Source organism: Commensalibacter sp. W6292M3 (assembly GCF_016101315.1).
Classification (GTDB): domain Bacteria; phylum Pseudomonadota; class Alphaproteobacteria; order Acetobacterales; family Acetobacteraceae; genus Commensalibacter; species Commensalibacter melissae.
The window spans coordinates 1-57,671 of sequence record NZ_JACFQT010000001.1 but is presented as its reverse complement, the minus strand read 5'-3'; the positions used below and the strand labels follow the sequence as shown (position 1 = coordinate 57,671).

53 protein-coding genes and 3 tRNA genes (1 of these 56 running past the window's edge) are annotated in these 57,671 nt (G+C 38.5%); 24 read left to right on the top strand and 32 right to left on the bottom strand.

The window, feature by feature from the left end:
• Both H3T57_RS00280 and H3T57_RS00275 read right to left on the bottom strand, forming a co-directional pair.
• Window positions 1-321 carry the start of a glycosyltransferase family 2 protein gene (locus H3T57_RS00280; protein WP_198192484.1) on the bottom strand. Its footprint begins 1,449 nt before the window's first position, so 321 of the gene's 1,770 nt are visible here — the first part of the coding sequence; its start codon is at window positions 319-321; the stop codon falls past the left edge of the window.
• A 126-nt stretch (window positions 322-447) separates the two neighbouring features.
• The gene (locus tag H3T57_RS00275; RefSeq protein ID WP_198193445.1) at window positions 448-1,524 is read right to left on the bottom strand and encodes a cobalt-precorrin-5B (C(1))-methyltransferase; all 1,077 of its coding nucleotides are present in this window, start codon (window positions 1,522-1,524) and stop codon (window positions 448-450) included.
• Between the two features lie 147 nt (window positions 1,525-1,671).
• On the opposite strand from H3T57_RS00275, the gene H3T57_RS00270 reads away from it, so the two are divergent.
• The 3 genes from H3T57_RS00270 to cobS are packed head-to-tail and all read left to right on the top strand — an operon-like array spanning window position 1,672 to window position 4,777.
• Window positions 1,672-2,991 carry a cobyrinate a,c-diamide synthase gene (locus H3T57_RS00270; RefSeq protein WP_232349692.1) on the top strand — a complete coding sequence of 440 codons (1,320 nt, stop codon included), beginning with the start codon at window positions 1,672-1,674 and terminating at the stop codon, window positions 2,989-2,991.
• Entirely contained in the window at window positions 2,988-4,004 is a 1,017-nt protein-coding gene (locus tag H3T57_RS00265) for a nicotinate-nucleotide--dimethylbenzimidazole phosphoribosyltransferase (protein ID WP_155565895.1), read from the top strand. Before H3T57_RS00270 ends, H3T57_RS00265 begins: the two co-directional genes overlap by 4 nt.
• Window positions 4,001-4,777, top strand: coding sequence for an adenosylcobinamide-GDP ribazoletransferase (gene cobS, locus H3T57_RS00260; protein ID WP_198192483.1), 777 nt, complete (start codon window positions 4,001-4,003; stop codon window positions 4,775-4,777). Before H3T57_RS00265 ends, cobS begins: the two co-directional genes overlap by 4 nt.
• Here cobS and H3T57_RS00255 read toward each other — a convergent pair.
• The 4 genes from H3T57_RS00255 to speD form a co-directional block, all read right to left on the bottom strand.
• Window positions 4,745-5,323 carry a histidine phosphatase family protein gene (locus H3T57_RS00255; RefSeq protein ID WP_155565897.1) on the bottom strand — a complete coding sequence of 193 codons (579 nt, stop codon included), beginning with the start codon at window positions 5,321-5,323 and terminating at the stop codon, window positions 4,745-4,747. The genes cobS and H3T57_RS00255 overlap by 33 nt on opposite strands.
• A gap of 22 nt (window positions 5,324-5,345) precedes the next feature.
• On the bottom strand, window positions 5,346-5,498 hold the full coding sequence (locus H3T57_RS00250) for a hypothetical protein (protein ID WP_155565898.1): 153 nt from the start codon (window positions 5,496-5,498) through the stop codon (window positions 5,346-5,348).
• Window positions 5,499-5,662: 164 nt separating this feature from the next.
• Window positions 5,663-6,523 carry a polyamine aminopropyltransferase gene (gene speE / locus H3T57_RS00245; protein WP_198192482.1) on the bottom strand — a complete coding sequence of 287 codons (861 nt, stop codon included), beginning with the start codon at window positions 6,521-6,523 and terminating at the stop codon, window positions 5,663-5,665.
• 92 nt (window positions 6,524-6,615) lie between these two features.
• The gene (gene speD / locus H3T57_RS00240; protein ID WP_110438541.1) at window positions 6,616-7,080 is read right to left on the bottom strand and encodes an adenosylmethionine decarboxylase; all 465 of its coding nucleotides are present in this window, start codon (window positions 7,078-7,080) and stop codon (window positions 6,616-6,618) included.
• A 411-nt stretch (window positions 7,081-7,491) separates the two neighbouring features.
• On the opposite strand from speD, the gene dksA reads away from it, so the two are divergent.
• Window positions 7,492-7,923, top strand: coding sequence for an RNA polymerase-binding protein DksA (dksA, locus tag H3T57_RS00235; RefSeq protein ID WP_110438542.1), 432 nt, complete (start codon window positions 7,492-7,494; stop codon window positions 7,921-7,923).
• Window positions 7,924-7,969: 46 nt separating this feature from the next.
• Here dksA and panC read toward each other — a convergent pair whose 3' ends face one another.
• The gene (panC, locus tag H3T57_RS00230) at window positions 7,970-8,791 is read right to left on the bottom strand and encodes a pantoate--beta-alanine ligase (RefSeq protein WP_198192481.1); all 822 of its coding nucleotides are present in this window, start codon (window positions 8,789-8,791) and stop codon (window positions 7,970-7,972) included.
• A 242-nt stretch (window positions 8,792-9,033) separates the two neighbouring features.
• On the opposite strand from panC, the gene H3T57_RS00225 reads away from it, so the two are divergent.
• Window positions 9,034-9,930 carry a DUF2272 domain-containing protein gene (locus tag H3T57_RS00225; protein WP_155568467.1) on the top strand — a complete coding sequence of 299 codons (897 nt, stop codon included), beginning with the start codon at window positions 9,034-9,036 and terminating at the stop codon, window positions 9,928-9,930.
• A 7-nt stretch (window positions 9,931-9,937) separates the two neighbouring features.
• Here the strand turns inward: H3T57_RS00225 and H3T57_RS00220 are convergent, their stop codons facing one another.
• A complete protein-coding gene (locus H3T57_RS00220; RefSeq protein WP_198192480.1) occupies window positions 9,938-10,348 on the bottom strand; it encodes a rhodanese-like domain-containing protein in 411 nt (136 codons plus the stop codon).
• Window positions 10,349-10,507: 159 nt separating this feature from the next.
• Between H3T57_RS00220 and H3T57_RS00215 the strand changes: the two genes are divergently transcribed.
• The 3 genes from H3T57_RS00215 to H3T57_RS00205 all read left to right on the top strand — a co-directional run bounded on the left by H3T57_RS00215 (window position 10,508) and on the right by H3T57_RS00205 (window position 13,253).
• A complete protein-coding gene (locus H3T57_RS00215) occupies window positions 10,508-11,233 on the top strand; it encodes a response regulator (RefSeq protein ID WP_110438546.1) in 726 nt (241 codons plus the stop codon).
• Entirely contained in the window at window positions 11,220-12,608 is a 1,389-nt protein-coding gene (locus H3T57_RS00210) for an ATP-binding protein (RefSeq protein ID WP_155572249.1), read from the top strand. The genes H3T57_RS00215 and H3T57_RS00210 overlap by 14 nt, the downstream gene beginning before the upstream one ends.
• Window positions 12,609-12,674: 66 nt before the next feature.
• Window positions 12,675-13,253 (top strand): YqaA family protein, encoded by a 579-nt coding sequence (locus H3T57_RS00205; protein WP_110438548.1) that lies wholly within the window; start codon window positions 12,675-12,677, stop codon window positions 13,251-13,253.
• Window positions 13,254-13,262: 9 nt separating this feature from the next.
• On the opposite strand, the gene H3T57_RS00200 is transcribed toward H3T57_RS00205, so the two are convergent.
• From H3T57_RS00200 to H3T57_RS00190, 3 genes are read right to left on the bottom strand one after another with little or no spacing between them, the layout of a single operon-like run.
• Window positions 13,263-13,625 (bottom strand): hypothetical protein, encoded by a 363-nt coding sequence (locus tag H3T57_RS00200; RefSeq protein WP_110438549.1) that lies wholly within the window; start codon window positions 13,623-13,625, stop codon window positions 13,263-13,265.
• A 50-nt stretch (window positions 13,626-13,675) separates the two neighbouring features.
• On the bottom strand, window positions 13,676-14,551 hold the full coding sequence (locus H3T57_RS00195) for a 4-(cytidine 5'-diphospho)-2-C-methyl-D-erythritol kinase (protein ID WP_155580876.1): 876 nt from the start codon (window positions 14,549-14,551) through the stop codon (window positions 13,676-13,678).
• Window positions 14,552-14,579: 28 nt separating this feature from the next.
• Window positions 14,580-16,334, bottom strand: a complete 1,755-nt coding sequence (locus H3T57_RS00190; protein ID WP_198192478.1) for a lipopolysaccharide assembly protein LapB — start codon at window positions 16,332-16,334, stop codon at window positions 14,580-14,582.
• Window positions 16,335-16,412: 78 nt separating this feature from the next.
• Here H3T57_RS00190 and H3T57_RS00185 point away from each other — a divergent pair, with 78 nt between their 5' ends.
• Both H3T57_RS00185 and H3T57_RS00180 read left to right on the top strand, forming a co-directional pair.
• Window positions 16,413-17,165 carry a uracil-DNA glycosylase gene (locus H3T57_RS00185; protein ID WP_198192475.1) on the top strand — a complete coding sequence of 251 codons (753 nt, stop codon included), beginning with the start codon at window positions 16,413-16,415 and terminating at the stop codon, window positions 17,163-17,165.
• 94 nt (window positions 17,166-17,259) lie between these two features.
• Window positions 17,260-19,179 (top strand): lytic transglycosylase domain-containing protein, encoded by a 1,920-nt coding sequence (locus H3T57_RS00180; RefSeq protein ID WP_198192474.1) that lies wholly within the window; start codon window positions 17,260-17,262, stop codon window positions 19,177-19,179.
• A 45-nt stretch (window positions 19,180-19,224) separates the two neighbouring features.
• On the opposite strand, the gene H3T57_RS00175 is transcribed toward H3T57_RS00180, so the two are convergent.
• Both H3T57_RS00175 and hpnH read right to left on the bottom strand, forming a co-directional pair.
• Window positions 19,225-20,514, bottom strand: a complete 1,290-nt coding sequence (locus tag H3T57_RS00175) for a hemolysin family protein (RefSeq protein WP_155565909.1) — start codon at window positions 20,512-20,514, stop codon at window positions 19,225-19,227.
• Between the two features lie 239 nt (window positions 20,515-20,753).
• Entirely contained in the window at window positions 20,754-21,923 is a 1,170-nt protein-coding gene (hpnH, locus tag H3T57_RS00170; protein ID WP_155565910.1) for an adenosyl-hopene transferase HpnH, read from the bottom strand.
• Window positions 21,924-22,394: 471 nt separating this feature from the next.
• Here hpnH and dxs point away from each other — a divergent pair, with 471 nt between their 5' ends.
• From dxs to hpnK, 5 genes are all read left to right on the top strand, one after another.
• Window positions 22,395-24,383, top strand: a complete 1,989-nt coding sequence (dxs, locus tag H3T57_RS00165) for a 1-deoxy-D-xylulose-5-phosphate synthase (RefSeq protein ID WP_155569629.1) — start codon at window positions 22,395-22,397, stop codon at window positions 24,381-24,383.
• A gap of 27 nt (window positions 24,384-24,410) precedes the next feature.
• Window positions 24,411-25,088 (top strand): ABC transporter substrate-binding protein, encoded by a 678-nt coding sequence (locus H3T57_RS00160; protein ID WP_198192473.1) that lies wholly within the window; start codon window positions 24,411-24,413, stop codon window positions 25,086-25,088.
• 13 nt (window positions 25,089-25,101) lie between these two features.
• Complete coding sequence (gene hpnI / locus H3T57_RS00155) at window positions 25,102-26,268, top strand: bacteriohopanetetrol glucosamine biosynthesis glycosyltransferase HpnI (RefSeq protein ID WP_198192471.1); 1,167 nt, start codon at window positions 25,102-25,104, stop codon at window positions 26,266-26,268.
• A gap of 83 nt (window positions 26,269-26,351) precedes the next feature.
• On the top strand, window positions 26,352-27,776 hold the full coding sequence (gene hpnJ / locus H3T57_RS00150; protein ID WP_110438558.1) for a hopanoid biosynthesis associated radical SAM protein HpnJ: 1,425 nt from the start codon (window positions 26,352-26,354) through the stop codon (window positions 27,774-27,776).
• Window positions 27,777-27,795: 19 nt separating this feature from the next.
• The gene (gene hpnK, locus H3T57_RS00145; protein ID WP_198192468.1) at window positions 27,796-28,647 is read left to right on the top strand and encodes a hopanoid biosynthesis-associated protein HpnK; all 852 of its coding nucleotides are present in this window, start codon (window positions 27,796-27,798) and stop codon (window positions 28,645-28,647) included.
• A gap of 6 nt (window positions 28,648-28,653) precedes the next feature.
• On the opposite strand, the gene trxA is transcribed toward hpnK, so the two are convergent.
• The 4 genes from trxA to tsaE all read right to left on the bottom strand — a co-directional run bounded on the left by trxA (window position 28,654) and on the right by tsaE (window position 36,119).
• Complete coding sequence (trxA, locus tag H3T57_RS00140; RefSeq protein ID WP_110438560.1) at window positions 28,654-28,983, bottom strand: thioredoxin TrxA; 330 nt, start codon at window positions 28,981-28,983, stop codon at window positions 28,654-28,656.
• Window positions 28,984-29,064: 81 nt separating this feature from the next.
• Window positions 29,065-32,628, bottom strand: a complete 3,564-nt coding sequence (addA, locus tag H3T57_RS00135) for a double-strand break repair helicase AddA (protein WP_198192466.1) — start codon at window positions 32,626-32,628, stop codon at window positions 29,065-29,067.
• Entirely contained in the window at window positions 32,601-35,642 is a 3,042-nt protein-coding gene (gene addB, locus H3T57_RS00130) for a double-strand break repair protein AddB (RefSeq protein ID WP_198192464.1), read from the bottom strand. The genes addA and addB overlap by 28 nt, the downstream gene beginning before the upstream one ends.
• Window positions 35,643-35,669: 27 nt before the next feature.
• The gene (tsaE, locus tag H3T57_RS00125; protein ID WP_198192462.1) at window positions 35,670-36,119 is read right to left on the bottom strand and encodes a tRNA (adenosine(37)-N6)-threonylcarbamoyltransferase complex ATPase subunit type 1 TsaE; all 450 of its coding nucleotides are present in this window, start codon (window positions 36,117-36,119) and stop codon (window positions 35,670-35,672) included.
• A 219-nt stretch (window positions 36,120-36,338) separates the two neighbouring features.
• Here tsaE and H3T57_RS00120 point away from each other — a divergent pair, with 219 nt between their 5' ends.
• Together H3T57_RS00120 and alr are read left to right on the top strand one after the other, a co-directional pair.
• Window positions 36,339-37,361: an NAD(P)/FAD-dependent oxidoreductase gene (locus H3T57_RS00120; protein ID WP_198192460.1), complete on the top strand. Its 1,023-nt coding sequence runs from the start codon at window positions 36,339-36,341 to the stop codon at window positions 37,359-37,361.
• Between the two features lie 24 nt (window positions 37,362-37,385).
• Entirely contained in the window at window positions 37,386-38,516 is a 1,131-nt protein-coding gene (gene alr, locus H3T57_RS00115) for an alanine racemase (protein ID WP_198192457.1), read from the top strand.
• Window positions 38,517-38,576: 60 nt separating this feature from the next.
• On the opposite strand, the gene H3T57_RS00110 is transcribed toward alr, so the two are convergent.
• From H3T57_RS00110 to H3T57_RS00100, 3 genes are all read right to left on the bottom strand, one after another.
• On the bottom strand, window positions 38,577-38,900 hold the full coding sequence (locus H3T57_RS00110) for a hypothetical protein (protein ID WP_198192456.1): 324 nt from the start codon (window positions 38,898-38,900) through the stop codon (window positions 38,577-38,579).
• 288 nt (window positions 38,901-39,188) lie between these two features.
• Entirely contained in the window at window positions 39,189-41,012 is a 1,824-nt protein-coding gene (gene typA / locus H3T57_RS00105) for a translational GTPase TypA (protein WP_198192453.1), read from the bottom strand.
• A gap of 130 nt (window positions 41,013-41,142) precedes the next feature.
• Window positions 41,143-42,171, bottom strand: a complete 1,029-nt coding sequence (locus H3T57_RS00100) for an adenosine kinase (RefSeq protein ID WP_198192450.1) — start codon at window positions 42,169-42,171, stop codon at window positions 41,143-41,145.
• A 290-nt stretch (window positions 42,172-42,461) separates the two neighbouring features.
• On the opposite strand from H3T57_RS00100, the gene H3T57_RS00095 reads away from it, so the two are divergent.
• Window positions 42,462-42,962: a polymer-forming cytoskeletal protein gene (locus H3T57_RS00095; RefSeq protein ID WP_198192448.1), complete on the top strand. Its 501-nt coding sequence runs from the start codon at window positions 42,462-42,464 to the stop codon at window positions 42,960-42,962.
• A 77-nt stretch (window positions 42,963-43,039) separates the two neighbouring features.
• Here the strand turns inward: H3T57_RS00095 and H3T57_RS00090 are convergent, their stop codons facing one another.
• The 3 genes from H3T57_RS00090 to H3T57_RS00080 form a co-directional block, all read right to left on the bottom strand.
• Window positions 43,040-43,576 (bottom strand): GcrA family cell cycle regulator, encoded by a 537-nt coding sequence (locus H3T57_RS00090; protein ID WP_155567301.1) that lies wholly within the window; start codon window positions 43,574-43,576, stop codon window positions 43,040-43,042.
• Between the two features lie 59 nt (window positions 43,577-43,635).
• Window positions 43,636-44,811 carry a ribonuclease D gene (gene rnd / locus H3T57_RS00085; RefSeq protein WP_198192445.1) on the bottom strand — a complete coding sequence of 392 codons (1,176 nt, stop codon included), beginning with the start codon at window positions 44,809-44,811 and terminating at the stop codon, window positions 43,636-43,638.
• A 517-nt stretch (window positions 44,812-45,328) separates the two neighbouring features.
• Window positions 45,329-45,553, bottom strand: a complete 225-nt coding sequence (locus H3T57_RS00080) for a hypothetical protein (RefSeq protein ID WP_198192444.1) — start codon at window positions 45,551-45,553, stop codon at window positions 45,329-45,331.
• Between the two features lie 203 nt (window positions 45,554-45,756).
• Between H3T57_RS00080 and queF the strand changes: the two genes are divergently transcribed.
• Entirely contained in the window at window positions 45,757-46,224 is a 468-nt protein-coding gene (gene queF / locus H3T57_RS00075) for a preQ(1) synthase (RefSeq protein WP_110438573.1), read from the top strand.
• A gap of 12 nt (window positions 46,225-46,236) precedes the next feature.
• Here the strand turns inward: queF and atpC are convergent, their stop codons facing one another.
• The 7 genes from atpC to H3T57_RS00040 form a co-directional block, all read right to left on the bottom strand.
• A complete protein-coding gene (gene atpC / locus H3T57_RS00070) occupies window positions 46,237-46,665 on the bottom strand; it encodes an ATP synthase F1 subunit epsilon (RefSeq protein WP_198192442.1) in 429 nt (142 codons plus the stop codon).
• Between the two features lie 29 nt (window positions 46,666-46,694).
• Complete coding sequence (gene atpD, locus H3T57_RS00065; RefSeq protein WP_110438630.1) at window positions 46,695-48,167, bottom strand: F0F1 ATP synthase subunit beta; 1,473 nt, start codon at window positions 48,165-48,167, stop codon at window positions 46,695-46,697.
• A gap of 80 nt (window positions 48,168-48,247) precedes the next feature.
• Window positions 48,248-49,165, bottom strand: a complete 918-nt coding sequence (locus H3T57_RS00060) for a F0F1 ATP synthase subunit gamma (protein WP_198192441.1) — start codon at window positions 49,163-49,165, stop codon at window positions 48,248-48,250.
• 12 nt (window positions 49,166-49,177) lie between these two features.
• Window positions 49,178-50,716, bottom strand: a complete 1,539-nt coding sequence (gene atpA, locus H3T57_RS00055) for a F0F1 ATP synthase subunit alpha (RefSeq protein WP_198192440.1) — start codon at window positions 50,714-50,716, stop codon at window positions 49,178-49,180.
• Window positions 50,716-51,303 carry an ATP synthase F1 subunit delta gene (gene atpH / locus H3T57_RS00050; protein WP_198192438.1) on the bottom strand — a complete coding sequence of 196 codons (588 nt, stop codon included), beginning with the start codon at window positions 51,301-51,303 and terminating at the stop codon, window positions 50,716-50,718. The genes atpA and atpH overlap by 1 nt, the downstream gene beginning before the upstream one ends.
• A 320-nt stretch (window positions 51,304-51,623) precedes the next feature.
• Window positions 51,624-51,824, bottom strand: a complete 201-nt coding sequence (locus H3T57_RS00045) for a hypothetical protein (RefSeq protein WP_155569609.1) — start codon at window positions 51,822-51,824, stop codon at window positions 51,624-51,626.
• 1,449 nt (window positions 51,825-53,273) lie between these two features.
• Window positions 53,274-53,347: transfer RNA gene (locus tag H3T57_RS00040), tRNA-Gly, on the bottom strand.
• A gap of 185 nt (window positions 53,348-53,532) precedes the next feature.
• Here H3T57_RS00040 and H3T57_RS00035 point away from each other — a divergent pair.
• From H3T57_RS00035 to H3T57_RS00020, 4 genes are all read left to right on the top strand, one after another.
• A tRNA-Trp gene (locus H3T57_RS00035) sits at window positions 53,533-53,609 on the top strand.
• A 106-nt stretch (window positions 53,610-53,715) separates the two neighbouring features.
• Window positions 53,716-53,910: a preprotein translocase subunit SecE gene (gene secE, locus H3T57_RS00030; RefSeq protein ID WP_110438579.1), complete on the top strand. Its 195-nt coding sequence runs from the start codon at window positions 53,716-53,718 to the stop codon at window positions 53,908-53,910.
• Window positions 53,911-53,917: 7 nt separating this feature from the next.
• Window positions 53,918-54,448 (top strand): transcription termination/antitermination protein NusG, encoded by a 531-nt coding sequence (gene nusG / locus H3T57_RS00025; RefSeq protein WP_110438580.1) that lies wholly within the window; start codon window positions 53,918-53,920, stop codon window positions 54,446-54,448.
• 310 nt (window positions 54,449-54,758) lie between these two features.
• Window positions 54,759-54,833 (top strand) — tRNA-Thr (locus tag H3T57_RS00020).
• Window positions 54,834-55,038: 205 nt separating this feature from the next.
• Here H3T57_RS00020 and H3T57_RS00015 read toward each other — a convergent pair.
• Window positions 55,039-55,299, bottom strand: a complete 261-nt coding sequence (locus H3T57_RS00015; RefSeq protein WP_198184448.1) for a hypothetical protein — start codon at window positions 55,297-55,299, stop codon at window positions 55,039-55,041.
• Between the two features lie 99 nt (window positions 55,300-55,398).
• Window positions 55,399-56,796, bottom strand: coding sequence for a carbohydrate porin (locus H3T57_RS00010; RefSeq protein ID WP_230882874.1), 1,398 nt, complete (start codon window positions 56,794-56,796; stop codon window positions 55,399-55,401).
• A 450-nt stretch (window positions 56,797-57,246) separates the two neighbouring features.
• Between H3T57_RS00010 and H3T57_RS00005 the strand changes: the two genes are divergently transcribed.
• Complete coding sequence (locus H3T57_RS00005; protein ID WP_198192437.1) at window positions 57,247-57,552, top strand: hypothetical protein; 306 nt, start codon at window positions 57,247-57,249, stop codon at window positions 57,550-57,552.
• The last annotated feature ends 119 nt before the right edge of the window (window positions 57,553-57,671 follow it).

Below are 57,671 nucleotides of genomic sequence, written 5' to 3'. Positions count from 1 at the left end.
TTTATTTAAATAAACTTGTTTTTCAATAACACGCTTTGATGAAGAAGACTGGTAATTTTTGTCTGTCAACCAGAACCTCAATACAAATTCACCTTTTCCCTGTAACTGAAAATGAAGATCTTTGAGTTGGCAATATTTACGCCATGTATTTAAGGAAAAATAATTGAAATATGTTCCAAAAGAAATTCTGCTATTTTTTTCAAGAATAATTCCATCATTTTCCGATAACGGTTGTATACCGCCTTTTTGAATATCAAAATATAATTTTTCTGAAATATCTGATAAATGATTATTAAAAAGCAGATTTTGAAGAACATGCATATAATATCGGACCCGCTTTCATCTAATGATTGATCTAAACACTTACCTTATTTTAGCAATATTTTCTAATAAAATATGATAATCTAATAATTAATCAGAAATCCAATATTTGATATTATTAATACATTATGCAAATGCCCTCCCAAGACAATTACCCTTACGATCAATCATCAGAATTTCGATTTTAAAAATCACGGGATCAAGTGTTTCTTTTACAACTGCCAGTGCCTTTTCTGCAATAAAATCAGCTAGGGGCAACCGTTTTACATGACAGTTCCTGAAAACCTCCAGGGCAGTATTAGCCAGCCTGACCTTCTCAACAAAACTATCCTCCCCCCCCAATTCCGCAACCCATTCTGCCAATTGTGCAAAATCTACCTGCGAACGACCAGAATGAAGATCCAGATGACCTTGTGCCAATTTTGTAAATTTGGCAACGCCTCCTGCCAAGGTTAGCCATTGAACTGGATGTGTTTTTAGATATTTCAGAACTCCCCCGACAAAATCACCCATTTCAATAAAGGCTGATTCGGGCAGTGTATAGATTTTTTTGGCCGTTTCTTCAGATACATTCCCGACAGAGGCAATCAGATGCGTCAAATTTGCAGCCCGTGCCACATCTATCCCGCGATGAATACTCGCGATCCATGCTGCGCAAGAAAACGGTACAACAATGCCTGTTGTTCCTAAAATCGATAATCCACCCATAATACCCAATTTTGGATTCATCGTTTTTTTTGCAAGCTCCTCTCCATTAACAACGCTTATTTCCACCTCTACATCAGGGGAAGAAAATACCTCGTTCAATGCATACCGGATCATTTGACGAGGTACTGGATTGATTGCAGGCTGACCAACAGGCAATTGTAATCCCGGTTTAGTAATTGTCCCCACACCTTTTCCTGCCTTGAAAACAATTCCACGATCAATGGACAAGATTGTTATTCTTACACGGATTTCCGCTCCGTGGGTAACATCAGGATCATCCCCCGCATCTTTGATAACCGAGGCAATTGCACAGTGCCGATCCAGAATTTTGTGATTAAAAATCCTAAATGAAACTCTTTTCCCCTGTGGAAGAGTAATTGTAACACGATCCGAAAAAAAACCACGTTTTAAAGCCAAATAAGCCGCTTTTGCAGCTGCTGTCGCACAAGCCCCCGTTGTCCAACCATATTTTAATTTTTTGACATGTTCCAATATTCCTCCTTTTCACGAAATAGTAATTTTTTTAATTTAATTCTAAATCAGGGAAAATTGATCTATGATTGCTATTCTTCAAATGGCTTGTATTTTACAGGTTATTTCAATCATCAATAAACTTTTTTTCATTCAAGTTCAAATATTTATATGAACAATCAACCGCATTCTATCAAAGCATTTATGATCGCCGCTCCCAAATCGGCAAGTGGAAAAACAACCATCACCCTAGGATTATTAACTGCTTTACGCCGTAAAAACATACATGTTCGTGCGGCAAAATCAGGACCAGATTATATCGATCCCGCCTTTCACGCCATCGCGACGCAAGACACATCCTTTAATTTAGATAGCTGGGCCATGCCTTTTCCTTTACTTGACCATTTATTTAATGCCTCAACAAAAAGTGCAGAATTATTCATCATTGAATCCTCAATGGGGTTTTTGGACGGCATCGAAAATGAAGAAGGCAAAAGAGGATGTGGAGCCGATCTGGCAATACGCTACAACATTCCAATCATATTGGTTCTGGATATTACTGGTCAGGCGCAATCGGCCGCTGCTATTGCCTATGGTTTCGCCAATATAAACCCGAAATTCAAGATTCTCGGTGTAATTTTAAATAATGTGGCATCCCCCCGTCATTATCAAAATACCAAAGCTGCCTTTGACCGGATTAATATTCCGATATTGGGCAGTGTTCCCCGTAATTCAAAACTTTATTTACCGACAAGGCATCTGGGATTAATTCAAGCCGAAGAACATGAGGATCTGGATAATCACCTTGATTTTCTGGCTGATTTTATTGAAGAAAATATAGATCTGGATAAATTATTGTCATATATTCCTCAGCTTTCCATCCCATCAGATAATTCAATTATTGCCCTACCACCCCTTGGTCAAAGAATAGCAATCGCAAGAGATCTCGCTTTCAGTTTCATTTATCCCCATATTCTTGATGGATGGCATCGGCAGGGAGCATCCATCCATTTTTTTTCTCCACTGCAAGATGAGGCACCATCAGAAAAATGTGATAGTTGCTGGCTACCAGGAGGATATCCAGAGCTATATGCTGAAAAAATTGCTAATGCCAATCAGTTTTTACAGGGTTTACAAAACTTTGCCCAAACTAAAACTGTGCATGGTGAATGCGGGGGATATATGGTTATGGGGAAAAGCCTCATTGACAAAAACGGGCAAGCACATAGAATGAGTGGGCTGCTCAGCCATAGCTGCAGTTATGCAAAACCTAAAATTCATTTAGGATATCGTATAGCGAGGTTACCTAACCAAAACGGGGATCTTACAATATATGGTCATGAATTTCATTACGCAACCCTTTCAGATCCAGGATCTGACCAACCATATGCCTTACTGAGCGATGGAACAGACAATTATCTTGGTCCGGAAGGTGGAAGACGTAATAAAGTTACAGGCTGTTTTTTCCATAGTATTGCATTAAAATCATGAAACACTTTAAGTCTATTACCGAATTAAGAAAATTGTGCCTTGTACTGCCCGAAAAGGATAAAAAAGCTGAACAGGCCACTTTTACCCGCCAGAATAACCTTTTAAAACCTCCTGGTAGTTTAGGAGAGCTTGAAAATCTGGTTGCATGGCTAGCATCCTGGCAAAAAAAAGAAATGCCCAGCCTCGATAAGGTATGTATCATGATTTTTGCTGGAAACCATGGCATTACCGACGAAAGTGTCACACCCTACAATGCTGTCGTTACAGAATTGATGGTCACCCAGATCGAACAGGGACATGCAGCCATTAACCAGCTGGCAAAAACTGCGGGAGCAGAACTGCGTATTATCCCTCTAAATCATTTTGAGAAAACCAAAAACTTCTGTCATGAAGCGGCCATGTCAGAACATGATTTCCTTAAGGCGGTCGAGACGGGATATAATGCCGTAACACCCAATATCAATCTGCTTTGTTTAGGGGAAGTTGGAATTGGCAATACAACAATAGCTGCCGCTTTGAGTGCCGCCCTGTTTGGTGGAAATGGTGCCCAATGGGTCAGCAAAGGCACAAGTCAATCGCCTGAATATATCCAGAACAAACAACGTGTTGTTGATGAGGCTCTAGCCAAACATCAGGATATTCTCGATGACCCACTTGAAATTTGCCGCCACTTTGGTGGATATGAAGAAGCGGCTTTGTTGGGGGCCACTTTGGCTGCTCGTTATCTCAATATTCCGGTATTATTAGATGGTTTTGTTTGCACCAGCGCTGTAGCAGCATTGCAAAAGCTAAACCCGTCAGGTCTTGATCATGCAAAAATCAGCCATCTTTCTGCAGAAAAAGGGCATTTGTTATTGGCCGGAAACCTGAACCAATATCCTTTGATAGCCTTTAATATGCGATTGGGAGAAGGCAGCGGATGCGCAATAACCATTCCAATTCTTCAAGGTGCCCTAGCCTGTTATAGAGGTATGTCCACCTATGATGAGGCCGGATTACCGTATCCTAAATGATTTTTCTTTTCATAAGGAAAGTCATAACTGATTTTTTCAGTAGTCTTTCCTTTTTTTCACGATTGCCAATTCATTATATTTATAATGATTTTCATTTCTTTTCATTTACCAGATCCATATGGATTTGGCCATTTATTTCCGCTTTTATCGGTGGGCTTGAAGGATGTTTTATTTATACCCTTTCTTTCACCATTCTATCTTCGTCAATTATCGCCTTTTCAGCATTAGGATTTCATCTATTGCTAACCGGCTGTTTACACGAGGATGGATTGGCAGATTGTGCAGATGGATTTGGTGGCGGACATAATATTGATCAAAAATTGACCATTATGAAAGATAGCCGTTTAGGCACATACGGGGTTCTAACATTATTAATTGTACTCGGAATACAAATCACCTCTGTGATCTCTTTAATGACACTTCATCAGAAAATTATTCCGCTTTTAACAGCCATTGCGGTTTTATCCAGATCATCCATGTTGATCCCCGTTTTTATCCTTTCCCCTGTTCAATCAAAAAGTATGGCCAGTCAGCTTGATCATATTCCATTTATTCCCAGTTTCATTCATTTCACCGTAACGATAAGCATATGTCTCTATCTCTTAAACTGGAAATTTACAATCTTGTATCTTTTGGTTTCCTTTATAACCGGTTTTTTATTCAGCTTGATTATCAACAACCATATTAAAGGATATAACGGAGATTGCCTGGGCGCTGTTCAGGTATTATCCACAACCGCTTTACTCGTTACAAGCAATTTGTTGTTTATCTAAATAATGTTTTGAAAAGGTAAATAATTCAATTCGACCAAAATCTGGTAATGGACCTAACAGTTCAATTGATTTTTCTAACGCAATCTGCCTTAAAAGCCGTAAAGGGCCACCATGTGAGACAATCAAAATATTTTGACCCTTTTTTTTAATTTCATGCCAAATTTCAATAACCCTAGCAAGAAGTAACCGACCTGTTTCTCCTTCCGGAATCTGCCAATCCCAAGGATTTTCTGCCCATGCATCAATGAATTCCTTAGGAATTTCATCCCATTTTTTTCCTTCCCATAAACCGAAATTCAATTCGATCAAGCGCCTATCTTCCTGATATGGGATCTGATATTGCAATGCAATGGCACGGGCCAACTTGAGACAACGTGACAAAGGGGAGGTATAAATCTGATCAATTGCAAACCCTTCTGGAATCGAAACATATTGTTCCCATCCATTTCGTAAAGGTATATCTGAATGCCCGTAACACATGCCAGCAGGAACCTGAACAGGTGGATGACGCATTAAACCAATCTGGAAATGATCATTTATGCTCATAATAATGAATCAACCTGTCCTTTCATTCATCAAAATCATTAAGATCCTGTTGAAAATTTTTTTTCTGTTCTTCTCTGCTCCAACGCCCCAATATCACATCCCATAACGCACAGATTATGGAATACATTACCAGTAAAACAATACAGGTTGATAAGAAAATAATTGCCGCCGCCATATTCTTTTCCTTTCTTACCAACCTGCTATCAGAAAATTTTATAAAAAAATTAATTTATTCTATTCTTTAAACTATAATCCAGATTGTCATAAAATCCGACCGTTTGTAAACTATACGTTTTTTTTACATGAAATAGAATTCTTAATTTTCAAACCACATTGTTATTACGGTAAATTTTCCTTAATATATGGCGGGAGACAAAAAGATGCCATATGAACATCTGGAGACCAGTACCGTGTCAATCCTTCAAGTTTTGCCACCTTTGCTCGTTGCTTAATTATATCAACTGTTTGATTGGTTTGATTTTCTTTTTTTCCTGCAATCCCTAACGTCATAAATCCACCCACATAGGTTGGAACCGCAGCGACATAAGCCGATACATATGAAAAGAATTTTTTACGACGCAAACTGGTTTCCCGCAATTCCTCGGCTTGCATAAACGGAACACCACATTGATTCACAATCAGGCCGTCTCCAGTTAAAATTCTGGCTGCATTTCGATAAAAATCATCCGTAAATAAAACTTCACCAACACCAATTGGATCAGTGCTATCCACAATTATAACATCAAAACTTTCCTTTGGCGCATCGGCAACATACTGGATACCATCCCCAATAATCACTTCCGCACGTCGATCATTCCAGCAATCTTTTGAAATTTCAGGCAGAAATTCCTTGGACAGAGCGACAACATCCCCATCAATCTCCACCATAACCGCCTTTTCAACTGTTTGATGCTGTAAAACCCGACGTAAAACCCCACCATCTCCAGCACCAATAATCAGAACACGCTTTGCATTGCCATGTGTCAACAAGGGAACATGAACAAGCATTTCCTGATATACAAATTCATCTTTTTCAGTAATCTGGGTCACGCCATCCAGGAATAAAACCTTGCCATATTCTTCATTTTCAATAATGCGTATATCCTGAAATAAAGATTTTTTATGCACGATTTCCCTATCAGCACGGAAGCTCTGTTTCCAGGCCGGATACAACGTTTCATCAACCCATTTAAAAGACATTAAATTCTGCTTTCACCTTTATTGAATGACAAAAAAAACTGGACAATATTCTTTTGTCCAGTGTTTGTTACTGCTATAGAAATACCGTTTTTCTATAAATTTTCTTTCCCACGCCTCTGTTCGTCCAGTACAATTCTTTCAGGTTTAAAGAAATGTTGTAAAACAGGAATGGCAAGATACGGATCACAAGAACCACACATGAAAATGTCCAGAGCAGCAAAATTCCGTTCTGGCCAGGTATGAATGGAAATATGGCTTTCCGCCAAAACAACAACACCAGAAACCCCACCATTCGGTGAAAAATGATGAAAATGACTGTGTAATATCGTGGCCCCAGCTACAACAGCAGCTTCACACAAGATGCGATCAATCTCTTCTGGATTATCCAGATTGGTTGCATCCCACAAATCAACAAGAAGATGCGTTCCTGCAAAACGCATACCATCTTTAACAATAAAATAATCTTTACGATCTTCCATATTTTCTGAAAAATCAATTGAAACCTGGTTATTTCTCGGAGTTTCCGAGACCATCCCCAGTTGAGCAAGTCCGTTCATCACGTACCCCTAAACCAGTAGACGGCCTGTTGGGCAATATGCCCCCTTGGGCCAAAGAATAAAGTGAAACTAGAACATACATAAACTTCAATCAGAAACGAACCCTGTTCTAGTAATCAAACAGAATTTGTCCTAATCAATAATATATCATATATTCCGCGAAATAACGACCACCGTTATATTTAGGTTAGTATATGACCCCTTCACTAACGAATCTCAAGTTTTTTTTTATATTTTTTCAAAAAAATATTTTTTTTACATTTTTAGACCCAAAATCTTGTTTTTATTAATTTACCCACTATTTTTTAAAATTTATTTTTTTTACTTGGCGAAATAGTTACTCGCTATTATAAAGCTCTAATAAAAGTAATTTAGGCTACTTTATTATTCCATATCTATAGCAGGTGCATAATGAATACGTTACCGCTTGATAAAAACTATCGCCCTTCTGAAGATGAGGAATTCATGAATCCTCGTCAGCTTGCATATTTTAAAAAGAAATTGGAAGATTGGCGGGATTCTCTTTTGCAAAATTCAACTGAGGCCCTTAATCATCTCTCAGAAGACAAAAATGTTGATATTGATCTCAATGACCGGGCCAGTTCTGAAACAGACCGCGCAATTGAGCTGCGTACTCATGACCGGGCCAGAAAACTGCTTGCAAAAATCAATAACGCACTTCAGAAAATTGAAGATGGTTCTTATGGCTATTGTGAGGTAACAGGAGAACCCATCAGTTTGAAGCGGCTAGAGGCCCGCCCCATCGCCACTCTTTCCATTGAAGCTCAAGAACAGCATGAGAGAAAGGAACGCGTTTATCGAGATGACCAACCAATTGACTAAACCATGACTTATTTTCCATTTCAATTAAATAAATGGAAAATAAATTTCATATATTATCCAATAATCGTACACTTCCCAGTTTTACCGCTGCAATAAGACGTGCATTATCATTCCACTTGGTTATTTTCTGTAGAGAATTTCCATCAACCGCACAAAAATAATCCACTTTAAACTCTTTTTTTTCCAATGCCTCTATTGCGTTTGATAAAATAAGTGAAATATTACCTCCACTTTTTAACTTTAGATAAGCCTCTTGTAATATTTTATACAAAAACGGTGCTCGCGAACGCTCTTCACTTGTAAGAAAACGATTCCTGGATGATTTTGCAAGACCATCTTTTTCACGCACGATTGGCACATTCACCAAAATAACAGGTAAAAGCAAATCCTTTACCATTCTGTGAATCACCTGAATTTGTTGCCAATCCTTTTCCCCAAAGCAGGCAAATTTAGGTCTGACTAAAGAAAACAATCGATAAACAACGGTTGCAACGCCTGAAAAATGACCTTTACGCAATGCACCTTCCCATTGTAAAGCTGGTCCACCTATCTCAATACGCGTGTCAAAACCTTTTGGATAGATATCCTCGACTTTTGGAAACCACACTATATCGACCTGATTTTGTTCAAGCAAATGAACATCCTCTTTTTCAAGTTTAGGATATCGAAGAAAATCCTCTTTCTGATCAAATTGTAAAGGATTGACAAAAACACTTACAATGCAATGTTTGGCTATTTTCTTGGCTTTCTTTACCAAAGCAAGATGACCCTCATGTAAAGCTCCCATCGTTGGAACAAAGGATACATCAATCATGTCCAAATGCCCTCTCTCCCTTAAAAACTCGTTCAAATCATGGGTAATAATCATATCTTCCCCTATTTCCCTAGTATATTTATGTAATACGTTTTTTAATAATAATTTTAAAATTCATGACAGTTTAGTCAGGATAACAACGATTCCTTTCCTTATCGTAAAATGAAGATGTTTTAAAGCCACAGTTTGTTTTGAATAACATTATTTACGAAAGAAAAATCATTTCAAAAAGACTAATTATCAGAGATAATATATTCATTTCTTAATCTTTTTAACATTCAAGATGATTTATTAAAATGATCCGTAAAATTATCTCGGTTTTTTTCCTTACGTTTCTTGTCGCCTGTGGTGGACCACCAAATAACCCCCGTATAACACCAACTCAACAAACAGCATCATCGCAAAAACCGGTCGGATATTATTATAATGACCGTGTTCCAGATTTTGCAGTTAGAAATTATGAACCTTTTTCCCGCCAGGAAGTAGTAGCGTTAACCTTACGCGAATGGCGCGTATTTAACCAACCCATTGCCGATGAAGATCCCCTTCAGCGTCCTGAACCAACAAGTCCGGATGTAAAGGCTGAACGTTCATCCGGTTTATGGCAACGGGTGGGTGAATATTGGTGGATCGGTATGGATCCCGGCATGAAAGAAGGAAGTTATACTGGAAAACATAATAGTAATGGAACCGTTTTCAACTTTATCAACGATGGAAATTATGCCTGGTCCGCGGCTTTTATCTCTTATATCATGAGAATTGCAGGTGCAAATGACCGTTTCCCCTATTCACCCAATCATTCAACCTATATTAATGCAGCCGCTTCTGGAACATCTCCTGTCTTAAGGGGGCATGATCCAGCCACTTATGCACCAAAACTGGGTGACATGATTTGTACCGCCAGAGGTAAAAGCCGGAACACTATCCGTTTTAATACACTTCCCACAACATACGGATTTCCTGCACATTGCGGTATTGTCGTTATGACAAACCAGAACATGCAACCTTTTGGCAAGGAAATCAGTATTATTGGCGGCAACGTAAATGATTCCGTTGCATTGACCCATGTACCTGTTGACACTCAGGGCATGATATCCAATGCAAATGGTGCAAGCTATGACTATCGTTATCCCTGGTGTATTGTCATTGAAATCGTATATGATGCAGAGGCAAGCCCTTCTACAAATATGTGAAAATTATTTAAGATTTTTTCGTGAAAGGTAAATTATCTGCTAGCCAACCAGCAATTGTCCCCCTTACTCCATTGACATTTGCTGGCCCTTCAAAACCTTCTTTTATATTGTAAACATTTTTATAGCCTTCATCTTTTGCCAAGATTGCAGCGATTCGACTTCGTCCTCCCATAAGACATAGGAATAATAAAGGCCGATCTAATTGCGTTACGGTTTTTTTCAACTCCCGTATAAAATTCACATTTCTATTTCCCATCCTGTCTTGTAGGCTAATCTTGATAACTTCCTTGCCTAGAGATGATAACTCTGGATAGCCGACCTGTTCCCACTCCTTCGGCGTTCTGACATCAATTAACAGAGCCTGCCCATCCTTTTTTAACAAATCCCAAGCCTCTTTAGGCTTTATTTCTGGTATCATGATAATCTATCCTTTACTTTAATTTAATTGATTTTCACTATAAAATGGTTTCCAAAAGAAAAAACATCATTACTCAAAGTTTTGTTAATAAATAATATTTGCCTTTAATCACGTTATCTATTCTGACCAGATTTTAACTTTTCTTGTTTTTGATATCTTATGGAACAAACTATACATCTTTTAATAATTGATGATGATCACGAAATTGTAGATCTGCTCTCTCAATTCTTGCAAAAACATCATTTCAAGGTTTCCTATGCATATAATGGGGAGCAAGTGCGCCAAATTTGGAAAAACAATCATTTTGACCTTGTGATTCTCGACCTTATGCTACCTCAGGAAAGTGGTTTCGAGATAGCCCATTGGTTAAGAAAAAAAGCTGATATTCCTATCATTATGTTAACCGCTATGGGAGACGAAGCAGATCGGATTATCGGGCTAGAACTAGGTGCCGACGATTATATGGCAAAACCTTTCAACCCAAGAGAATTACTGGCCCGTATCCATGCCGTTTTGCATCGTTCACAACGTAAACAATTCGCTCACAACCCCTACATACAGAAAATCATCCAGTTTGGAGACTGGAAGGTCAATTTACTTCACAGACAGCTACTGAATCCTCAAAATGTTGAGGTTTCCCTGACAAGCAAGGAATATGACCTGTTAATTGCTTTAATCGAACATGCCCCAGAAATTGTTACCCGGGAAACTTTATCCGAAATTCTATATGGGCATCAGCTTCCTTCCACCGATCGTACAATTGACGTTACATTAAGCCGATTGCGTCGAAAACTGCAAGATGACAGCCGCCAGCCAAAAATAATTAAAACCGTTCACCGAGGGGGCTATTTGTTGGCCCTACCCATTCACTATGTCACAACATAAACCAAGAAAGTGGCATTTATGGCCCTATTCTCTAGCAGCTCGTACAGCCTTGATCTTAATCATTGGGATGGGTTTGATCGAGGCATGTGGCTTGTTAATCAATACTTTGGATCGGCTAGATTTCAATCGCCTCACCCAAGAACAGGAAGCTGTAAATCGCGCAACAGCTATTTATCGTGATATTTCGGAAGTCGATAGCAAGGATCGGTCCGATGAGATTAATGATCTAGATCCAATACATGGATTTACCATTTTTCTTTCAAACGAACCCAATCTTAAAAATGTCAATCTCCCTTCCCCTAAATTGGAACAAACTGTTTCCCACCTTCTTACAACAATCTTGTTCCCACCCGAATTACGTCCAACCAAAATTATTGCCACCTCTGATCCAGACAAACATAAAAATGCAATCGCATTTCAGTTACCAGATGATAAACAATGGTTAAACATCATATATGAATTAACCACACCAAACCCTTTCAAATCAGCAACGTTTCCGATCAGCTTTTTTATCATGGCAACAGCAACAAGCCTGCTTACTTTGTGGAGTGTTCGACGATTAATTGCCCCTGTCAGTACATTAGCCGCAGCAGCGGGAAGGCTGGGACAAGATGTCAATGCCACTCCTCTTGTTGAATCTGGACCAGAAGAAGTTGCCCAAGCCGCACGGGCATTTAACGATATGGCACGGCGTATAAATCGTTTTGTAAATGATCGTACACAACTTCTTTTGGCAATTGGTCATGATCTGCGCACACCGATTACACGATTGAAATTAAGATCTGAATTTATCAATGATAAACATTTACAAAAAAAATTTATCTCAGATCTTGATGAACTTGAAAAAATGATTGATGCGACCCTGGCATTCGGACGTGACAATACGCATCATGAACCTGTTATCAATCTTGATTTAACAAGCCTGATTGAAACCCTTATCCATGAATTACAGGAAACCCATCCGGATAAAATTGATCAAATCCGTCTTCACCATCCCTTACCCAGTTATACAATCAAGGCTCGTCCGATCAACCTAAAAAGAGCCCTACAAAACCTAATGAATAATGCGCTTAATTATGGAGGGAATGTTACTGTATCGCTAACCTCAAAACCTCCCTTCCCATCACTTTATAACCAGAAAGACAAACATGTCTTCATATTGATCGAAGATGATGGACCCGGATTGAAACAGGAAAATCTTGAATATGTTTTTGAACCCTTTGTCCGTATGGAAACAAGCCGCAACCGTTCTACAGGAGGGACTGGACTGGGACTTTCAATCGCAAGAAATATTATTCGCGGACAAGGTGGAGATATTACTTTACATAATCGTATTCCTCATGGATTATGTGCAGTCGTTATGCTTATAGAATAACTTTCCCGAAACGAATTTCGTTACATTAACCTCAATCTATACAAATATAAAACATTTATTTATTTTATGCTCAAACATCTTTATGCACGCGCCTTACAACTCGCCGCAAGTCAGTACGCGATATTCTGGCTTATGCTAACCGCGTTTTCCGAGGCAAGCTTTTTCCCAATACCGCCGGATATTCTCCTTTGTCCAATGATTCTCGCTAAACGATGCAAAGCATGGCTATATGCAACAGTTACAACTTTAAGTAGTGTTGTCGGAGGGTTATTAGGATGGATAATAGGTGCTTTTTTACTTCATTATCTTGCAATGCCCATCATTCATTTCTATCACGCAGAACAGCAACTCATCAATTTGCAGGATAAATTCAATACATATGGCGTATGGATTATTCTAATCAAAGGATTAACACCGATCCCCTATAAATTCATCACCATTACTGCCGGTGCGGCACATTTTGCCCTGATACCCTTCCTGCTCGCAAGTTTAATTACCCGAGGCTCCCGTTTTTTCCTGGAAGCTGTTCTACTTTATTTTTTTGGGTCATCTATTCAGGATTTTATTGAAAAGCGATTAATATGGGTAACCAGTTTTATCTGCTTATTGCTTATATCGGGTATCATCGCTTTTAAATATATCTAACTATAACATTTATTTCTTGATTTTCAGACCTTTTTGTAATGCCTTGACATATTCCTTAACTTGTTGGTCAGATAAAACAAACCCAAGTGGACCAAACCCTGGATGTTGAAAAGCAAGCAAAGTTTCTGCTTTTTCAATATTCTTCTGAATTGCCCATTTGGTTTGATATGCAGGTTTGATCTGCGCCCCGGTTATTTCAGCTATTTTTTGACCTTCTGCCATCATCCATCGAACAGATCCCAAAGCTTGGATAAGATTGTCCAGTTCCAGCTGATTTAATTCTAATTGACCGGTTACGCCACTATCAGGTGAAAAAGTTAAAATTGTTTTTTTACGGTCTTCCGTAATCCGTATATTCACATCAATAGCCATTTGTAACCCTCTTTATCCCTCTAAAATATTTTATATCTATAAAATTTAAATTAATGAATAGCTTTCCCCCCCCATATCCACCAAGAATATTTTGAGGATAAAATCTCCGCCGCTTTTTGTGCTTGCTCAACCGTTTCAAATAATCCAAAACAAGTTGCACCCGATCCACTCATTCGTGCCAAGCGACAGTGGGGTAACATCTTAATTTCTTCCAAAACTTTTTCAATTTTAGAATTTAGTAAAATAGCAGGCTCCTGTAAATTATTATCATAGGTCGTTATATCATGAATAAATGAATTAACATTATCGAAACTATTTTTCAAATTAACTTTGTCAAAAAAAGAAGATTGACGCTTCTTAAACACTTCCGCCGTTGACACCCCTTCTCCATGATTCACTAAAATCATGCCAAAAGAGGGAATTTCTATATCCCTTGAAATGACTTCACCAATTCCCTGCATGCGTTGTGTGACCGGATTAAGACAAACGGGAACATCTGCCCCCAATTGTAATGCAATCTTCTGTAATGAATCATTGTCAATTACAAGATTCCAATAACGCATCAATAACCGTAAAGTAGCCGCTGCATCTGAAGATCCACCACCAATTCCTGAAGCAACAGGAAGATTTTTAATCAGTTGGATTTTAACAGGCTTTAAAGGTTGTTTTGTACATGCTGCAAGTTTATAGGCTGCTTTAACAATCAGGTTATCATCCTGATTTTCCTGAGATAACTGCGATACAAATTGCCCCGTTATTTCAAGCTCGACAAGTCTGTCCTCTTTACCTGAAACTGGAAACAGGATCAATTCATCCCCTACATCAGGAAAAACAACCAGACTATCCAGAATATGATATCCATCAGGACGTTTGTCCGTCACATGCAAAAAAAGGTTTATTTTAGCGTACGCTTTTTCTATAAACATTGAATCTTTTTTCAAATAGTGAAATTACCTAGTGGTGAGAGGACAAGAATTTATTTTTTTTGGCTTTTTGTAATGCATTCAATATTAAATTTCTATTTTCAGGATTTGGATTGCAAGTCAAGGCTACATTCCATTGATTAATCGCCTCTTGATAGCGTCCAACCTTCCAATAGGCAACCCCCAGATGGTAATTTAATTCAGGATCCTGTGGAATGGTCTCGGCAGCCAGCTCCAACTGTTGTATGGCTAAAGCTGTTTGATTATTCAAAACCATAATCCAGCCTAAACTATCACGGATTGCCCCTTCATCCGGTGCAATATCAATGGCTTTCTGTAGCATTATCTGGGCTTTCTGCAAGTTTTTATGTCTTAGTGCCCATGAATAGCCCAGATAATTCAATAAAATTGGCTCATTTGGTGCCAATTTTAATGCCATTTGTAGATCCTGTTCAGCTTTTAGCCATTGTTTTTGTTTTTCATAAGCAACCCCTCTTATGAAAAACATTGTCCAATCATATTTAGTTTTGTTTTTCTTTAACTGAATGACTTTACTGTAGATTTGAATGGTTTTTGGATAATTTTTCTGATCAAAATAAATATCACCCAACGTTTGCCATAAACTAATTTCTTGTGGGTAATCCTTTAACAATTCTTCCAAGGATTTTTCCGCCCGAGAATAATGTTTTAATAATGCATCATAACGGGCAAGTTGTAACTGTATATTGGTCTTTAACGGATCATCCGGATTAACGGGAAATAAGATTTTACGGGCCTGTTCAGGGTGTTTTTGTTCCGCAAGAATGCCCGATAACATAATTTTGGCTTCAGAAAGATTTGGATTGAGCTGTAAAGCAAACCGTAAAAATATCTGTTCAGTATGAAGGGCAACCTTATACGAAATTTTAGCCTCTCTGTCATTTTCATCAACAGTCTGATTGGCCAAATCCTGCTGAATCAGGGAGGCCATTGCCAAGTAAACCTGAGCAACCGCCCCTTGAGCATCATGCACTGGAAATTGAGAAAGATTGCGACGTAAATTATTTTTTGAAATGGATAAAAAAGGCAAAATATCAGTCAAATTATCGACCATTGCCTCCGCTTTTCCAGCCCGATGATGCTGATAAAGCCAATTTCCATAAGCCCGCATTAACAGCAGATCCGCCCCGGGAAAAACCCGGTAGGCTTTTTCAAATAAAATGCCAGCTTTTTTATCATGATGTGATAAAGTTTCCGCAACGCCATAATGAATTAGAAAAACTCCACTAATAGGCGTATTAATTCCTTTTTCAAACAGAGCGTTTGCCTGATCAATCTGACCAGCACCATATAGGCACCATGCTTGCAACAATAAAAACGTCATCTGACCCAATGGATCACCAGGAGGAGAAGTAAAATATTTTAATGCCTCTTTCCAGTTTCCCTTAACAATTGCATCATTTCTTAATACCAGGGCGGAAATTGGATCCTTATCTTCTTGTTTTGCCAAATTTACTGCGGCTGGATTGCCGACGATCACACTATAGTAAAATGCCCTTTCACGTGCATCCGTGTTTTTTAGATCATGATCAAACACATTATTATAAAATTTTGCAGCGGTCACATTATCATCGGTCTGCGCCGCATAATAGGCAGACAGATAATCCCCGTACCCGCCCCTTTGATGCACCAGGGGAACAACAGGCTCTGGATCCTTTACAATTACGGACGCTTTGGATATCGAGCTCATCCCAGCAATTAGAGAAAAAGATAAAAGCATGGTGCGTAGAAAGCGTGGGCATTGCATAATCACTATCTTCTCAATAAACTGAAATCTTAGTATATAAGGTTTCGTTAACCATCATTATATTCATCGTAATCTAAAATGTATGACCATTTATCATTGTTACAGCTATATTCTGAATGGGGTATAGATGAAAATTTAACTTCAGTAAGTATCAACCATTTAGAAAATAGAAAACCTATTCCTACTCTTCCTTTACCTAAAAAACAATCTGTTTCAACGAAAATTATAACAAAAACAAATCGACACTCCGCTTTTCAAACCAATAGTTTACAAGAAATAAACCAGGCTATCCTGGAATTCAAAGACTGTTCGCTTAAAAACACAGCCATGAATACAATACTTTCTGTTGGAGATCCAAAATCCCATATTTACATTATCGGGGATGTTCCCGATGCCGATGAAGATCGTAGCGGAAAGGTTTTCGCAGATACGGGAAATTTCTGGCTTGAACAGATGCTTAATAACATCGATATTTCTCTTGATGCTTGTTTTCGTATTCCGCTTGTTCCATGGCGCCCCCCAGGTGGACGACAAATATCAACGAATGAATTAGAACTTTGCCTACCTTTTTTATATAAATTACTAATCCTGTATCAACCCAGATATATCCTGACAATTGGACAATTACCCGCTAAGACCTTACTAAAAACCCCAGTCAATTTTAACCAGCTAAAAAATCAATGGCATTCATTCACATACTCTGGAATTCCTAACCCCATCCAACTTTTTCCATTACACCATCTTTCCCAAATTAACATTAATGCCAAGATCCGCCAGGTAACCTGGAAAAATCTCCTTTACATTCGTGCCACCATAGATAAAAACACTTGATTGAAACATTATATATATTTCAGCGATAATATTTAATTACCTAAAATAAATAACTCTTGAATTACATGACACTCTTTCCTAATTAATATGTATTATGCAAGGGACAAACATTCTTTCCCCTTTGGCTGTCCGGGCTTTATTGGCAAGCGCAGCCTTGTTTGCAGGCGTATCAACTGTATCCATACGGGCAACTACGCCAAAACAGTTAGATCAGCGTGAAGAAACAATCATTACACAAGCTAGAAATATTATTCGAAATGGTAATGGTCGTGTCAGCTTTCCTCGTCCGTTAAATTCAATGGATGAACAGCGTATTCGCTATATATTTGATCTACAACGCAAAGGGGATTTCAAAACGGCTCAATCTGAAACAATTCAGATTTCAGACAATTTGTTGCTCGGCGATATTCTTGCCGAGCGTTACCTAAACCCACATTTTTTACCAAATACAGGGCAATTAAAGTTATGGCTGAAAAATTTTGCATCTTATCCTGATTCACCTGATATTCAAAAGCGTCTGAACAATCTTGGCGCTATTAAAGTATCAATTCCCCTCAATCAGAATCTACCTATTGATAACAACAATAATGTCATGGCTTATTTGCAAAGCCTTGATCATCTTAATTTCGAAACCAATTCCTTCAAAAGAAATCCTTTGTTGGATCAAACTGTTCGTGAACGCAGCGCATCAGGTTGGCAGGGAGCGAAAAGTGCCTTGCAGCTTATTCAACAGACACGCGGAATGAATAATCTATATGCCGCACAATTACAGGCAGAAATAGCTCAACAGCTCTTTGCAATGAATTATTCAGATCATGCCTATCAACTGGCTAAAAATGCGTTTAAATCATCCAATTACCGCATTGGTTTGGCTGGATATGTCGCTGGATTAATTGCCTGGAAAAATAATGATCTTGATCAATCCTTGAAATTTTTTGCACAGGCTTCAAAGGCAGATATTATCACTACCAATATTAGAGCAGGTACTTATTTCTGGGCTGCACGTTCATGTCTAAGAAAGGAAAATAAACAGGAATATATTATCTGGTTGCGCAGATCGGCTTCGTTTGTGCATACCTTTTATGGTATTTTGTCCAACCAGATTCTAAAAGAAAACGATCATGATACTTCAACAGAGAAAACTGATTTTCATCCTTTACTAAATTTCCTTAAATTTTCTTCTACAACACTTTCTCAAGTGGATATCAACACTATTGAAGCCACTGCTGAGGGAAAAAGGTTTTTTGCCTTACTACAAGTGGACGAAAAAAAACGAGCTGAGATTATTTTAAAACAGATATGGATAAAAAATAGAAAGAATCTTGCCCTTTTGCATTCCATTCAATTGATTGCAAAAACCATAGGCGCAAACGATTTATCTAAACAGCTTGTTGAGATAATTTTACAAAATGAAAATCTTCTCGACCACAATAAAAGCTTACCCTTACCCAATTTACATCCAAGGAATGGCTACAAAATTAATCCGGCACTTATCTATGCGTTGATCCGTTTAGAATCAAATTTCAATAGCAAGGCTGTTTCGAATACAGGGGCACGTGGCCTAATGCAAATCATGCCTATGACAGCAAAATATATTGCAAAACAAAAAAATAACGTATCGATTCATCGTTTGGATGAACTGCAAAATTCCGCTTTAAATTTGGAAATCGGTCAATTATACCTTATCCATTTATCAGGACTTTATAACAAGAAAAACTATGATATGCTTCCAAAAGGGGGAAGCCTTATTCATATGCTGGCCAGTTATAATGCCGGACCTGTAATAACATCAAAATGGTTGAATTCAGCTGAGAATAACCAAGATCCATTACTGTTCATGGAAACAATTCCCATCAAGGAAACAAAAAACTATTTGCATAAAGCACTGACTTTTCTTTGGATTTATTCTGATAAGCTTGATTTACCCTCTCCTTCCTTAAAGGCTCTGGCTCAAAACAAATGGCCTAAATTTACAAATGAAGTAAAATTGGCCCAAGTCATTACATTACATTAAAAAAAGCCCTTTTCTTAAAAAAGAAAAGGGCTTTTTAAATACCTACTAGTTTTTTGCCACAGGTTGTCGGCTTGCCTTTACACGAGTAACCCGACGATTTTCCATCTCCAAAACCTCAAAAAGCCAACCTGAAAAAACAACCTTGTCACCTGTAACCGGGACTCTTCGTAAAAGTGCCAAAATCAATCCGGCGACCGTATGATAACTTCCTTCCGCAGGTAAATCTCCTAAATCCAGCTGATCCCTGACTTCATCGACCTGAGTCGTCCCTTCCAGTAAATATTCATTACTTATCCCTGACTCAAGACGGGGGGCATCCAGAGACTGATTAATTTCACCTACAATTATTTTAAAAATATCCGAAACCGTTACAATTCCCTCAAATGAGCCATATTCGTCAAGAACCAGTAATATTCCTAACAAATCACCCCTCAATCGTTCCAGAGCGTCCAAGGCAGACATACTATCCGGAACAACAAGAGGACGCTGTAAACAGGCATTAATTGACAAGCTGTTTTTATGTAAAAGCTGGCTAAACAAATCATTAACCAAAACCACACCAACAGGATTATCAATTCCATTTTCACAAACAACCAATCGTGTATGTGAAATATTGTACAAAGCCTGTTTCAATTTGTCCCCTGAAATAGAACGATCAATCCATATAATTTCATTCCTTGGACGCATAACAGCCCTGACAGGTCGGTCAGCCAGTCGTAGCAAACGTTCAATCATATCCCGTTCTTCAACTTCCAGCACACCAACCTTGGCACCCTCGGCAATGTAGGCCCTTAATTCCTCTTCTGTTACAGAGACAGAAACTTTATTATGTCTTCTTAATAATTTCAAAACGCATTCAGAGGATTTACTGAGGACCCAAACTGCAGGAGAGGCAATCTTTGATATAATTATAAATAGCCAGGACAGGCGGACAGCAATGACCTCAGGCTCTAGTAACGCCAGCTGCTTTGGAACCAGCTCCCCAAAAATTAGCATAAAAAAAGTAATAACCAAAACAACGATAAGAATCGACAAGTCATCTGCCCAGATTTTGATTAACGAAAATTGTTCAAGCCAATGCCTTAGACAATTTTCAATACGGGATCCCCCAAAAGCTCCCTCAAATATTGAAACAAGCGTAATACCAACCTGAATAGTGGGTAAAAAACTTTGTGGTTTATCAATTAATCGTAAAGCCCCTTCAACACCCTTCACCCCTTGATGTTGCATCGCAACCAGCCGGGCTTTTCGGCTTGATATTAAAGCAAGTTCGCCCATAGCGAAAATACCATTCAAAAAAATCAAGCATAAAATAACAATAATTGAAACAAGCATTTACTTAAATCCAATAAATGTAATCATAATAAAAAACAGAAATTACAAAAATAATCTAACAAAATTGTTACTAATAAAAAATAATAAATCTGTTATACTTATTTTTACTTTGAGTATGATTTAACATTTTTATTTTTATTTCTGTAATAAATTTGTTCCTTACACAACTATTAAAAAAGGCAAGCTTGAAAAACTAAGCTTGCCTTCCCTTTTATTCCACAAAAGATACCAATGTATAATCAGGCTTCCTGAACGGCCACCTTTTTAACACGACGAACTGCTGTCCGTTTTTTAACTGAATCCTTAGGCAGTTTCTTCATTAATTCCGCCACCTGTTCATTATAATCATATTTTGCCTGTCTCTGTTGTGACAAATCTATTTCGGGTGCCATCACACCTTCAACCTTAGGCCCTGTTAAAGCAACCTGAGCAATATGCCATGGACGTTTGATCGCATCCTTAACAGCGGTAGCTTCATATCCGGAATGAACCATGCAATTGGCGCATTTTTCGTAATTGCCCGTACCGTACTGATCCCATTGAGTTTCATTCATCAATGCTTCAAACGTCGGTGCATAACCTTCTCCCAACAGATAGCATGGACGTTGCCATCCAAAAACTGTTCTTAAAGGCTTACCCCAAGGAGTACAGTGATATTGCTCATTTCCAGCCAGAAAATTCAGGAATAATGGAGATTGCGTGAAACGCCATTTATGTCCCTTTCCCAATCTGAAAATTTCACGAAATAATTTTTTGGTATTTTGACGGTTCAGGAAATGTTCTTGATCTGGCGCCCTTTCATAGGCATAGCCAGGAGCAGTCATAATACCATCAACCCCCAACTCCATAACACTGTCAAAAAATGCCGCTACACGATATGGATCGGCATTATCAAACAGGGTGCAGTTGATTGAAACCCTGAACCCTTTAGACTTGGCAAGTTTTATTGCTGAAACGGCACGATCGTAAACCCCCTGCTGACAGACAGAAGCGTCATGCATGGACTTGTCACCATCCAAATGAATATCCCATGAAAAGAATGGAGATGGTTTATAATCGTCAATCTTTTTTTCAAGCAACAATCCATTAGTACACAGATATACATACCGTTTACGAGCGATCAATCCCTCAATAATCTGTGGCATTTCCTTATGCAACAAGGGTTCACCCCCTGCAACTGCCACGACAGGGGCACCACATTCAGCATCAGCATCCAAACATTCCTGCACACTCAATCGCTGATTCAATATCTCAGCAGGATAATCAATCTTTCCGCAACCAGAACAGGCCAAGTTACAACGTAATAAAGGCTCCAACATCAAAACGAGTGGATATTTTTCACGTCTTTTTAGATGTTGTTTAACAACGTAGCTACCGACTCGTACTGCCTGCATCAGAGGAACAGCCATTTATCTAAGCTCCCAAACCGGTTTAACCGATATTAACATATAACAAATGCGTCATTCATAAGATAAATGACCCTTAACAACAAGAAAAAAATATTATTAGTAAAAAACGTACTTTACGACAAAAACGTTTTATTTTAAATTTCAAAAGCCTTGCCGTCTCTCTTTTTCCTTCTTTAAAGTAACAATTTACTTCATAGATGTGTTCCTCAAGCAACAAATTTAATATCTCGTTTGAAAAAAAAGATAAAATCAGCCATAAAAGCTTAATAAAAAAGTGTAATATATTGTTCGCTTTTTATCCTTTTTTATTCATGAAAGGTGATAGATTTTACATAACGTGTATTTGAATATCATCTAAACTCGAGTATAAGCTAAAAAACTTAACATTTATATTAAGCTATTATGTAACAGTTACGGACGAAATATAACATGGATGAACAAACCGAAACGCCTAAGAACAAAGAAAATCTTATGGAAAATGAATCGGCTAATCATTTAAAATCCATTCCTACTTATGGACGTTTCCCTTTATTAGACCGCGTTCATACCCCAACAGATCTCAAAAACCTTTCCATTGAACAGCTAGAACAGCTAGCCAAGGAATTACGTGCCGAAACAATAGATGTCGTTTCCACAACAGGTGGACATTTAGGGGCCTCTTTGGGTGTGGTTGAACTTACTGTTGCATTACATGCTGTTTTTGATACACCAAATGACTCACTAATATGGGATGTTGGTCATCAGGCTTATCCCCACAAAATATTAACTGGTCGTCGTGAATTTATTCGTACATTACGTCAACCTGGAGGATTATCAGGCTTTACAAAACGTTCAGAAAGTATATACGACCCTTTCGGAGCCGCCCATTCCTCAACCTCGATCTCGGCAGGATTGGGTATAGCTGTTGCAAACCATTTTAAGGCCAAAAAAGATCCAGCATATGATGAACGCAGTGTCATAGCGGTAATCGGTGACGGATCCATTTCAGCTGGTATGGCCTATGAGGCCATGAATAATGCTGCAGTTGCTGGGCCAGGTGCAGAACGATTAATTGTCATCCTGAACGATAATGAAATGTCCATTGCCCCACCTGTCGGTTCAATGTCCGTTTATCTATCGCAGCTTCTCTCGTCACGTCATTTCTTGGGGCTAAGAGATCTTGCCGCCAGAGTTGCCAGCAAATTACCCGAGAGTCTTGAAAAAAAGGCAAAACGGGCCGAAGAATATGCCCGTGCTTTAATGACGGGCGGGACATTGTTTGAGGAACTAGGTTTCTATTATGTGGGACCAATTGATGGACATAATTTACAACAACTGGTTCCTGTCTTAAGAAATCTGCGCGATGCCGAACATATCGGTCCAGTGCTTTTACATGTCGTAACCCAAAAGGGACATGGATATAAACCAGCTGAATCTTCAGGCGATAAATATCATGCTGTCTCCAAATTCAATGTCATAACAGGAAAACAGAATAAAGGACCGCCCGGACCACCATCGTATACCTCGGTTTTCAGTAATGAACTACTGAAATGCGCTGAAAAAGATGACAAAATTATTGCCATAACCGCTGCGATGCCATCTGGTACAGGATTAGACAAATTTGAACAGAAATTTCCTGAACGTTATTTTGACGTCGGCATTGCTGAACAACATGCGGTTACATTTGCCGCAGGTCTGGCAACCGAGGGGTTAAGACCTTTCTGTGCTATATATTCCTCTTTTCTGCAACGTGCCTATGATCAAGTCATGCATGACGTTGTCCTGCAGAATTTACCTGTTCGTTTCGCCATTGATCGCGCTGGACTGGTTGGAGCTGATGGGGCAACCCACGCTGGTACCTTTGATATTGCATATTTGGGATGTCTACCAAATATTGTTATCATGGCTCCCAGCAATGAAGTTGAATTAGCTCATATGACAGCAACCGCAGCAGCTTTTGATGAAGGTCCAATCGCCTTCAGATATCCACGTGGCCCTGGTATTGGTCTTTCTTTACCAGCAGAAAGTCAAATTCTTCCAATTGGTAAAGGAAAAATCATTCAGGAAATGGGAGAGCAAACCGGTGATGAAAAGGGGGGAATTGCCATCTTGTCTTTCGGAGCCCGTTTGACAGAATGTTTAAAAGCTGCCGAAACCCTTAAACAATATGGACTGCCCCCTACAATTGTCGACGCTCGTTTTGCTAAGCCTCTTGACAAAGGATTAATTGATCAGCTGGCTAGAAACCATAAGGTTCTTATCACTATTGAGGAGGGATCAACAGGCGGATTTGGAGCATTTGTCATGCAACATCTTGCCCAGAACGGTCTTTTAGATCATGTAAGGTTCAGGCCAATGGTTCTACCTGATTATTTCATTAACCATAATACCCAAACCGCGCAATATATTGAGGCAGGTTTAGATGCTCCATCTATTGTCAAAACCGCTTTAAAAGCTTTAGATGTACCTTTGGAAATTTAAATATAAAAAGTTTAGGTAGATTCAACTATGAAATTTCATCGTTATATCCTGTTATGCAGTGTTACAGCCTTTATAGGCTTTAATTCTCCAATCGCAATTCATGCAAATGATACTGCCGTCCGTCCTGTTTCTGTAACCGGATCTGATACAGAAAATTCCATTAAAACACCTGTTGTCAATCTGTATCGCATCCTAAGCCAACTTCAACAGTCCAAGCAAACCCCTGCTGAAAAAGGCATGACCGCTCTTAGAAAAGTTTTAAATGATTCCTATGATTTCTCTTCAATTTTAAGCAGTACGGTTGGCTATCGTTACGATTCATATTCCGAAGCTGAAAAAGAGCAGCTTTTGCAAGCTTTCACTAATTATACAGTTGCACGGTATTATTCCAGTTTTGCCAAAGAAAAAGGTACGGGATTTAAAATTTTACCAAATGTTAAAAATGCAATGACAAACGATGATAAAATTATTAAAACCAGGGTTGGGGACGCAAGTGATATGGGATCAGCAACAGAAATCAACTATCTGTTGCGTAAAACCCCACAAGGATGGAAAATTGTCGATGTGTTGCTGAATGGTCATATCAGTCAAATCGCCATTCAACATGGTGACTTTAGCTCGACCCTGGCAAAAGGTGGCAGTCAAGGATTGATTGAAATGTTAAACAAGAAAACACAATCCTTCATGTCAAAAAACAACTCCTAATCTAACAGTCTATATGTTTTGGTCCTTACAAACGAAAATTAAATTAACACGGATTTTATCCATTTGTACATTACTGGGGTGCATTCAATCTGGAATCAGCTGTCTGCTTATCTATTTCTTTAAAAAAAAAATCAAAAACAAAAAAAAATATACAGCCCCCTCTTCCCTTCCCCCAGTAACAATCTTAAAGCCTTTGGCTAATGCAGAACCCCTCCTTTATGAGGCTTTACAAAGTTTCTGCGAACAGGATTATCCAGATTTTCAATTAATTTTTGGCGTTCAAGATAGAAAAGATCCTGCAATTAAAATTGTTCATCATCTACAGAATCAATATCCCAATCACGATATTAAACTGGTTATCAATCCAAAAATTCACGGGGTAAACCGCAAAGTATCAAATTTAATAAACATGTTTGCCTACGCAATCCATGACTGTCTACTTATTTCAGATTCCGATATTCACACACCGCATCAGAATTATTTAAGAGAAACCATTCCCTTATTGGATAATGACAATGTTGGACTGATAACCTCTTTATATAGTGGATTACCTTATGAATCCTCTATTGTCCAAATGCTGGCCAGTGCTCATATCAATTATAACTTTATGCCGGGCGTGATACTTTCACGCTATCTGGGCCGTCAGGATTGTTTTGGTGCCTGTGTTGCAATCAAACGATCCATACTTATGAAAATTGGCGGATTAAAAGCTCTGTTACCCTATATTGCAGACGATGCAAAACTTGGAGAGCTTATCAGAAAACAAAATTTAGAGGTTGTTCTTTCACCTTCCATCGTTAAGACAACTGTTTCTGAAAATACTTTTCAAGCTTTATATAAACATGAGTTGCGCTGGAATCGTACCGTTTTTACGGTGGAACCCCTTGGTTTTACATGCTCTTTCATCCAGCTTCCCCTATTCTGGATTTCTCTTGCTGTTTTACTGAACCCTCTGAAAAAAAAATCATGGATTAATTTTTTAAGCTGCTGGATTTTTCAGTCTATTTGTTGTTTAGTAATCAATAAAAAGATTAAACTTGACCTTAAGTTAATTCCTTTCCTGTTACCCTTAAGAGACTGGATCTCGGCTTCTATTATGATGAGAAGTATTTTCAAAGAAGATATTGAATGGCGTGGACAAAAAATGACTTTTAAAAAAAACCAAGGTTCCAATAGTTAAACGATAGTGATAGATAATTGAACCAATTAAGTATTTTTAAACAACCATAATAAAATAGAAAAAATCAAAGGATTAGTTCCATCATGATGAAGACTCTGTTTCTACAACCTCCCTCCTTTGAAGGTTTTGATGGAGGTGCAGGTTCCCGCTACCAAGCCAAGCGCGAAATTAAATCATTCTGGTATCCAACTTGGTTGGCCCAACCGGCAGCCCTTATCCCGAACAGTCGCCTGATTGATGCACCCCCTGCAAGAATGACGATGGAACCCATTCTTGCTGATGTGAAAAACCGTGATCTGGTGATCATGCATACTTCTACCCCATCCTTTTCATCGGATGTCAAGGTTGCAAAAATGCTCAAGGATGCAAATCCTTCCCTCAAAATTGGCATGGTCGGTGCAAAGGTTGCTGTTCAACCCCAGGAAAGTCTCGAAAAGAGCGATGTTATTGATTTTGTAGCCCGGAATGAATTTGACTTTACATTGAAAGAAGTCGCAGAAGGTCGCGATTTCAAAGATATTGACGGCATATCCTGGCGGGATGCGAATGGCAAAATTGTTCATAATAAAAACAGGGCAATAATTGAAAATATGGATTCCTTGCCTTTTGTTACCGAGGTTTACAAAAGAGATCTTCATATTGAAGATTATTTCATTGGATATTTAAAACATCCATATCTTTCCCTATATACTGGCCGTGGATGCAAATCACGCTGCACGTTCTGCCTGTGGCCACAAACAGTAGGTGGACATCGTTATCGTACACGAAGTCCAGAACATGTCGCGGCAGAAATTCGTTTGGCTCAACAATATTTTCCACAAGTTAAAGAATTTTTCTTTGATGATGATACATTTACAGATGATCTTCCTCGTGCGGAGGCAATCGCTCGTGAATTGGGAAAATTAGGGGTGACCTGGTCCTGTAACGCCAAGGCGAATGTTCCCCGTAGCACCTTGAAAGTGTTAAAGGATAATGGGTTGCGCCTATTGCTGGTTGGTTATGAAAGCGGAAATCAGCAAATCCTGCATAACATTAAAAAGGGAATGCGAATCGAGGTTGCACGTGAATTCACAAAAAACTGTCATGAACTTGGAATTAAAATCCACGGCACCTTTATTCTCGGTTTACCAGGAGAGACCAAGGAAACAATCCAGGAAACAATCAAATTCGCCACTGAAATCAACCCTCATACTTTACAGGTTTCCCTAGCCGCTCCATATCCAGGAACATTTCTGCATCAGCAGGCACTTGAAAATGGATGGCTGGATGAAAATAATGCGGAATTGATTGATGAACATGGCGTTCAGATCGCCCCTTTGCATTATCCTCATTTATCTCATACGGAAATTTTTGATAGCGTTGAAACATTTTATAAGAAATTTTACTTTCGCGCTCCCAAAATAGCTTCTATTGTAGGAGAGATGATCACCAGCCCACAAATGATGAAACGTCGCTTACGTGAAGGCGTCGAATTTTTCCAATTTCTACGAGATCGCCATACATCATAATAAACGATAAAGAAATTTTGTGACAAGAAAAATTCTTATTTCAGCAGATGATTTCGGTTTATCTGTCGAGGTCAATGAGGCAATTGAAATTGCACATCGGCAAGGGGTTCTGAGTACTGCGAATCTTATGATTGCAGGCGATGCAGCTGAGGATGCAATCATAAGAGCCAAAAGAATGCCAAATTTGCAGGTTGGATTGCATGTTGTTGTCATTGAGGGAAAATCGATTTTGCCAAAAAGTGAAATTCCACTTCTTGTCGATGAAAATCGTCTTTTCCCCTCACAACAACTTAAAATGGGAATCAACTACTTTTTCAATCAACACATCCGTAGACAACTGGAAAAGGAAATCAGGGCTCAATTTGAAACCTTTAGAAAAACAGGACTGGCTCTTGATCATATCGATGTGCATAAACATATGCATCTTCACCCAACCATTGCTCAGCTTATTATAAAAATCAGTCATGATTATCGGTTGCAACGAATAAGACTTCCCAAAGAACCTGTTAAGATTCTCAGATCCATTGATCAGACAACCAATCTAGATAATACAAATAACTTGCTGGTTTATTATTGGTGCAAACTTCTTGAGGAACAGATCAAAAAAGCCGGGATGAAATCTTTTGATTGGTGCTTTGGCTTATCCTGGTGTGGGCATATGACATTTGACCGTATCCAGAAATTAATCCCGTCCCTACCACAAGGTAATTCTGAATTGTTTTTCCATCCTGCAACCACAAAAACGGGATTATATAATCAACTTATGCCTCAATATGAACCTGAAAAGGAGCTGGAGACCCTCTGTCACCCAGACTTCCCCAAGCTGCTTCAGGAACATGGCATTCATCCAATTACTTGGAAAAACATTTAAAATATCTCAACGGATAGCTGTTTCAATCCAGCCTTTCAATTTTTCTTTTGGTAAGGCTCCTACCTTGGTTGATAAAGGCTGTCCATCTTTGAACAAGATAAGGGTTGGAATTCCCCTAACTCCATAATTTGTTGGCACCTCAGGGTTTTCCTCGACATTAACCTTGGCAACAACTAATTTACCCTGCATTTCCTTTGCTAATTCTTCCAAAACTGGAGCAATCATTTTGCAAGGTCCGCACCATTCCGCCCAAAAATCAACCAGGACGATTTGATCGGATTTCAATACATCCTGTTCAAAACTTTGATCTGTTACTTTTTTAGTAAATTCGCTCATTTCTACCTCATAAATTTTAAAATAATCTTCATATCTACTAAATAGATGACTTTCCTTGATGTCAAATATTATTAAGATTGTCTATATCTGTGCCGGCAAATATTTTTCAAGTAAAGCAATGGGCAATTTCATTATTTTTAGAGCATCTGTCCAAATCAGTAACGGCTCAATTTGATGATATGGATAAATTTCCTTTAATAAGATCCAATAAGATGCCATCTGCCTTAAATAAATTTTGGATACCATTTCAACAGTATCCGGCACTTTTTGACCGGATTTAAAATCACATAGTAAAATTTTATCCGGTAAAATACGCATACGATCAATCTGACCCGTAATGACAAGATCATTGACAATACCTGTTACAGGTTGTTCAACCAAACTATCAGAATCAAACAATTTTTGTAATTCTGGATTATTAATCAACTGGATAACTTGATGAACAATTTTATCCAATTCCTGACCGGATAGTTTAACATTTTCTCGCTTGAACCATTGATATGCCAAGTCATAACGCTTTTCACAAGGGTAATTTGGCAAATATTGTAATAAGGCATGAATGATTCGACCACGATAAAAAGGATCTTTTTTCTTTCTTGTTTTAACCGGTGATATTTTAGAAGGAACCTCACCAAATATTATCCCGTCTGGTCGACTTGGAATATAATGGGGTAATATGACATTTTCATCAGGTAACGCAACAGCCTTTCCTTTTTGTTGCAACCATTTGGGCAAAATTATTGATTTGCTGGATTGATTTCCAAAATCATCCGGTGAACAATTCGTATTGTATGAAAGGGAATTACTTTTATTTTCTATAAAATGATGTGTTCCTTCCCAAATTTCTTGGAAAAAACAGGCCTGCAAATCAGGCAACTGCTTCATCGCCTTTTCACAATAATCATACCAAGTGTTTTCAGTTTTTTTATTTTTGGATTTTTGCCAGCCACAAACCAATAACCATTCACTTGCACGCGTTAAAGCAACATAAAGCAGACGATTGCTTTCCTCGGTATCCAATTGCAATTTAAATGACCTATATTCTTTACTTTCCCTAATATCGCAATTTTTATTTGGAACATATAAAGGGATTTTGATATTCTTTTCCGCATCCTCTTTCCAAACCAGAACCTGATCAGATTGAAATCCGCCCTGTTTAGATGCGGGATTCATGGTATCAGGTAAAATGACTAAACGCCCCTGCAGTCCTTTCGCACCATGTACCGTCATGATCCTAACCATATCAAGGTCTGCTTCCGCCTCGTTTTTTATGGTACGTTCGGATTGTTTCAACCAATATAAAAAACCCTGTAAAGATGGGATATGATTATCTTCATATTGCATTGCCTGGAAAAGTAATTCATCAATCGCCTCAAGTGCCTCTTCCCCCAAACGGGCGAGAAATCTTTCCCGTCCACGATGTTCCCCCAAAATCTCAACCAACAAGGCATAGGGCGTAACATAATCCACTCTGGCAAACAATTTTGAGAGCATTAACCATGCCTCCTGCCAGTCTTTCCTTTCCAAATGCCGAATAAACAAGGCATTCCACAAAGTCTGGCCTTTTATTCTTGATCCGGCAAGCTCCATAAGACTTTCTTCATCCAAACCACCCAAAGGTGATTTTAAGACACATGCCAAGGTTAAATCATCCTGCGGCAATAAAAGCACCTCACAAAGTACCATTAGATCCTGTACGGCTATTTGATCAAGCAATTGTGTTTTAACCAGATTGACCAATGGAATATTTTTCATTTTCAGAGCCCGGATCAAGGCCCGTGAAAAATCAGATCGTTTCCGGATTAAAATAAGGATATCACCTGCCCTGATGGGACGCCCACCATAAGGTGGTAACCTGCCAATCTGTCCCTTAATCCAATCGGCAAGACATTCAGCCAAAACCATGTCAGGTGTTGAATGATACTGATTTTTCCTCAATGGTTTCCATAAGGTTTCCAAATCCTCCTCTTCCATATCATCCATCATCGCTAATGGCCATATATCAACCCGCCCGGGAGCAGATATCTTCGCCGAACGATGCTGGCGAAACTGATCCATTGATAAATTATCCCAGACGCCTGTTAATCCATTTTCAGGCGAAAAGACCTGATCTACGAAATCAAGAATAATCTGACTGGAACGAAAGGAAACCCGTAATTGGGGATCCGCCCATAATTTACCTGCCTCTTTTACCTTTTTTGATATTTTTTCACGAAAATTAAAAAATTCCTGTGGCTTTGCTCCCTGAAAAGAATAGATGGATTGTTTGTAATCTCCAACAGCAAAAATCGTTCTGGAATGATGCGAAACAGGATCCTTACCCAATCCCGCAAAAAATTCAGACGAAATATTATCTGCAATCCGCCATTGTTCAGCCGAATTATCCTGTACTTCATCCAACAAAATATGTTCCAAACCGCCATCGAGCTTGAACAAAACCCAAGCGGCACCAGGATTATTAAGCAAATCCAAAGTGTAATTAATCAAATCACTGTAATGCAAAACTCCTTGGGCACGTTTAATATCTTGATAATGTTGCCAAATTAATGAAAAGACATTCAAAAGAGCCCCTGTATATTCATAAATGTCATAGCGATTGATTGTTTCAGCAATCTGATACATATAGTCAGCCTGTTCATTCAACAAAACTGCAATCGCGTTATTTTCCCCCTTATTGACAGTAAAATTTTTAACTTCACCATTTTTTTTAAGCAAGGTCTCCTGCATTATATCCCATTGGACAATTCGTTGATCGCTCGAAAGATCAAACCATCGAATACAAGATTCTATTGCCGCTCTAGATTTTTTATTTTTAATATCCCGATTCAGTTCCAGACATTTTCTAATGTCCTTTTCTGCTGGCCAGATTTCACATACACGAGCTAAATAATCCTGTTTATTGGAAAAATCCAGCTTTAAACATGACCGTAAATAAGCGGAAAATTGTCGCTGTTGAATCAAACGTAAAACTGGCTGTAAATATTGCTGATTTTGTTGTAGTTCCTGTAAAAGCTCCAAAAAATGATTATTATTGATTAATGGGCTTAAGACCTGAATATCATGATCAGAAATTTCATCAATTTTTTCGTTAAAAGCCCTTTTGAAGGTCAATAAATTATCACCCTCCTCAATAACCCTGAACTGAGGAATAATTCTGGCCTCCAAAGGGAAACGCTGCAGGATAGATTGACAAAATGCATGATTGGTTTCAATCCGCATACCCCCTGGTAAATCCAAAATTTCTGCAAACAATGCCCGAGCCGCTCTGCGCATCTTATCGCACGGTTTAATTTGTAAATCGAGCAAAGCCCTATCCAGTTCTTGATTCGTATAGCCAACCCATTCACTTAATTTTTTTTGCAACCGAATTGCCATTTCGGCAGCCGCGGATTTGGAATAGGTTAAACATTGGATCCGCTGCGGTTGTATACCGGGATGAATTTTACCCTTTTTATCAGTCCAGGGCATCATTAACCGTAATAAACGATCAACAAGAAGTTTTGTTTTACCGCTTCCTGCAGATGCGGATACAAAAACTGAATAATGCGGATTAGAGGCATCTCTTTGTTGCCTGTTCGCTTCTTCAACAGGATCTGGAAAAGAAAACTGCCGCTGCATCATGATCCCCCAGTTCCCAGTCCCCATTCAAGAAAACGAGCCAAATGCTTATAATCTCCAAAAACAGGCAGGGTTTGTACATATTCTTTTATTAAATGAGGACGTGGACGGGATAAATAAGGCTGTTCCTGGTCACAATAAGCAATAATTAGCTTTTGAAGAACTTGCCAGTATCTTTCGCTTAAATTTGTGGCATCCCCTTCTTTTTGAATATTATCTATATGGATTTCCTTACCTTCCTCTATTCCCCCCTTTAACTCCCAATATGTAAATTTAGAAATTTCATGTTCAGCCAGACTTTTATCAAACCCGCCATAATAAACCATTGCCGCTTCCAAGGGTAACTGCGGAAACAATCCGTTCTTCACATTTATACACGCAGGGGTAACACCTGTTTTGTAATCATATATTTCTACAGTTCCATCCGTGTTTAGCTGTATCCGATCCGCAATACCCCGTAAGGTGAAGTCAATTCCTGCGGTCAACTGAAAATAATGATGGCCTTCTTTTTCAAGATAAAACTGAGGAAGCATTCGACTATTACGACGTGACTTTTCCTGCTGGTAAACCCAATGGGCAATTTTTAATAACCGTGCATGCCACCATTTTTTATAAGAAATTAAGATATCCTGACGTTTATCCAGTGCATCCAAAAGAGTCTGCTCTATTCCGCTTAGCGTCCATTGTTTGCTATAATTTTCATAAACATTCTTTAACCCTTCATGAACTATCAACCCAAAAATACTAGTTGATCGATCTTCCTCCAAACCAACAATTTTTCTTAAATTAAGTATTTTTTTCGCATAAATCTCATAAGGATCCTTTATCCATCGCTCAACATCAGTTATGGAAATGGATTTTGGACGCAACGCCGGCAAAGGTTTCGGAGAAGGACATTCCATTGGGGTTGGAGATCCATCTGGTTGATCAAGATATTTTGTCCACAACAAAGCCGGATGCTGCTGAATCACACTCTTGCGCCCCTTCAACCACGCCTTAAGACGGACAATCCAACGTGATTGCACAACTGGCGCATTTTCCTGTCTTAACGGTGAAGACAAAATCACTTCTGGTATCGAACAACACAAAGCCATAAAAGCATAGGCTGTACGACCTATTTCAATATCCGGCAATCCCATCCCCATTTTTTCACGCATCGGGCGGCTTAGCCAAGAACCAGAATCAATGGAGGGTGGCCATACCCCTTCGGATAATCCCCCTAAAATTACCATATCAACATTCTGCAACCGTGCTTCAAGCAATCCCCAGATATATACCCTTGGATGAAGCTGTCTAACTTCTCTCCCTTGTAGGGCACGGCGCGTGTGAACAATTAATCCTTGAAACGATGCCCTGAAAATACTGGCAAATTCAGATAAAGTAACCACCTTTATATATTCAGTTTCAACAATAAGATCTCTTAAATGCTCGGCAAGTGCATTTCCTTCTTCAGCTTTCCATAGAATATCCTCTCCATTCTGTTCTTGATTAGAGGCAAGCTGTTCCGCAGCTCTTGCCAAATACGTCACCCATTCGCCAACCGTATATTTTGTAGTTTTTCCCAACAGAGTTTGCACATTCTGTTTCAATCGATCCAGCAAGCTGACCAATTCAGACGAGTTAGAAAAAAAATATGCGATATCGGTTCTTAGGGTATCCTTATCCAACAGCTTAATTTCTTCGATTTTCCGCTTCAATGCCGCTTGAATGACTGATAAACCAGAGGCTGCAAATTGTCTTAGAATAAAGATCTCCAACAAACGGCTATAATCACGGCATAAACTGGCAGGCAATCCACAACAAGCAAATGGATGTTTAAGTAAGGATAATAAAGATAAAGGGGTAAAATCCTCGACACAAGCTTGCAAAATCAAATTTAAAAAGACTGTGCCGGCCGTTTTATAAAGTGGTTCACCAGCACTATCATCCGCGATAACCCCCCACCGTCCCAGTTCCAGAGAAACACGCATTGCCAAATTACGATCAGGTGTAACAAGTGCAATTCTTTTCTGTGGAATTTCCAGGGCATCTCGAATCATTAACGCAATGGCTATTGCCTCTTGCTGCTGATTGAGCGGTTCAATTAAAAAACATTGATCCAAATGTACAGGACGCCGGTTTATTAACCAGCTTTCCAAACGGTCAGCAGGTAATAAAATTTGCTGAAATGCTGATATACGCTCCTTACAAATTGGTTGAACACATGTATGATCCCAGTATTGAAAATCAGAACGCTTAATACCTAATGCCGAAAACATTTTGACAAGTTCGGCGTAGGGATGCGTGATAGGCAAAGCATTCCAGCTTTCCTCTGACAAATCCTCCTGTAACCCGGAAACAATCAAACGTCCGCGTGGCAATTGAACAACCGTGGACAGAAATTCAACAATAACGGGCCTTGCATCTGCAAATCCGACCACCCAAACTGGATCCTGGCATCCAGAATTCCGCCAACTTTTAGCCTGGGCTTTTAAAAGAGCTATTACCCTTTCTACGGGATTCATCAATTGATTATCCTGTAACCATTGAGGCCATATCTCGGTTATAATTGATAGAAATTTTAGAATATTTTGCCAGTGCTGTGCATATTCATCCTCAACCGCTTTTGATAAAGCCGTCTTTAAATCACATCCAATCCATTCCGCCTCATCCATTAAATCAGCCAGGGATTTAGCCAAGTTCCAAGCTTCACCAGCCTGAATTTGATTACCAAGCTCATGATTCATTTGTATAATTAACGATGTCAGAATTGATAATCTTTTTACAGGATGAACTGCGGGAAAAAGTGTCAGTTCCTCTTTGCTATTAAAAGATAATCCTGCCTCTTCTATAGTGCCAATGGAAATAATTTTGGGTAAAAGCAGCGGTTTCCCTTTATTAACTTTAATAAAACTATTAATTAACGCTTTTACGGTTCTCTGATTGGGAACAATAACCATTCCACACGGGTAACCCCCTTGAGAATGCATCTCCTCCATCCATTTTTGGGCAATCGTATCCAAAAATACTGCATTAAAGGGGATCGTGATATATTTAGACATTTTCAAATAATCATGAAGGTCATTTTATTATTCAAGCAAGTTTAGCCGTTCATCCCAGCCTGAAAGGACAACACGACGCCCGGAATCAGAATGTAGGGAAAAATCAATATGCAAAGCCCCGTCAGGAACAAAATCCTGCAAACGCTCTGGCCATTCGACCAAGACAACACCCTCCATCGCATCATCCCAATCCAGCTCGATTAAATCCTGTTCATTTTCCAACCGCCACAAATCATAGTGATATAAAGAAAATTTTGGGCTTTCATAATGTTGTACCAAGGTAAAAGAGGGACTGGGCACTTCCATTTCAGAATCTTCACAAATAGATCGCAAGAATGACCGAGCAAAAGCAGTTTTACCAATACCCAAAGGACCTGATAATAAAATGGCATCACCTGTCTGTATTAAACGGGAAATTTTTACAGCCAAATCATTTGTTGCTTGCAAATTTGGTAAATCATATATTTTTATAATCATGATTACATAAAACTTAACTGGTAATAAAACGATTTAGTAATAACTTACAGAAAGTTAACATTTCTAGATTACAGATATGTCTTGATAATAAATATATTCAATAAAATTCATTTTATAACAATTTTTTTTCAAACTATTATTTTATGCTTATTTTAATATGTAAACTCTTTGCAATCATCCTTATAATTCTATTTTTTTCTTATATTAAAGGTCAATATAATGATTGGAACCTCTATCACGACTGATATTGCCATAATTGGTACGGGTCCGGCCGGCTTATTTGCCGCTTTTGAATGCAGTATGCTAAAAATGAAGTCTATCTTGATTGACACACTGGATACAGTGGGGGGACAGTGTTCAGCCCTATATCCAGAAAAACCAATTTATGATATTCCCGCTCATCCAAGTATTACCGCACAATCTCTTATTGATTCTCTAGAAAAACAAATTGAACCTTTTGATATTCCACGTCTTTTATCAAACAAGGTTGTAGAAATGGAAGGTCAAAAAGGGAATTTCACTTTAAAAACCGATAAAAACAATATCATTCATGCCAAAGGCATAATCATTGCCATTGGTGCAGGGTCTTTCGGTCCGAATCGTCCACCGTTGGAAAATATAGAAGCTTATGAGCAGACAAAAACCATTCATTATTACATCCGAAAAAGTGATTTATTTATAGATAAAAATATTGTCATTGCCGGTGGTGGGGATTCAGCGGTTGACTGGGCACTGGTCTTAAAAGATAAGGCCAAATCCATCACCTTGATTCATAGAAGAGATCGTTTCCGGGCTTCACCGGAAAGTCTTACACGTCTTGAAACGGCAATTTCAGAAAAGAAAATCAATAAACTTGTCCCCTACCAGCTTCATAAGCTGCATGGGAAACAAGGCTTTCTAGAATCAGTTGATGTTATTTCACTAGACAATCAGATTAGATCTCTTCCAGCCGATCATTTACTGGCCTTTTTTGGCCTGACCACTGATCTTGGCCCTTTACAATCCTGGGATATTGACATTATTCAAGGGAGAATTCCGGTAACTCCATCGACCTGTGAAACAAGTCTGGAAGGAACATTTGCCATCGGAGATATAGCTTTTTATCCAGGAAAATTAAAACTTATATTACAAGGATTCAGCGAGGCCTCTATGGCTGCTTATGCGTTATATAATATTGTTAATCCAGAAACACCACTGCATTTTGAACATTCCACAACACACGGAATTCCAGTAAAATCCTAGATCCCAGTTTCCAAGGTCTTTATAATGATACAGCCCTATATTTCCATAAACCCTGATCTTTTTACCAAAAATGCGGGGGCAACTTTATCTATTGATTTAGGTGCGATTATAAAAAATTATGATTTGCTCAATAACAAAACAAAAATGGCACGATGTGGGGCTGTCGTCAAGGCAAACGCTTATGGGCTGGGAATGTTACCGGTGGCAAGGGCATTACAAAAAACAGAATGCAAGGATTTTTTTGTTGCTTATTTAGATGAAGGAATTGCCCTTAGATCAATATTGGGAAATGAATACGCAATCTATGTCCTGAACGGTTTTTATCCATATGATGCCAAAACGTTTATCAATTATAACCTGATCCCGGTTCTAAATGACCTGAAACAGGTAAAGTTATGGGTCCAAATATGTAAAGATGCCAATTTTAATTATCCTGCCGCCTTGCAATTTGATACAGGCATGTCTCGTTTCGGTATTGACATAAACGATTTCAGAATCATCCAGGAAAAATCTATATCACCTTTCATTCCTACCCTGACCATCAGCCATCTAGCCTGTGCCGATGATCCAAATCATTCATTAAATCTTATTCAATTGCAACGGTTTAAGGCTTTTATCCATCACTTTCCTTCCGTACCGGCCAGTTTATCCGCTTCAAGTGGTATTTTTCTAGGTGAAAATTGGCATTTCGATCTAACACGTCCAGGAGCGGCATTATATGGGATCAACCCTGTTCCTGGACACAAGAATCCCATGTATCCTGTTGTGACATTACGAAGTAAAATCTTACAATTGAGGGAAATTCCCAAAGGGGCCACTGTCGGTTATGGTGCAACGTTCACGGCAGACAAAGCGTTAAAACTGGCTATCGTTTCAACGGGCTATGCAGATGGTTTTTTTCGATCACTCAGCAATAAAATCTGCGTCAAACATATTGATCACCCTGACATTCCCTTACCCGTAATTGGGCGAATTTCGATGGATTGTTTATGTATCAATATATCACCCCTTGCCAATAAAAAAGTTATGATTGACGATGAAATAGAAATTATTGGCCTCAACTGTCCAATTGAAACAATAGCCAACGCGGCAGATACAATTGGTTACGAAATTCTTACCGCCTTGGGAAACCGTTATCGGCGTATTTACAATTAAATAAAAAAGACAGGGTGGTATGATACAACCCTGTCTTGAACAACTAATTAAACGGAATAATTAGTTAGCAGCTGGAGCTGCTGCGTCTGTTGCTGGAGCTTCAGAAGCTGCCGCTTTTTTAGCATGGTGCGCTTTTTTACCATGATGCGCTTTTTTACCGTGATGCGCTCTTTTACCATGATGAGTAGCTGGAGCTGCTGCGTCTGTTGCTGGAGCTTCAGAAGCTGCCGCTGCTGGAGCAGATGCTGGTGTTTGAGCTGCTGGTGCAACAGCGGCAGGAGCAGGAGATGCTGGTGCAGCTTCTTGAGCGAAAGCTGGAGCTGCAAAACCTAATACCGCTGCTGTTGATAGAGCGAAAGAAAGACGACGAGCTAATAATTTCATTTTATTCCCAATCAAAATTATCAATTAAAATCGTATCGAAAATCTATATCCGATATATAAAAAAGTTAGCATAACCTGATGGGTTTGTCTTACATTATAATTGCATTATTTTTGCTATTTTTTACAATTATGCCTTAATTTGGTCTTATTTCATTTCTTAAAAGAAAACAGAAAATCAGCAATCCTTGCAATTATTTTAATTATAAAATGACCTGTTTTAAAATCAAGTTACAAATTGTTACATACAGGATCATATCCTATTATAATCCTGTATAAATTTATATTTAATCAGCTTTCAGCTCTTTGTCTGACATGACGTTTCCGCTCATGTGGATCAAGATATAATTTGCGAAGACGAATGGCTGACGGTGTAACTTCCACCAATTCATCATCCTCAATATAAGCAATAGCCTGTTCCAATGACATTTTTCTTGCCGGAGTCAATAAAAGTGCCTCATCTTTACCCGCAGCACGCATATTGGTTAATTTTTTTTCTTTGATTGGATTAACATCCAGATCATTTTCACGAGAATGTTCACCAATAATCATTCCGACATAAACCTTGTCAGAAGGTTCTACAAACAAAACCCCTCGATCCTGTAAAGAGAAAAGGGAATATTGAACGGCAACACCATTTTCGGCAGAAATCAACGAACCATTACGACGCCCAGCAATGGGTCCAGCCCAGGGACCATAACCTGAAAAAAGCCGGTTCATGATCCCGGTTCCCCGTGTATCCGTCAAGAACTCGCTATGATATCCAATCAAACCCCGGGAAGGAATTGAGAAAGTCAATCTCACTTTTCCGCCACCAGATGGATTCATATCCTGCATTATACCTTTTCGTAGGGACATTTTTTCAACAACAACCCCAGAATAAGGTTCATCAACATCAATAAGAACCTCTTCATAGGGTTCTTCTTTTTCACTTGTTTCCTCGTTAATGCGGGTTAGAACTTTTGGACGGCCAATAGTTAGTTCAAATCCTTCCCGACGCATCGTTTCAATCAAAACACCGAGCTGTAGCTCTCCACGTCCAGCCACTTCAAAAGCATCATTTTCAGCACTATCCGTAACACGAATAGCAACATTACCCTCAACCTCGCGATACAGGCGTTCACGGATTTGACGAGAGGTCACCTTTTTTCCTTCACGTCCACCCAAAGGACCGTCATTAATGCGAAAGGTCATAGATAGGGTTGGAGGATCAATCGGGGTAGCATGTAAGGGTTCCGTTATTTCTGGAGAAGCAATGGTTTCTGAAACCGTTGTATTGGATAAACCTGCCACAGCCACGATATCACCAGCCTGGACCTCCTCAACAGGAACACGTTCCAGACCTCTGAAGGCCAACAATTTTGTTAGACGGCCTGTTTCAATAATTTTACCATCATGTTGCAAAACACGAACAGGCATATTTACCCTTGCCGTTCCCTGTTCTACCCGTCCGGTTAATATACGTCCAAGGAAATTGTCATATTCAAGGATAGAAGCAACCATTGCAAAAGACGCATCAAGGTTAACCGTTGGTGCCGGAACGTGTTTGACAATAAGATCAAACAGCGCACTTAAATCCTCTTTATGGTTTTCAATTGTATAATCAGCCCATCCCTGACGCCCTGACGCATAAAGCATTGGAAAATCCAGCTGCTCATCATTGGCACCCATCGCTGCAAACAGGTCAAAAATTTCATTATGCACTTCATCCGCACGAGAATCTGAACGGTCAACCTTGTTCACCACAACAATGGGGCGCAAACCACGATTCAAAGCTTTTCCAACTACGAATTTAGTTTGTGGCAAAGCTCCCTCGGCTGCATCAACCAAGACAACCGCCCCATCAACCATTGATAAGATACGTTCAACCTCCCCCCCAAAATCCGCATGACCTGGGGTGTCAATAATATTAATTCTTACATTATTCCATACAACAGAGGTACATTTGGCAAGAATCGTAATTCCTCGTTCACGTTCCAAATCATTACTATCCATTGCACGTTCAACCACATGCTGATTTTCACGAAAAGTTCCGGACTGCTGTAATAACTGATCAACCAACGTTGTCTTGCCATGGTCAACATGTGCAATGATGGCAATATTTCGGATCTCCATGATGTTTTTCATTCTCCAACAATACAAAATATGTATGTTTCGCATTATCTACAAAACATACATATTATTCTTCTTTTCAAAAGTTACGTAAATTAATAACAAAAGTTATTTTTATCAAAAAAGCCAAAAATTAGAAATTCATGACTTCTTTCAATTCCGGTAATGGTCTGGCACCAACATGGGAAATAACTTCCGCAGCCACAACACTTCCCAGGCGACCACATTCGGCATAAGTCCTGTCAGTAGTCCAGCCAGCCAAAAATCCAGCAACATAAGCATCACCTGCCCCTGTCGTATCCACAACAACCGTTGGAACACTGGCAACCTCTATCCGCTCTGAATTGGCAAGAATAACACTGCCCTTCTCACCACAGGTTATAACAGCGATTGGAATATCCTGCGCAGCATTTTGAATGGCTTTTTCCAAATCTTCCGTTTCATATAGTGCACAAATTTCAAATTGGTTTGCGAAAACCATATCCACGTGATTTGATACAAAATCCTTAAACTGTACCAGATGTCGCTTTACACAAAAAGGATCGGACAAACTCAACGCGATTTTCCTTCCTGCTTTGTGCGAAATATCTGCAGCCTGATAGAATGCCTTTTGTGCAAGTTCACCATCAAATAAATATCCCTCCAATAAAGTTATTTTGGCATGACTTATGACATCTTCATCAACATCATCTGGTGTAAATTGAGTGCAAGCCCCCAAATAAGTATTCATGGTTCTTTGTCCGTCGGGCGTTACAAAAATAATTGACCGAGCTGTATATAGATTTGGATGCAGGGATGATTTTAAAGGGGTCGATGGAAAATAAACACCACCCTGCTGAATATCTTCTGCAAAGCGTTTTCCGACGGTGTCATCCGCAACTTTTCCCAAATAAGCCGTTTTTGCCCCCATCAGGGCCGCAACAAAACAGGTATTTGCCACTGATCCCCCACTCATTTGTTTTTCCGGCTTTATCAGGCTTTTCAAGGCCTTGACCCGTTTTGCATCAATCAAACTCATACTTCCGGGTATCATTTCCTGTTTTTCGAGAAAATCATCATTAACTCGTGTCAATATATCAACAATGGCATTCCCTATTCCTGCAATATCAAATTCAACATCATCCTCTTTCTTCCGACCAAGTAAATTTTTAAAACCACGCATAAAAAACTATTTCCTTTCCATATAATTATAAAAATTATATTCACTAATCTTAAATGATGTTATTTCTTTTTCTTGCCAGCATACTTAAAAAGTAATTAATATATTTAAAACATTTACTAATTTTTCAAAAATCTTCAATCTGTTTTGACTAAATGTCATTTTTCCCTAGCAGGTCTGTTATACTTTGCTTTACAAACTATACAAGAAGCCATTATTAAACAACAAAAATAACCCGTAACCCAACGTTACCCGATTTTACTTTGTTCTTTAAACGAAAGTCTTATCTTACAATGAATAATCTAACCCCTATTCTTGAAAAAAAACTTATTAACCGAAATACGCTTTTAAACAATACAGAACATACATATTCAAATGACGCATCCCTGAATCGCAGGGCTCTTGTCGTTGGTCAGGGTATAAACATACAAGGTACGTTTAATGACGTTGAAACACTCATAGTTGAAGGAACGATTGAAACCTCTTCAATCAAGTTGAAAAAACTTGTCATTCAGCAATCTGGAGTTTTCCGTGGAACTGTTGAATCCCAGGATATTGAAATAACCGGTATACTGGAAGGCAATATTACCGCTCAAGGGAATCTTACAGTCACTGCAAGTGGCAAGCTCCTTGGCAAGGCGAAATGCCGACGCCTTAAAGTTGAAGATGGTGGACAAATCACCGGACAGGTTGAAATGATTACCACGGACAAACTGAAACAAACGTCAGCTGTCGATTATAGCAACGATAAAGAGGAAGTGGTGACAGAAGAAGTTAAATCTTCAGCAACTTAGTCGAAATAATAAACAAATATTTATGTAACCATATCTTCTCTCATCAAAATTCAATTTTATGAGAAAAGATAGATTTATTAGGCAACGTTATTCTTACGATCTTTCAATTTTACATAGGCGATCTGAACATGTTCCAAACAATAGGGTTTACCCGGAACGATCGGCGCCTTGCAAAAATGAAAGTCTTTTTCGCCTGGATCACCTATCGGCCAACAGCATTCTGAATTTGATTTTCGATAAGAAGGCAGCTCTTTTGGTGATATAAATTCAAGCTTTTTAGGTTTTTTAGTCCTAACCTCAAGCTTCTCTTTAACTGATTCGTCTTTGACAGCATTAATCTCTTTTGATTCTATAACAGTCTGTGTAACGGTTTTATTTTTTTTAGACTCATCCTTTTTTGATATAGCATTTTTTTGAGATTTTGTTTCACCCACTTTATCTTTTGTTGCACTCGCCTTGCGAATCGGGGAAGGTCTTCCCTCAAGTCCCAATCGATGCGCTTTACCAACAACAGCGTTTTTCGTTACATTAAGCTGTCTGCCAATTTCCGCTGTTGAAAGACCTTGTGCCCATAATTCCCGTAGGCGGGCAACGATTTCATCAGTCCATTCCATACATTTTCACCTTAATTACATCACTTTATAAATAACAAATAATTTTTTAAAAACAAAATTCAAACTTTTACAAATTTTAATGTTTTATCTTGAACGGATATCATGAGTTTCCCTTCACATAGATCAATGGCATCTTTTCCAAAAACCTCATGACGCCAACCTGTAAATATTTCCAAATCTCGATAACCCAGAGCTATTTTTTCAATATCCTTACTACTGGCAACCAGCTTAGGGGCCACTTTATAAATTTCACATTTGGCCAATAGCATTACCTTTAACAACGAAACCAGAGCTTCTGATGGTTTTTCTGCATGATTTTTATAGATAAAAGGGGTTGGCAATGATTCAGAATCAATCGCTTTCGCTTTTTTTATAATTTCTAAGACAGATTGACCATCTTGGCCGTTGGCAAAATCTCTATTAATACCTCTTATTTTTTCCAAGGCTTTTACAGTATCGGGTAAAGCCACGGCAATAGCAATAAGACTTTCATCCCTAATAAAATGATGCCTTGGGATATTCACCTTTTGAGATTTCTCTTCACGCCATTGTATTAAATAAGATAAACAGGCCAATGATCGACCATTACGAATTTTTGCCCCTAATTTTTTACAGATTTTTTCAATAGGAGGTAAATAAAAATCCGGATTGGACAAAAGTTCCATTTCAGAAGCAACCCAACTTAAGCGATTATCCAATCGTAATTTTTCATATAAAATTGGAAAAGCACTCCACAGATAGGTTACATCTGCAACTGCATAATCCTGTTGTGCTTTTGTTAAGGGACGTATTGACCAGTCACTAAACCGATAGGATTTATCAACCTTATGGTTCAGTAACGATTCAATCAATGAATCATAACCGATTTGATTTCCAAACCCTGCAACCATTGCAGCAATCTGCGTATCAAATATCGACACAGGCAAAAAGTCAAATAAATGCAAAAAAATTTCCAAATCCTGCTGAGCGGCGTGAAAAACCTTAACAATCTTTGGTTCAAGCAATAGAGGGGTTAATAAGGATAAATCAATTGTCTTGGAAAGAGCATCAACCAAATAAACCTGATGACTACCTGCAATTTGAATTAAACATAATTCCGGCCAATAAGTCGATTCTCTTACAAACTCAGTGTCCATTGTTACATAGTTTTCTACCAACAATGAATCAACCATTTGTCTCAGAGAATGACTGTCTGATATTAATTGAGGAGCAGGAAATTCCTTAAATGATTTCATAAACAATTAAATTAGTTACACTGAAAATCGTTATAAATAATATGATTTTCAAGGTAATTTAAATTTCCTCCAATTTCCTATTTCTGTGTTTTTACAAGATAACTCTGCATGATTACAAACACGGTTTATAAAATAATTTGACATTAATCTCAAAGTATCAATAGACAAAAAAGATTAATTTAACAAAATTGTATTCATTAACAATTCCAAAACACTCGTTGATAAGAGACCTGGTCCAGTACGCTTCCCCTATATTGGCAAATGCTTTTGTTTCAGTCAGATTTTTTATTTTATTTTCCATTTTTGATACGATCAAACCATTTTCAATATAGGAATCATTTCCCTGAACATATAATAAAAAACAATCAAATTCCTGATAGACAAAAATATTATCCAGATTTGCATAACAATCAATTTCAACATCAATATATTTGCAAACAAAACATGTCTGATTGCATTACTGGATGAATACAGCAACCCTGAAATAAATTAGCAAATTGAAAAAGATAATATTGCTTTATAAAATCATAAGATTGATCAAAATCAAAAAAAGTAACCACGTAATCGTTATTGCATTTTGTTTATTTTTTGAACAGATTCCCCCACGTCGGCTTGCAAATAATAATCGCGCCAAAAAATATAATCTTTTTTTCCACAGGCAATTTTGATCTGCCTGAACGCCATTCTGATCATCAACTATATTAAAATATTGGGCTTTCAAATATTTTGGCAATTCCGACATTGGCGTGTAACAATATTTTAAATTTTTCCGCCTGTTTTTCTTCCTCTGTAAACATCTTGTTTTTTCTATCCTATTGTAATACCAACGTCACTAAATCCTGTTTCCGTTTTCATAGAATATGATTAAAGTAAATCCAATATAAACTTAATCGATATTATGAATTCAAAAATGTTATATTCAACCTTACAGTAAAAGGTAAAACAATGAATGATACCAAAGAACTTAAAAACTACCTGACCCAGCTTGGGGCAAATACCTCTTTACCTCAATCTCCATCCGAAGCAAAACTTGAAAAAGTGCCTGCCCCTTATCCGGAATATGATTATACTATTCGTTTTACCGCACCAGAATTCACATCATTATGCCCAATTACCGGACAGCCAGATTTTGCTCATCTTGTAATCGACTATATTCCAGATAAATGGATTGTCGAAAGCAAATCACTAAAATTATATTTGGCAAGTTTTAGAAACCATGGAGCTTTTCATGAAGCTTGTACAGTTGAAATCGCAACCACACTGACAAAATTACTTGACCCAATATGGTTACGAATTGGTGGATATTGGTATCCAAGAGGGGGAATGCCTATAGATGTTTTTTGGCAAACCAGCACACCTCCCGAAAATGTATGGATTCCTTCACAAGATGTTCCTGCCTATCGTGGCAGATAATATCTTTCATTACTAAAGGGTTTGGTTATGTTTATCTGAAACAGCCAAATCAATAATAGCATTGGCTCCCTGCATTCTGTCAATCAACTCACGTTGCTTATCAGTATCATTGGTACCTGAAACCCTATTATACTCTTCCTGCAATTTTGCCAAACGCTTGATCCCTTCCTCTTCAGAAAGTTCATTCAATTTTCTGACTTGTTTGGCAAGAACAGTACAACAACTTTCTTGCATTTCGGCAAACCCGTCTTCAACAAACAGACGATGGATAACCTTATTGTCCTGATAAAGATCAATCACTCCAGCACGAAGAAGAAAAATCATTGGGACATGACCTTCCATTGCGGCAATATCCCCCTCTAAAGCAGGTAAAACAGCCATATCCACTGCCTGAGAAAGAACAACTTTCTCGGGACTAATAATTTCAAGTTTGATTGACATTATTATTTTCCTTTATGGCTTTTAACCGTTTATTTTTCTTCTTGTTTCATTTTTTCGGCTTTTGCAACTGCCTCTTCAATAGTGCCTACCATATAAAAAGCAGCTTCTGGCAAATCATCATGTTTTCCATCGACAATTTCTTTAAAGGAACGAACTGTATCCTTTACTGCCACCAATTTACCTGGCATTCCGGTAAAGATTTCAGCAACATGAAAAGGCTGAGATAGGAAACGTTGAATGCGCCGTGCCCGTGCAACAATCTTTTTGTCTTCTTCGGAAAGCTCATCCATACCAAGAATTGCAATAATATCCTGTAAGGATTTATAGTTTTGCAGAATTTCCTGTACCCGTCGCGCAACCTCATAGTGTTCTTCACCAACGATACGGGGATCCAAGGAACGTGAAGTTGAATCCAGAGGATCTACAGCAGGATAAATACCCAATTCAGCAATTGAGCGGTTTAAAACTGTTGTCGCATCCAAGTGAGCAAATGTTGTTGCTGGCGCGGGATCCGTCAAGTCATCCGCAGGCACGTAGATAGCCTGAACAGAAGTGATAGAACCTTTTTGCGTAGAAGTAATGCGTTCTTGCAATGCACCCATTTCAGTTGCCAATGTCGGTTGATACCCCACGGCGGAAGGAATACGACCCAACAAGGCAGACACTTCAGAACCAGCCTGGGTAAAACGGAAAATATTATCAACAAAGAATAATACGTCCTGTCCAGCTTCATCACGAAAATATTCTGCAACCGTCAGACCGGATAACGCCACACGCGCACGGGCTCCAGGTGGCTCATTCATCTGGCCATAAACAAGAGCAACTTTTGAGCCGTCAGTTTTACCCTCATTAATCTTGATAACACCCGCATCAATCATTTCATGATACAGGTCATTTCCTTCACGGGTTCGTTCACCAACGCCAGCAAAAACTGAAACACCACCGTGACCCATCGCAATATTATTGATCAATTCCTGAATCAAAACGGTTTTACCAACACCGGCACCCCCGAACAGACCAATTTTACCACCCCGTAAATAAGGGCAAAGAAGGTCAACAACCTTGATCCCGGTTTGCAGGATTTCAGTTGTTACACCCTGTTCCTCGAATGAAGGGGCCTGGCGATGAATTGGCATCCGCTTGGCAGAATGAACAGGACCCATTTCATCAATCGGTTCACCAATAACATTCAAAATACGACCCAGTGTTTCAGGCCCGACAGGAACGGAAATCTGGCTACCCGTATTAATCACTTCCATTCCACGAACCATACCATCTGTTGAATCCATGGCGATACAGCGCACCTGGTTATCACCGATTTCCTGTGCAACTTCCAATACAAGCGTACGATCCCCGACCTTACATGTTAACGCATTTAAAATATAAGGAAGCTCCCCTGTAAACTGCACATCAACAACAGCACCCTTGATTTCTGTAACTTTTCCCACAGAATTACTTTTAGATGCCTGATTTTCTTGATTCCCCGCTTCTGAATCACCCATTGTTGCATTACTTTCATTAATTGCTGTATCCGACATAATAAGGTCAGCTCCTAGCAGTATAGTATAATTTATAATAACAATCAGGCAGCATTTGCACCCGATATAACTTCAGTAAGTTCATTAGTAATATTAGCCTGACGCGTCCGATTATAATATAAACTCAACTTATCAATAGCCTTTCCGGCATTGCGTGTCGCACTGTCCATTGCAGTCATTCGAGCACCCTGTTCACCAGCATTTGTTTCAAGCATTGCTGCAAAAATCTGAACTCTCAAATTTTCCGGAAGCAAACGATGTAATACATCTTCCGCCTCAGGCTCAAACAGATAATCTGCCTGATCTCGCAATCCTGAACTGTTTTTTTGCTCAGCACTGTCTTTACGGTCCGTATCCTTTACGGCAAGCTCCAATGGAATAAGCTGCAACTCCGTTGGTGTTTGAACCATCACATTTTTAAATTTATTGTAAATGACAGTACAAACATCAAATCGCTGTTTTTCTAATAAAGACTCGATATAGGCAGCGATCTGGTCTGCAGACTGATATTCAACGTTACCCAAACGATAATCGACATGTTCAGATCCGATGATAAGATTGGGGAACTCACTACGGCAATATACATACGTTTTCAAGCCAACAGGAAAAATCTTAACAGTCTTTCCCTGTTCTTGTAGACGTTTGACCATATTGCGTAATGTACGATTTATATTACTGTTAAATCCACCTGCCAAACCCCGATCACTGCTCATTGGAACAATAAGATGAACCTTGTCTTTACCAGTACCTGTTAACAATGCAGGCAAACCAGGACGACCATCCAAAGACTGCTTCAAACTAACCAGAATACGCTGCATCGCCATAGCGAAAGGCTGAGCCTGACGAGAACGTCGCTCAGCACGATGCATTTTGGCTGCCGCAACCATTTTCATAGCACTCGTTATTTTTTTTGTCGATTTGACACTATTTATACGAGCACGCAATTCTTTTAAAGAAGCCATTCACAAAGTTCCCTAAGCCTGTTTGAATTGTGCAACAAATTTTTTCAGGAATGCTGCCAATTTTTCTTCCAATTCCTTAGTGATCTGGCGTGCATCACGAATTCCATTAAGAATTTCGATACCGGAAGAACGCATGGATTCAATATATTGATGCTCAAATTCCTGAATCTTATTTACTGGAATTTCATCAGTGTAACCACGGGTACCCGCATATAAAACAACGACCTCTTCTTCCATGGTATAGGGAGAATTTTGGGGCTGTTTTAACAATTCTGTTAATCTTGAGCCACGTTCAAGCAACTTACGGGTCGATGCATCAAGATCGGAAGCAAATTGAGAAAAAGCTTCCATTTCACGATATTGGGCAAGCTCCAGCTTAATACTGCCGGCAACCTGTTTCATTGCTTTGCTTTGTGCCGCTGATCCAACACGGGAAACTGAAGTTCCCACATTAACCGCAGGACGAATACCACGATAAAATAATTCTGTTTCCAAGAAAACCTGACCATCTGTAATGGAAATAACGTTGGTAGGAATATATGCAGAAACATCACCAGCCTGTGTTTCAATAACAGGCAAGGCAGTTAATGAACCTGCACCACGTTCATCGGACATTTTTGCAGAACGTTCCAAGAGACGAGAATGCAAATAGAATACATCGCCAGGATAAGCCTCACGTCCAGGAGGACGACGCAATAAAAGGGACATTTGACGATAAGCTACGGCCTGTTTTGACAGATCATCATAACTAATCAATGCATGCATACCATTGTCACGAAAATATTCACCCATTGCCGTGGCGGCATAAGGTGCAATATATTGCATTGGCGCAGCATCTGAAGCGGTTGCGGCCACCACAATGCAGTAATCCATTACACCCTGTTCCTCCAACGTGCGAACAACCTGTGCAACAGTGGAGCGTTTTTGACCGATAGCCACATATATACAATAAAGAGTCTGCTTAGGATCCTTTAAAGCATTCATGGTTTTTTGGGCAATCATCGTATCAACCAAGATTGTTGATTTGCCAGTTTGACGGTCACCGATGATTAATTCACGCTGTCCACGCCCGATTGGAACCAGAGCATCAATAGCCTTGATCCCGGTCAACATTGATTCACATACGGATTGACGCGGAATAATTCCGGGAGCCTTAACATCTGCCAAACGACGTTCGACATCTTTCAAGGGCCCCTTTCCATCAATCGGATTTCCCAATCCGTCAACAACACGACCCAACAATCCCTTACCAACAGGCACATCCACAACCCGATTTGTACGAGTAACGTTGTCCCCTTCACGAACTTGACTGTCGTCACCAAAAATAACAACACCAACATGGTCGATTGACAGATTTAAAACCATCCCGGTCAAATTGCTGTTGACAAAAGAAACCAATTCCCCCGCCATAACGTTTTGCAGGCCATAAACCAATGCAATACCGTCACCAACAGACAGAACAATTCCTGTTTCCTCAATGTCAGATTCTTTATCAAAGGACGCAATTTGTTTTTTAAGGATGTCCGAAATTTCTGCGGGACGGATTTCCATCACGCGGCTCCCTTCATAACATTGTATAGGCGATTAAGACGTGATTGAAGACTAGCATCATAGAGCTTTGACCCAATACGCACGATAATTCCACCTAGTATCTTTGAATCAATACGCTCTTGAATATCTACTTTATTGTACCCTGCTTGGGAAAAACGATCCTTTAATTGGGCACGTTGAATATCAGTTAAAGGAGAAGCTGTAATCACTTCAACTGCAGTAATGCCACGACGAAGATTAACCAAAGCAAAAAATGCCATTAAAAAAAATTTTAAATCAGCAAGCCTTCGATTATTTGCAACCACACCTACAAAATTCTGCAAAATCTGACTGAATCCACAATGATTCATCAACTCAGCCATTATTGCTTTGCTTTGTACAGTATCCAAAGAAGGGTTATTTAAAACATTTCTCAATGTTTCATTTTCAGAAATAATTTTTAACAAACCCTCGGCCTCTGCAATCACCTCATTTAAAGCATGCTGTTCCTCAGCAAATTCATATAACGCGGTAGCATATCGCCCCTTAAGATTATTTGCCGTAAAGGCGGAAGCTGCAAGCGCAGCATGTGTTGCATCGGTATTCACTTCGCTTGTTCTCTCATCGTTCACTAAAATGCAATTGAAACTTCACCCGCTTCATTTTACCTCTTCAGCAAAGGTTTTACAGTCCAAAATGATATTATTAAAAGCCTATATTTTAAAGTAAATCAATAATAAAAACAAAAATATTTTTCAAAAATAAATTTGTCTCAAGTCATACAGAATGATTGTTATACCGACAATCATTCAAACGATCAATTCGATTTAATATAATTTTTAGTAAAAAATATTTTTATTTAAGGAAAAATAACAATTATTGGATATCAATTTTGGTGCGTCGACAAAGATATAAGTAAATCACTTTCTTACCCGTTATTGGCAAGTCTATGCAATGCCGACGAATAAAAGCCTGTTCCGATAAACATTATTGTCTCAGCCAGTTTGGACACAGGGCAGCACGATAAAACTACAACTGATCTTGACCCGCTCAATCCCGACTGATCGGATAATGCATCCAAATTGGCAGAACATGCGCGTTTCGATAAATACTCCGATAAGCTTTTCATAGGGCCTGAACGGGACAAGAGAAACAAATCGTAATGCGGGAACATTCTACCTAAACACTGCCGCAATCTTTAATCGTCACAGGCACTAGATGGCGATTACTGCTAAAAAAAATAGTTATCAGCTATTATTAAACCTCTGTATTTAACACGCCATACTACGAGAATATAAGATAATACTCAAATTGCTATTCGGTTTTATCTGCTATCACGATAATCACCGTGTCATCATAACCAGTGTGAAAATAATAAGTCCGATAATACAAATCTGGCTATATTTATAATAAAAACATTTTCTATGCCATATTATTTTCCATATATTCATACGTTGGCATTAAAAATCCCCGCACAATTAATTAAGCCCGTTGAATTTTTATCTAGTGAACTAAATAAAAATGACAACTACCAAACGGTCAGGATCAAATTTTTCATCATCTGGATAAAACCACGTCCTTCTTCACCTATTCATTCACTTTCATCAAGTTTAACGTTGTTAAGAACACCTCACAATTATTCACTATACTCAAGTCAACTGTATATAAATCATGACGCTCAACACTTGATGTGCCAAGGTCATCTCACCACAGATTGAAATCTGCTTTATTGCTCTGAAACTTGATTTTACGGATTATTATTAGCACATGTACCAGTATATCTCGGCGAAAAAGGCGCCAACTCACTGTTAGGAAATGAACAATTAAATCAGCTGCTGCATCAGAAAACATCTCACGCCAGTCTATCTCACGCCTCGATATTAATTAATACGCCATCTCAATTCTTCTTCAGCTGGTATAGACCAATTAATTTTGCATATCCATAGCCCTTGCCTTTTATCCGAACTGATTGGCATTAATCCCCGCAGCCGAAAAGAAACTATCGTAAGACGAAATTCAGAAAAGAATTTAGTTATTTATCTAATACGACACCCCAAAAAATGTTATTAGAAATGCGTATGCGCAAAGCGCATCTAATGCTGCAATCAAAGGATCAGGTTCGCAAACCGCCTGGAACGTAGGATATCGAACCTCCAAAAAATTCTAGCATCGTATCCAGCTATTTTCTGACTATGAATAATATTAATTTTTATAGCTCTGATTCCATACCGTTATTGCAATATACAATATAATACCAAAAATAAATATGCAGAATGGATTCATTTTCAGTTTAAATTAAACTCATTTGAGCATAAGTTTTTAACGCTGATTTTATTTTGAATGTCCAGATAATGAGCATGACAGTAAAGTATCGATATAACCCAATTATCGTCTCAGTATCACTCACAGCTAGCTTATGTCTATCAATAACCATCCAGAAGCCGGTAACAATTGCCAGTCGCAGAGGAAAATCCTCGAAAATGAATTCATTTTACATTTCCCAACCAATTTTAGATGTGAGCACATAATGATACGGTTGAACGCAGCTAAATTCAGTGAAATTCTGGAAATTTGAAAATGGAGCGGGCGAAGGGAATCGAACCCTCCTCGGTAGCTTGGAAGGCTACTGCATTACCACTATGCTACGCCCGCTTGATAATGCTCGATTGAGTCTGAAAAAACTTTTAATGATTTTTCTTCCCAAATCAAGCTTTTTTTTATCATTTTTATAAAAAATAATTTTTATTCATTTTTTACTTGACTTTCTGTCCATTCCATTGCTTTTTCTTGTATCAATAGATATGATGGTTCTGATCCATTCATATCAAATTTTTTGCAGGGGTGTAGCTCAATTGGCTAGAGTGCCGGTCTCCAAAACCGGAGGTTGCGGGTTCGAGACCCTCCACCCCTGCCAAATTAAATATGAATGACAAACATTCATTTTGTTTTCAACCCATCCTGATATATTATAAAAATTTAACATAGTATTTTAGGATCATTTTATGTAGGGAAGGTATTTCGTGCCGGTCAATCCCACGAAATTTCTAAATGAGGTTCGTGCTGAAGCCAAAAAGGTAACTTGGCCTTCGCGTCGTACAACATTAGTCACAACCGCCGCTGTTCTGGCAATGGCTGCGGGTGCTTCTGCATTCTTTTTCATCGTGGACCAGGCTATCGGCTTTGGAATACGGATTTTATTTGGCCTAGGAGGGTAAACCAGTTATGGCAAAACGGTGGTACGTCATTCATGTCTATTCTGGTTTTGAAAAAAAGGTTGTTCAACAGATTAAAGAACAGATTGAACAAAAAGGTTTAACTGACCAAGTGGAAGAAATCCTTGTCCCTTCAGAAGAAGTCATAGAGGTTAAACGTGGCCAGAAAGTCCAAACAGAACGTAAATTCTTCCCTGGTTATGTTCTGGTCAAAATGGAGATGACTGATGAGGCATGGCATTTAATCAAGGATACTCCCAAGGTTACGGGTTTTCTTGGAAACAGAATGCATCCATCCCCAATTTCCAATGCAGAGGCCGAATATATCATTAATCAAGCCAAAGAAGGTGCAAATAGTCCGCGTCCTTCTGTAGACTTTGAGGTTGGCGAGCAAATTCGCGTTTCCGACGGGCCATTCACTTCATTTAATGGTGTTATTGAAGAAATAGATACTGAAAAAGGTCGGCTAAAAGTCAGTGTTTCCATTTTTGGACGTTCTACACCTGTTGATCTGGAATATAATCAGGTGGAAAAACTTTAGTCCCTTAAATACTGGATGCAAAACAATATAAAACAGCTTTTCGTTTCCCATTATCATTTTTTGCATCCTTATTGACTTATCCAAATATTCAGAACCATTTTTACTAAATTCTGATTTTTTTCATAAAACTTAAACAAGATCCATTGAGACAAAATCTCTTTTTTTATAATAGTGATTGATCAATAAGCCTAATAAAACAAATCTTATATCCAAAAAATTTCTATAATAAGCTTCATTTTCATATTTCTTAATAAATTTCACCCTCCACTCTTGAAGAATAAATAAAGCTCCTATATAAAACAAAAACCATGCCGACATAGCTCAGGGGTAGAGCAACTGATTCGTAATCAGTAGGCCCTCGGTTCAATTCCGAGTGTCGGCACCATGAACATAATAAAATCATTTTCTAAATATAATTTAACGTGATCCGACTTGACTTAATAATCTGACGTTATAGTAGACAATAATATAAAGCTAAATCCGCTTAAAAACACATTATATATATTTTGTTTTTTTAATGTCATAAAACAAAAAATTGTTTTATTGACTTCAATAAAGTTATTATAAATTCTAAAAAAATTATATTTCAACTATGAACAATAAGCAATTCCTGCTTTTTCAGCTTTTTTTTGCAGATCAGGGGCATTTTTTAAATTCAAGGGTTGTAATATATGATTCTTTGTCTTTTGACAAAAATTGGCCGCCATATGAAATGAAGGATGATCAGGAGAAGATAATTCTTTACGTAGGCAGCCAACATCACTTTCCAAGGGTAAACGCCCCATTTCTGGATTACAGGCATTAAGCAGTAATCCAGTAAATAAAATTAAAATCGATTTATAGTTTATCACTGTATTCAACCCTGAAATCTTTAATAAGATTTTTGATTATAATGAGAATAGCTATTATCGTTAATTTATTCTTTTTACAGTGACAAGCAATATAGTTTTTTAAAAAGTTACGTTGGTTTTCAAACCAACAATCGTTGCATCTTTATAGGCCTTCGTCGCGGCAACATGATGAAAATATTCAAATACTGGCATAATCATGATTCCACGATAGGCAGCAAAACCATAATTAGCTTCAAATAAAATTGAATCTCCCTGAACTCCAGGGGCACCATTCAATAGAGCGAAAACTCCATTACCATTTAATGGTGCTCCATGTGCAACTTGAAATTGCTGTGCATGCCGAAGAGTATGAGGAATCGTATAATATGTAAACATCACCCCAATTTGATCATAGGCTCTGCCTTTCCAAAATCCACGATCCAAAAACCCGAAATTGTAAAAGTCCTTAAATGTTGATGTTGTTGTAGAATCATGCCCATAATTTGCCAAAACAAATAATCCATGATCATCAATTGCATCATGACGATAAATCATTTGGTAGGATTGAATCCAGAATTGGGTACGGTAATCTTTTTTATTGTTATTTAAAACTTGTGAAGACCAGGTTTGAAAATGACTGCTATCTATACCTGCACCAATATGAATGCTACCCACTAAATGATGTTTTCCGATATCAGGATTATAACCAAATTCAACAGGAACAAAAGCACCAGTTGTTCCCTTGGTTCCCCAATAAAATCCAGTTGCTCCTCCTTGTGGCCAAGGTGTACTTTGATATGCACCCACTTCAAAATAACTATTAGGTGTCATATTAACAAGAATTCTTCCCCCCCAAACTGCACCAGGCCAATCTGAAAATCCCTGTTGAGACTGAGTACTTCTTGGATGGCCACAAGTTGAAAGAATCATAAATTGACATGCCATGGGACTATGGGCAAAATCATCTCCTACACTCATACGACCGACTTTAATATCGACCCGACCATTCCATAATTTTTGTTCACCATAAACATCATAAATATGAAATAAGCGAGAATAGCCACCCCCGTATACTTCCTGGGCCTGAATCTGCGTATCCCCAACATAATCAGCACTGGCATTACGACCTGAACGATTCATAACAATCATATGAGTTGAAAATCCCTTTAAGCCGGCGATTTTTTCCCAATCCATATCAACTGAAAATGTTATTTGTTGTGTAAAATCAGCACCGTTTCTTCGTCCACCATGAACCACACCAGCTGTTTCTGTCACCCAGTTTAATCCAAGCTGAATACCATATTTATCAAGATAATCATTTATCGGTTTAGAAAAAATACTTTTTGTTGGATCAAGACTGGACGGGTTTACTTCACGTGTATTGAATTTATTCATCTCACCAAGTGCAACATTCCGATTCGTCTCTGGTACTGAAGCATCATCAATATTTTGAGGAGGTTTACCATTATTGGAAAGATCAAGCGCCATTAATTTGTTAATTGGCATAAGCAAAATCATTACGTTTAAACCCAATATAATATACTTTTTCAGGAAATTTATAGGACTATAAAAAGCAATTAGACTATCCATAACTTAACCTTTCCTCATAAAGTACATTCAATCAGAGGATATATTTTCTCTAAATTGAAAATTTCAATATTAGTTAATCATTAGATTAATATATTAAAATATAAATTTATTGTTACCTTAGATAAAAAATGAAAAATTGGTTAAAATCTTTAAATTTGTGTATTTTATAATACACTTCATTTTGAATTATTTACTAAATACAGAAAATGATACTAAATAATTTTTTTTTAATTTTTAATAAACAAAATATTTTTGATATAAAAACAGAAAAAATACAGAACTAAATATATTGCTTATATTTTGTTTCCAACATTAATTATTCTATAAAAAATTTTTATATTTATTAAGTTATGATCTTTATTTGGTTTTTTACGGTATATGAGAGGTGGACATGCGATATTCACAAGTGGTTTATTCATTTTTTGCATGAGGGAATGGGAGGGGTTTGGCGCTGGATTTCATGTTGGTCATGCAGGTTTGTGTTTGCAACAATTCATGATATTTTCAAGTGATACGCCAGCCTCGGGAATAAAGACTGCCCGGTGGCCATATTGTTTGCCAAGATTGCCATACAGGACGCATTTTTCCACGGTTTCATGGATAAAAGGCTTTTTTTGCCTCCAAAGCGGCAGATCACATGGGTTAGCCACTGGCCTGCGGAAGCAGGATCGGCAACAAGGATGATGCGTCTCAACGCGGGATCAACAGGATATTGTCCGTGATGATATAGCAATTTTGAGTGGAAGTTATTGGGAGCGGGGAGAGGATTTGAACCTCTGACCTTCAGGTTATGAGCCTGACGA

Bases quoted from the DNA above. Each gene is read 5' to 3' on its own strand.
- H3T57_RS00270 (WP_232349692.1), top strand. From the start codon at position 1,672: ATGAACAATCAACCGCATTCTATCAAAGCATTTATGATCGCCGCTCCC.
- H3T57_RS00265 (WP_155565895.1), top strand. From the start codon at position 2,988: ATGAAACACTTTAAGTCTATTACCGAATTAAGAAAATTGTGCCTTGTA.
- cobS (WP_198192483.1), top strand. From the start codon at position 4,001: ATGATTTTTCTTTTCATAAGGAAAGTCATAACTGATTTTTTCAGTAGT.
- H3T57_RS00255 (WP_155565897.1), bottom strand. From the start codon at position 5,323: ATGAGCATAAATGATCATTTCCAGATTGGTTTAATGCGTCATCCACCT.
- H3T57_RS00250 (WP_155565898.1), bottom strand. From the start codon at position 5,498: ATGGCGGCGGCAATTATTTTCTTATCAACCTGTATTGTTTTACTGGTA.
- speE (WP_198192482.1), bottom strand. From the start codon at position 6,523: ATGTCTTTTAAATGGGTTGATGAAACGTTGTATCCGGCCTGGAAACAG.
- speD (WP_110438541.1), bottom strand. From the start codon at position 7,080: ATGAACGGACTTGCTCAACTGGGGATGGTCTCGGAAACTCCGAGAAAT.
- dksA (WP_110438542.1), top strand. From the start codon at position 7,492: ATGAATACGTTACCGCTTGATAAAAACTATCGCCCTTCTGAAGATGAG.
- panC (WP_198192481.1), bottom strand. From the start codon at position 8,791: ATGATTATTACCCATGATTTGAACGAGTTTTTAAGGGAGAGAGGGCAT.
- H3T57_RS00225 (WP_155568467.1), top strand. From the start codon at position 9,034: ATGATCCGTAAAATTATCTCGGTTTTTTTCCTTACGTTTCTTGTCGCC.
- H3T57_RS00220 (WP_198192480.1), bottom strand. From the start codon at position 10,348: ATGATACCAGAAATAAAGCCTAAAGAGGCTTGGGATTTGTTAAAAAAG.
- H3T57_RS00215 (WP_110438546.1), top strand. From the start codon at position 10,508: ATGGAACAAACTATACATCTTTTAATAATTGATGATGATCACGAAATT.
- H3T57_RS00210 (WP_155572249.1), top strand. From the start codon at position 11,220: ATGTCACAACATAAACCAAGAAAGTGGCATTTATGGCCCTATTCTCTA.
- H3T57_RS00205 (WP_110438548.1), top strand. From the start codon at position 12,675: ATGCTCAAACATCTTTATGCACGCGCCTTACAACTCGCCGCAAGTCAG.
- H3T57_RS00200 (WP_110438549.1), bottom strand. From the start codon at position 13,625: ATGGCTATTGATGTGAATATACGGATTACGGAAGACCGTAAAAAAACA.
- H3T57_RS00195 (WP_155580876.1), bottom strand. From the start codon at position 14,551: ATGTTTATAGAAAAAGCGTACGCTAAAATAAACCTTTTTTTGCATGTG.
- H3T57_RS00190 (WP_198192478.1), bottom strand. From the start codon at position 16,334: ATGCAATGCCCACGCTTTCTACGCACCATGCTTTTATCTTTTTCTCTA.
- H3T57_RS00185 (WP_198192475.1), top strand. From the start codon at position 16,413: ATGTATGACCATTTATCATTGTTACAGCTATATTCTGAATGGGGTATA.
- H3T57_RS00180 (WP_198192474.1), top strand. From the start codon at position 17,260: ATGCAAGGGACAAACATTCTTTCCCCTTTGGCTGTCCGGGCTTTATTG.
- H3T57_RS00175 (WP_155565909.1), bottom strand. From the start codon at position 20,514: ATGCTTGTTTCAATTATTGTTATTTTATGCTTGATTTTTTTGAATGGT.
- hpnH (WP_155565910.1), bottom strand. From the start codon at position 21,923: ATGGCTGTTCCTCTGATGCAGGCAGTACGAGTCGGTAGCTACGTTGTT.
- dxs (WP_155569629.1), top strand. From the start codon at position 22,395: ATGGAAAATGAATCGGCTAATCATTTAAAATCCATTCCTACTTATGGA.
- H3T57_RS00160 (WP_198192473.1), top strand. From the start codon at position 24,411: ATGAAATTTCATCGTTATATCCTGTTATGCAGTGTTACAGCCTTTATA.
- hpnI (WP_198192471.1), top strand. From the start codon at position 25,102: ATGTTTTGGTCCTTACAAACGAAAATTAAATTAACACGGATTTTATCC.
- hpnJ (WP_110438558.1), top strand. From the start codon at position 26,352: ATGATGAAGACTCTGTTTCTACAACCTCCCTCCTTTGAAGGTTTTGAT.
- trxA (WP_110438560.1), bottom strand. From the start codon at position 28,983: ATGAGCGAATTTACTAAAAAAGTAACAGATCAAAGTTTTGAACAGGAT.
- addA (WP_198192466.1), bottom strand. From the start codon at position 32,628: ATGGGGACTGGGAACTGGGGGATCATGATGCAGCGGCAGTTTTCTTTT.
- addB (WP_198192464.1), bottom strand. From the start codon at position 35,642: ATGTCTAAATATATCACGATCCCCTTTAATGCAGTATTTTTGGATACG.
- tsaE (WP_198192462.1), bottom strand. From the start codon at position 36,119: ATGATTATAAAAATATATGATTTACCAAATTTGCAAGCAACAAATGAT.
- H3T57_RS00120 (WP_198192460.1), top strand. From the start codon at position 36,339: ATGATTGGAACCTCTATCACGACTGATATTGCCATAATTGGTACGGGT.
- alr (WP_198192457.1), top strand. From the start codon at position 37,386: ATGATACAGCCCTATATTTCCATAAACCCTGATCTTTTTACCAAAAAT.
- H3T57_RS00110 (WP_198192456.1), bottom strand. From the start codon at position 38,900: ATGAAATTATTAGCTCGTCGTCTTTCTTTCGCTCTATCAACAGCAGCG.
- typA (WP_198192453.1), bottom strand. From the start codon at position 41,012: ATGGAGATCCGAAATATTGCCATCATTGCACATGTTGACCATGGCAAG.
- H3T57_RS00100 (WP_198192450.1), bottom strand. From the start codon at position 42,171: ATGCGTGGTTTTAAAAATTTACTTGGTCGGAAGAAAGAGGATGATGTT.
- H3T57_RS00095 (WP_198192448.1), top strand. From the start codon at position 42,462: ATGAATAATCTAACCCCTATTCTTGAAAAAAAACTTATTAACCGAAAT.
- H3T57_RS00090 (WP_155567301.1), bottom strand. From the start codon at position 43,576: ATGGAATGGACTGATGAAATCGTTGCCCGCCTACGGGAATTATGGGCA.
- rnd (WP_198192445.1), bottom strand. From the start codon at position 44,811: ATGAAATCATTTAAGGAATTTCCTGCTCCTCAATTAATATCAGACAGT.
- H3T57_RS00080 (WP_198192444.1), bottom strand. From the start codon at position 45,553: ATGTCGGAATTGCCAAAATATTTGAAAGCCCAATATTTTAATATAGTT.
- queF (WP_110438573.1), top strand. From the start codon at position 45,757: ATGAATGATACCAAAGAACTTAAAAACTACCTGACCCAGCTTGGGGCA.
- atpC (WP_198192442.1), bottom strand. From the start codon at position 46,665: ATGTCAATCAAACTTGAAATTATTAGTCCCGAGAAAGTTGTTCTTTCT.
- atpD (WP_110438630.1), bottom strand. From the start codon at position 48,167: ATGGGTGATTCAGAAGCGGGGAATCAAGAAAATCAGGCATCTAAAAGT.
- H3T57_RS00060 (WP_198192441.1), bottom strand. From the start codon at position 49,165: ATGGCTTCTTTAAAAGAATTGCGTGCTCGTATAAATAGTGTCAAATCG.
- atpA (WP_198192440.1), bottom strand. From the start codon at position 50,716: ATGGAAATCCGTCCCGCAGAAATTTCGGACATCCTTAAAAAACAAATT.
- H3T57_RS00045 (WP_155569609.1), bottom strand. From the start codon at position 51,824: ATGAAAAGCTTATCGGAGTATTTATCGAAACGCGCATGTTCTGCCAAT.
- nusG (WP_110438580.1), top strand. From the start codon at position 53,918: ATGGCAAAACGGTGGTACGTCATTCATGTCTATTCTGGTTTTGAAAAA.
- H3T57_RS00010 (WP_230882874.1), bottom strand. From the start codon at position 56,796: ATGATTTTGCTTATGCCAATTAACAAATTAATGGCGCTTGATCTTTCC.
- H3T57_RS00005 (WP_198192437.1), top strand. From the start codon at position 57,247: ATGAGAGGTGGACATGCGATATTCACAAGTGGTTTATTCATTTTTTGC.